We start from the raw sequence: 57,671 nt of genomic DNA, 5'->3' as shown, positions 1-57,671 counted from the left end.
CGTCGATCTTGCCGTGAGCTGCGAGCGCCTTCTTGGCGGCTGCATCGACGGACGATTCCTCGGTGAGTTCGACGACGGCGTCGCTGACCTCGCGCTCGCTGAACTTCGCTGCGAGTTCGGCGCTCGTGCGCGCCAGGCGCTCGCCGTCGACGTCCCAGAGCGATACATCGGCGCCTGATTCGAGCGCGCGCTCCGCCACCGCGAGGCCGATGCCGCGCGCGCCGCCCGTAATGACGACGACGCGGCTCGCCAGATCGATCCGGTTCATTGATTCGTCTCCTTTCGTTGTGCGTTGCTCTTGGATGGTCATGCCGTGAGAGGCACTATAGTCTCGCGCCAATAGCGCAACAATTCGAAAGGGCGATCGTTCGATAGCAAAAGCGTATCAAACGGTTTCGGCGAGCCTGAAGTCATGATTTCTCGATACGCATCAAGAGATCTCGATGACACCGATCGGTTATGCCCGTCTTATCGCCATGGGTGAGCTGCGCGTGACGCCTTTCATCGGTGAATCGGCGTATCGACAACGAGAGTCAGATTCTGTTTTCGAACAGCGTGGCCTTTGACGACACGCCACTCGGTCATCTGGAGTTCGCGCTGCGTCACGAAGGCGTCAATCTCGAGGTCATCGATGCCGCATTCGAACATCCCGTCCCGGCGATCTCGTCGCGCGCCTGCGTTCCACGCCGAACGGCGAACAGATTCGGCGCGCGTGTTTTCTGTGGGAATGGCTGACCGGCCGGGAACTCGATACGGCAGCGCGGATCGTGAGGTCGCGTGTCTGCACGCGATGAGACGTTCACCTACTCGTCGCCCGACGGAATCAGATAAAAACTCTCGATGAAATAGCGCCGAACGCGGCAAATATAAAGACTTCTCGATCTCAATGAACGAATCGCGATCCGCTTACCGCTGGCGCGCCCTGATGATTTTCGAATCGCGAAAGTGCTTATCGGCGAAAAGAGCGAACGCGAACAGCGCGGCGGCACCGAATGGGCAGATGAGTAAGGCAGCGGTCAGCACAACAAGCTCCATTTAAGCGATTGCGCATTTTATCGCGCATAACGCAGCCAATTGTCGATAAGTTCGGCAATTGTCTGCTCAACGAAAGCGAACTCCGCCTTGGACTCAACGCGATCTGAAGCACAACGCTCAGCACAGGCACGTCCGTTGCTAGTAGTTTCCGCCGTCAATCAAGACGCCCAATCCAACACAAAAAAGCATGTTCACACCGAAAGCCTGCACCGCCACCTGTGTACTCGACGGACTGCCCGTCACCCTCACTTACTTCCCCGACACCACCCTGCTGCGCATCACCGACGGCAATGGCCGCTGCGTGCGCGAAACCCGCTGGCCCGCACCGTGGCGCACCTTGCTTGCGACCCTGCGCGAGTTCAGCGGGCGTGACGCCGAGAGCCAGCTTTCGAACTTGCTCGACGTGTTTCCCGCCACGTCGAAGCCGGCACGCCAGCCCGACTCCGCGCTGGCCTGAAGGCAACGCTTCGTAAGTGCGCGGCAGCGAACCGCTGTCGCGCCCGATTTGCCCATAAGATCAAGGCATTGCGCACGACCGGACGAAGCGTTTTTGAGCACGATGAGCCGCGCCATTTACAATAACGAATCGACTGCGCACGGGCCGCCCAGCCCGCTTCCGGCTTCGCTTCTCGCAGTCTCACTCTCACGCCCCCGACTGGCTGTATGGTCACTGAAACGTCTTCTTCGGAATCGCTCGCCGTCGCCGAACGCGTGCGCGAACTCATGGGCCGTCATGGCATCGGCAAGCGCCAGCAGACGGCCGAGTTGTGCCGCATCCTCGACCTGAGTTTTTCGCAGGGACATCGGAAGCTGCGCGGCAACAGTCCGTGGACGCTCGCTCAGATTCGCCGCGTCGCCGATGCCTTCGACGAACCCGCGCTCAAGCTCTTCGATTCGATCAACACGCGCCCCGACGAAACCGAAGGCACCGCGCACGACGCCGTGCTCAAACTCGGTTCGCTGGAAATTCCTTGCATGGCGTGGGTCGGCAGCGCGCTCGACGCGGGCAGCCGTCCGGATTTCATCGCGCAGAAACTCAACAATCGCTGGATCGTCACGAAGCATGAGGGCGTGCTGCTGCAGGAGGCCTGCGACGTCCACAAGATCGAAATCCAGCCGCGCCGCCCGGATACCGACAAGCCCGTCATCGCCGTCGTCGACGACGATCGCGCTTCCGCCGACAATCTGCACGACTATCTCGAAGCCACCGGCTTCGCGGCAATGGCCTTCTACGGCCTCGACGCGTTTCTCGAAGCGCTGCAAATACAGGTATTCGACGCCGTCGTGATCGACTGGCTGTTCGGCGTGCATACGTCGGCGGATGCGATCCGCGCAGTGCGCGAGTCCGACAACCCGGACGCGCCGGTCTTCGTGCTCACGGGCGAGCTGACCACCGGCAAGGCGAGCGAATCGGAGATCAGCCAGGTGATCCGCGATTACAACGTGGCGTGTTTCGAGAAACCCGCGCGCTTAGGCATCCTCGTCGCCGATCTCTCCAAGCGGCTGATGCGCAGCTAACGCCTACGCCACGCGCCGCCGAACGGTGACCGCGCGATGCACCGCGCCCTTCAGCACTTCGTAACGCACCGGCTTCAGCAGATAGTCGAAAAACAGCACCGCCGCGCTCGGATCGACGAGTTCGGGCGCGTATGCGCTCACCGCGATGATCGGCACGCTTGCGCCCGGCGCGCTGCGCGCACGATACTCGTTCGCGAACGAATAGCCGTCCTTGCCCGGCATGTGCAGGTCGGCGAGGATCACGTCGGCGTCGTTGGCGCGCAGCCAGGCGAGCGCGCTGTCGACATCCGGCAAGGCGACCGCGTAATAACCCAGATGCGTGAGCATTTCGATCAGCGAATCGCGGATCGACTCGTGGTCGTCGATGACGAGCACGCGCGATTTGTGCAGCCCGGGCGCATCGGCGACGTGTTCGCGTTCGGGCAAGTGTTCCGCCGACACCGCCGGCAAGCTCACGCGAAACGCGGCGCCCTGTCCCACTTCGCTCGACACTTCGATCTTCCCGCCGAGCAGATCGACGAGCCCGCGCACGACCGCGAGGCCCATTCCGGCGCCGTCGAAACGCCGCGTGCTCGATGAATCGAGTTGCGTGAATTCCTGGAATATGAGCGGCAACTGCTCGCGCGAAATGCCCGGGCCGGTATCGATCACGGAGATGTCGAGACGCTTCCCGGTGCGCGCGAAATGCACGTCGATGGAACCGGCGTCGGTGTATTTGATCGCGTTGGTCACGAGATTCGTCACGATCTGCCGCACGCGATGCGGATCGGACTCGATCGGCCCGCGCTCGCCCGCGTAGTCGCCGCGCAAGGCGAGGCCCTTCGCGCTCGCGGCGGGCGTGTTCGCATCGACGATGGAATCGAGCAGTTCGACCGGATCGAACACGGCCATGCGCAATTCGAGCTTGCCCGCGCCCAGCCGCGCGTAATCGGTCAAATCGCGCATCTGCGCTTCGAGATGGCGCGCGCCGGTTTCCAGCCGCTGCATGATCTTGCGGTCGGCGTCGCCGCGCGCGTTGAGCCCGAGCAATTCGACCGACGACACGATCGCGTGCAGCGGCGTGCGCAACTCGTGACTGATCATGCCGAGGAACGTGTCTTTCGCGACGCCGGCCTCGCGCGCCGCGCGCGTCGCCTGATGTTCCGCCACGAGCGCCGCGCGCTGTTGCCCGATCAGGCGCGTGCGCCGGTAGCCGTTCAGCAGCAGCAGGATCGTCGCCGCTGCCGACAGCATCCCGAGCACGATGCCGCCGTAGATCAGATAGCGGCGCTTCGCCTCGAAATCGCGCACGATCGCCTCGCGCTCGGCGATGTCCATCAGCCGCCGCCCGCCGGCGAGTTCCGCGACGAGCGGTGCGTTCTGGCGCAACACGCCGATCACGCGCAAGGTGTGCTGGTGCTCGGCCTGAAGTCCTTCGACATCGCCCTGGATGGAATCGAACGCCGTCTGCAACTGACGCAGAATCTCGCGCTGCCGGTTGACGAGCGCCTCGTTTCCGTCCGAGAGACCCGTCGATTCGGATACTTGCCTCAAACGCGCGCGCAGCAGCCGAAAGCTCGCGCGCAGCGCCTGCTCGTCCTCGTCGATACCATTGCGATACAGCAGCACGTGATTCTCGAAGCGCTCATACGCGATCTGAAGCTGCGCGGCTTCCCAGTACACGTCGTAAGGCACGACGAGCCGATGCGTCTCGCGCGCGAGCAGGCCCGAGTACAACATGTAGCCGACCGCGCCGATAGGCGGCGCGACCGCGAGCGCGATCAGCGCCGCGTACCACAGCCGGCGCCACCACGGGCGCGCGGCGTTCGCGCGCAGGGAGGACTCGGTGCTGATGACGGACATGCCCTACTGCAATGCTTCGATGGCGTGCGCCGCGCGTTCGGAGGCGACCACGATCAGCTTCATCGTCGCCCGGGTCGCGCCGACGAAGACCTTGCGCGCGGCCTGATCGTCGAGTGTGTCGAAATCGACTTCCGTGAGAATCACGCACGGCGCCGATTGCCCCTTGAAGCGATAGATCGACTCGAGCAGCACGTCGCCTTCGCGATACTCCGGATTGCCGAAAAGATCGTAGGTTCCGGTGAAGGCGCGCAGCCGGTGCGGGCCGAGCTGATCGACGGCGGTAAGCGCCGAACCTTCGCGCCCGCGAAACGACAGCACGGCGATGTCCTGCTTGCGGAATCCGAGCGACAGCGCGTGCGTGATGGCGCGCTTGGTCGCCTCGATGACTTCCTCAGGATGCCCGTCCTCGTAAGTCGATACGCTCACGTCCGAGCCGTCGAACGGACTGCCCGCGTCGAGCCGCACATCCGGCCCGACGATCTTGCGGATGAAGCCGAGCAGATCGCGCGGGCTGCGATAGTTCGTCGTTTCGCGCAGAATGGTCCAGCCCGGCAGCGGCACCGGCTCGCGCAGATAGAGGTTCTGCATCGGATCTTCGAGCCACCACCACGCGCCTTCGGGATTCAGCAGGCGCTCGAGCGCCTCGACCCAGGCCGCCTGAAAGTCCTGCCCTTCGTCGACGATCAGCACGTCGGTCTTCCAGTGCTCGGGCACGGGCACGGCGGCGAAGCGCTCTTCGAGCGTCGCGAAGACGTTGGGCTGGCTGAAATCGGGCGGACTGCCGGCATCGCGCGCGACGGCCGCGCTCAACTGATGATAATTCGCGATCTTCGCCTCTTTCGGCGCGATTGCGCGGATATGGTCGGCGAGCGGCCGGTTGAAGCACACGTAGAGGACGCTCTTGCCCTGCGCGAGCGCGTCGCGCATCACGCGCACGGCGAGCTGCGTCTTGCCCGCGCCAGCGGTCGCGATCACGCGCAGGCGAAACGGTTCGAATTCGAGCCGCCGAGCCCACGTGGCGAGCCCGCCCGACAGACGCGTGACGAGCGTGTTCGCCGCGCCGACGAGCGCGTTGGTGTCAGGCGTGAGCGAGAGTTCGTCGGCCAGAAAATGATGGATGCGCGCCGCCGCTTCGAAGCGCGGCTCGTCCGGCGGCAAAATGTCGAGCACGACGCGCGCGAGCTGCGACTTGCGGCTCGCATCGACGATGCGCGCCGGGGCCACGCCCGCGATCGCCGCGTTCCTGACCGTGTAGTCGGGGCAATACAGCAGTTCCTCGATGCGGTACGTGCCCGCGCCGAACGCCGCCGTGAAGCGCCGATGAAGATTCTCCAGCGTGCGCGCGAGCTGGATCGCGACGTTGCGCTCCTTTTGCAGATAGACCTTCACGAGACCTTGCCCGGTCTCGCGCAGAAAACCGGCCTTCTGCTCGATCATCAGCACGCGCCCTGACGGCGCGACCACGACGAAATCCGCTTCGCCGAAGACCGAAAAGCCTTCGTTGACGCGCGTCCAGTGGACGCCGTGGTACACCGTGTAGTCCTCGGGCAGCTTTTCGAGCAGCGCGAGCGTTTCGAGCTCGCGCGCGGCCGCGCCGGTCGCTTCGAGGTTCTTCCAGTCGTCGGGAACGATTCGGGCCATGCGTCGCCTTTGCGCTGAGTGGTTGCGTGCGACTCATTGTACGCAACGCGCATTGCGCTTCGGCAATAGGCCGAACGGCTAGCTTGCGTAGTCGTACCGCCCGCCTTTTTCCAACGCGCGCCGATAAGCCGGACGCGCGTGAATCCGTTCCAGAAACGCGCGAATATGCGGCATCGACTTCGCACCTGCGCGTGCGCTGCCGGCTTCCAGCGGGAAGCTCATCTGGATGTCGGCGGCGCTGAACGTGTCGCCCGCGAACCACGGCGACTTTGCGAGTTCGCCATCGATATAGCCGAAATGCAGACGCAATTGCGGATCGATGAAGCTGCTTTGCATCGTCTGCGCGATGCGCCGCGCGATCGGTTTCGCGAAGAACGGCATCTTCGCGCTCTCGAGCCGCCGCGCGACGAGCTTGAGCAAGAGCGGCGGCATCGCGGAGCCTTCGGCGTAGTGCATCCAGTAGTTGTAGCGCACGCGTTCGGGCGAAGCGCCGGGCGGCGGCGCAAAACGGCCCTCGCCGTAACGATCGACGAGATATTCGATGATCGCGCCCGACTCGGCGAGCGTGAGCGTGCCGTCGGTGACGACCGGCGATTTGCCGAGCGGATGCACCGCACGCAGCTCGGGCGGCGCGAGCATCGTGTGAGGATCGCGCTGATAGCGCTTCAGTTCGTATTCGACGCCGAGTTCTTCGAGCATCCACAGCACGCGCTGGGAGCGGGAATTGTTGAGGTGGTGGACGATCAGCATGGTCGATTTGTCGTTCTGGCTGGGAAGGCTTGCTCGGCACGAGTGTCGCACGACGCAAGCCTCCCATCATGCTTTAAGAAAGTCTCGCGCCGGGAAATGCCTTCGAGCGCGTACTGCCGATCATGTAAGATTGATTAATTACCGCGTTCCTTTCGATATCCTATCGATATGGCATCCAGCAATCTCACGAAGACCGGCCGCGCTCATTACCTCGATAGCCTCCGTGGTTTCGCCGCGGTTTCAGTCATGCTTTCCCACCTCGTCGTGGCGGGTTACAACCAGTTAGGCTGGATCTGGACGGCAACGATTTATTCGCCAGTTCGCATTCTTATTGCCGGCCATCAGGCAGTCATCCTGTTCTTCGTGCTGAGCGGGTTCGCGTTGACCAGAATGATCGACGGAATGAATCCTTATTCATATCTACGATATTTCGCCGCGCGCGTGGTCCGGCTATATCCGCCGTATGTCGCGTCGCTCATTCTGGCCGTATTGGTCTACTTTGGCCTCGAACGACTTGGCTTTCAATGGACCGATCGGTGGATGTACACCGTTCATCCGCAAATCGACAAAAACATCATTCTCGAGCACGCCTTGCTGGTCGGGCCGCTCAACGTGCGCGATATCAATCCGGTAATCTGGTCGATCGCGATGGAAATGCGCATTTCCATTGCCTTCCCGATTATCTTGTTTCTCGTCCGCCGATTTGGCCTATACGCAGTCGTGGCAATGATGATGTGTTCGCTCGCAATCGGTCCTGCGGTGCCCTGGGCCAACGCTCATTACTCGTCGTATGTCTCCCAGACCTTGCTGACGATGCATTACTCGACGTTTTTTTTCATCGGCTGCTGGCTTTCGTTCAACGTGGACAGGCTTCGTTCGCGCATACCGCAAAAGCACCTCGTCGCCGTCTGGTGCTTCGCACTCGCGCTCTATGCGTATCCGTTCTTCGGCGATTGGGAAATCATTGCCCGAGTATGCGGGGACGTGGCCGTCGGCGTCGGCGCCGCGCTGCTCGTCATTCTGTGCAGCACGGTGGACGACAATGCCTTTCTAAGGATCGGCAGATGGCTGGGCAAATATTCATATAGCCTCTACCTGAATCACATACTCGTCCTTTTCGCCGCGATCATCGTGTTCTATCGGACCGCAGGATCGGTCGTCGTCTGGTGCGTGACGATTCCAGCAGCACTGCTTCTGGCAATGCTGATGCACAAGTTATTCGAATGGCCGGCGGTTTTACTGAGCCGAAAGATCGTTCGCGGCTTTTCACCGCGCCGCGCCGTCACGAATCGACTGGATGCGTGAGGCTCCGCGCGATTTGCCGGTTAGCGCACACTTTGCCAGGCTTCTTCTTTCTCGTCACCGGCCCGAGGTACGCCCTTTGCACAGCGTGAACTCATGCGTGCCCGGGCGTCGAAAGAATACGACCGCTCGATGAAGGCCGCGCAACGATTTCTAGCACACAACGAGAAAGGAGAAGTCGATGACGCTGATTATTTATCTTGTAGGCTGGCTGATTTTTATCGGCGGCGTGTCGTGGGCGCTGGTTGCGATGCATGTGTCGCAGCACATCATCATGATCGTCGCCGTAATCTTGCTGGGCATCGCCGTCATCACGGGGGCGACGCGGGCGCGCAACCGCGACCGGTCATAAAAGGTCCGGGCCGCCGTTCGCCGGCGGTCCAAGCACTTCCGCACACTTCCTATAACTTCACATCACCACACGCGCGCCGGCCGCGTCCTGGATCAGCGTGACGAGTTCGTCGGGATGCACGGGCTTCGTCATGAAATGCTGGAATCCTTCGCCGATGCTGCGTAATCGGTACGCGTCGCCGTCATGGCCGGTGAGCGCGATTGCCACGGAAGGCGGCAGATTGCCGCGTATTTCGTGATCCCGCAAACGTTGGATGAGATAGAAACCGTCCATCTCGGGTAGGTCGAGATCGCAGATCACCGCGTCGGGAAGATGCTCGATCGCCGCTTGCGCGCCGTCTTCGGCGTCGGCTACGGCGATGACTTCCGCACCCTCTTCTTGCAGCAACATTTGCAGTGATGCCCTGCTCTCGGGATCGTCTTCGATCAGTACGATCCGCATATGCCCCAGTCTTGCCACTTCGTTCATGATGTTCTTTTCTGCTGCCAAAAACGGAATTCTCGCGTGGTCTCCAGCTCTCGCCGCCGCGCACGCCGATGCGTGCATTGAGTGACACGAAAACGCGGCGGGAATTCCGAACGCACCGTTATTTATGCCGCGTGTGCGCCGGTGCGGAACGCCTCGCGGTTTTGAGCGGCGCCGATGCGAAAGATTGCCCGGTCGCAGCGAGCCTAAAAAAGCAATATCCGGACCGGTGTCGCTTGTCGCCCGGAAAGCCGCCTCGCGCGGGGCTTTCGCGGTATCGACCTCGAGCGGAAACGCGCCGTACGCGCACGAGCGTGTAATTCCGGCACTGGCCGTGCCCCGATTTCCCATCAGACATTTGCCTCGCGCGCGGAATCGGGGCGCGAGGACGTGCCCGTCTGCAAGAGCGTCCGATATTCGCTCGGCGTCAGACCGACGGTCGCCTTGAACTGCCGCGTGAACGCGCTGTGATCGGTGTAGCCGCACAGCGCGGCGACATCGGTGACTTTCTCGTGAGAGACGAGCAGCGCGGTCGCCGCGTCCAGACGCGTTTTCAGCAGCACCTGGCGCGGCGTGAGATGAAAAACCTTGTGGAAATAACGTTCGAGCTGCGCAATCGACATATTCGCCATCTGCGCGAGCTGCCGCATGTTGAGCGGCTGCACATAATTTTCCTGGATGTGCTGCACGACCGCCGCAAGCCGGCTGTAGGCCGGATGCGTGCCTTCGGCGGCCTGCAGATCGCGCGAAATGCCCGCAAGACCGACGATATTGCCGAGCGTATCGTGCAGCGGCTGCTTGCAGGTCATGCACCAGCCGGGCTCGCGTCCCGGATACAGATGCAGTTCGAGCTGATCGATCAGCTGATGTCCCTGCGCGATGATCGCCTGATCCTGCGCCGTGTAGATGCGTCCGAAGCGGCGCGGGAACACGTCCTCGGCGGTCTTGCCAAGCAGCGCCGACTTGTCGTCCTTGTGGCCGCAACGGCGCGCGAGCGTGCGGTTGACCATCGCGTAGCGCGCGTCGCGATCCTTCACGAAGAACACGATGTCGGGCATCGCGTCGAAGACCGGCGCGAGCAGCGCGAAATGCGCGAGCATGTCGGAGAGCGTCGATGCCGGTGGATGTGCGATCGTCATGCGTGCGGATGTCGGTTGCGCTCGATGGATTCTGGCGACCGATTATAAAAGCGCCCGCGCGCGGACAAAATTGGCGCTGGCCCCACTAGGCATCGCGCGCGCCGATCAGCGTGTCGATGCGCACCGGCGCGAACGGCGCACGTGCCGCCGCGCGCGGCCATCCGAAATAGACCGAAGCCGCCTCGCCGCAGATGCGTCCCTGACACGGCCCCATGCCGCAGCGCGTTTGCAGTTTCGCGTCCCGCCAGTTCGCGTGCGCGGCGATATCGCCTGTCGGCACGTCTTCGCATCGGCACAACACGGTGTCCGGCGACGGCATCGCGCAGGCTTCGGCGCCGAGTTCGAACGTCCACGCGACGCGTCGCGCGAAGCTTTGCCAGCGATCGCGCTCGCGCACGAGCCGCGCATCGATGGCGATGCCGAGCGCCGCTTGCGCCGCGATCATGCCTTCGACGCGCGCCAGCTCCATTCCGCCGATACCCGTGCTTTCGCCCGCCGCGAACACGTCGTCGCGCGAGGTGCGCTGCGCGTCGTCGACATCGATTGCGCCTTCGCGTTCGTCGATGAGACAGCCGAGAGCCAGCGCGAGCGTCGAATTCGGCACGAGCCCGTAACCGCACGCGATGCGATCCGCCGCGAGCGTCTCGTCGCGCCCGCGCGAGCGGATCGTGACCGCCTCCACGCGCGCGCTGCCGTGCGCCTTCACGACGACACTGCCCGTCCGATATCCGCGATAACAAACGGCGCCGAGCCTGATTGCCTGCGCCAGCTTTCCCGGCGTCGACACGAGCGACGCGACGAAGCGCGCGACACGCGCAAACGGCGCCTGCTCGACGACCGCGACGACGCGCGCCCCGTGACGCCGCGCGGTATCGGCGGCGGCGAGCAGCAGCGGCCCGCTGCCCGCGATGACGACGCGCTCGCCGCGCACCGGCATGCCGCCCTTGACGAGCGCCTGGAGACCGCCCGCGCCCGTCACGCCGGGCAAGGTCCAGCCGTGAAAGGGCAGAAGACGCTCGCGCGCGCCGGTCGCGAGAACGAGCTTCGAATACGCGAGCATGAGCGGCGCGCCGTCGCGCTCCAGCAAGAGCTGCTTGTCGCCATGCGCCGCCGCGACTTTCGTGGCGTTCATCGCGATCAGGTTCGCGTGTGGGAGCGTTTCATCGAGCCATCGGCGCAGTGGCGGCGCGCTCGCTTGCGTCGGGCCTTGTCGCCAGATCTGTCCGCCGGGACGCGGATTGTCGTCGATGAGCGCGACGCGCGCGCCCGCTTCCACCGCGATCCGCGCCGCGCTCAGGCCCGCCGGCCCCGCGCCGACGATCGCGATATCGACTCGTTCGACGTTCATCGCGTCGTCTCGATCGAAAGGCCGTCGCGGCAAAGCGTCTGACAGCCGAGCACATGCGCGCGGCCATCGACCGTCACGCGGCATTCGTGGCATACGCCCATACCGCACAGCGCGGCGCGCGGCTCGCCGGTGACCGAGCGCCGCGTGCCCTCGATGCCGCCGCCGATGCCGCACATTGCGATGGCGGCGGCGACTGTCGTGAATGCGGGCACCGAAAGCATCTCGCCGTCGATGATGACGCGCACGCGCTCAGCCATCGGCGTGCTCCCGGGCAAATCGTTGCGGACAGAACGCGTTCGCGTCCGGAATATCGAAAGGCGGCGGTTCGCCGAACATCTGCGCGGCGATGAGCTTCGCCGTGCCGAGCGACGTCGTCACGCCGAGCCCTTCGTGCCCCGCCGCGAGCCACAGACGATCGCCTGCGAAACGCGCCGGCCCGATCAGCGGCAAGCCGTCCGGCGTCGCGGCGCGAAAACCGGTCCACGCGCGGATCGCATTGAGCGCGCCGATGCCCGGCAGATAACGCGTCGCGCGCGCGAGCATCGCGGCGAGCACGTCCATGTCGACGGCCGGATCGCGCGTGCCGAACTGGCGCGACGAGCCGATCAGCACTTGTCCCGTCGGACGCGGCTGCGCGTTGAACGCCACGGACGTCCCGCGCGCGTGATGCGCGCTCTTGATGTAGCCGAGTTCCAGCACCTGATGACGGATCGTGCCGGGATAGCGATCGGTGATGAGCAGATGCCCTTTTTTCGCTTCGAGCGGTACGTGCGCGATGAGATCCGGCACCGCGAGCCCATTGGCGATGACCACATGAGCCGCCGCGCGCCGCTCGCCGTTCGCGAGCGTGACACGCGCGTGCGTGTCGTCGGCGTCGGCGGCGATGACCGCGCAGCCCGTCGACACGCGGATGCGCGGCGAACGTGTCAGCAGCCACTGCGCGGCGGCGGGCGCGTACACGATGGCGTCGTCGCCGATCAAGAGGCCGCCTTGCATCGCGTGGCTCACCGCCGGCTCCGCCTCGCGCAGCGCGGCGCCGTCGAGCATATGCGCGCGCACGCCTGCTAGCGCGAAGGCATCGCGCATCGTGCGGGCGGCGTCGAGTTCCTCGTCGTCCTCGGCGATCCACAACGTCCCGCAACGCGAGAACGCATCGCGCCCGCGCAACTGGGAGCCGAGCGCGAGCCACAATTCGCGCGACGCACGCGCCAACGCGAATTCGGCGGGCGAATCGTTCATTACGACGATATGGCCCATGCCCGCCGCCGTTGCGCCGCCGCCGATGCCGCGCGCCTCCAGCACATCGACCGCGAGGCCGCGCGCCGCAAGCTCCGCCGCGCACGCCGCTCCGACGATCCCGCCGCCGACGACGATCACGTCCGCCGTCATATGCCTTTGATGAACGGATCGCGCTCGTCGAAGACGAGACGGCCTTCGCCCATCACGTGGGCGTAGCCGGTGATGGTCGGGACGAGCATGTCGCCGTCCGTCGCGTAACTGCCTTCGAACACGCTGCCGATGATGCTTTCCTGACGCCAGACTTCGCCCGGCGCGAGCGCGCCGTCCGCCGCGAGACACGCGAGCTTGGCGCTCGTGCCGGTGCCGCACGGTGAGCGATCGTAGGCGCTGCCGGGACACAGCACGAAGTTGCGGCTGTCGATCCCCGCGACCGGCGAATCCGCGAACAACTCGATATGGTCGATGAACGCGCCCGCCGCGCCGGTGATGCCCTGCGCGTGCAAGGCGTCGCGGATCGCGCCGGTGAACGCGGTCAGTTCCGCGATGCGCGCGGGCACCAGTTCCCGCCCGTGTTCCGCGACGAGAAAGAACCAGTTGCCGCCCCATGCGACATCGCCGGTGAACGTGCCGTGGCCGGGCACATCGACCGATATCGCGCGCCGGTGCCGGTACGCCGGCACGTTGCGCACGCTGACGCTGCCGTTGTCGTGCAGCGTCGCGTCGACGGGGCCGACGGGCGTATCGATCCGATGCCGACCCGGCGCGATTTTGCCCGCATGAGCGAGCGACGCGACGAGCCCGATCGTGCCGTGCCCGCACATGCCGAGATAGCCGACGTTGTTGAAGAAGATGACGCCCGCCGCGGCGTCGGCGGAATCAGGCTCGCACAGCAGCGCGCCGACCATCACGTCCGAACCGCGCGGCTCGGTGACGATGGCGCGGCGCCAGTCGTCGAAACGCGTGCGGAACGCGTCGAGCCGCTGCGCGAGTGTGCCGTGGCCCAGATCAGGGCCGCCCGCGATCACGAGGCGCGTCGGTTCGCCGCCCGTATGCGAGTCGATGATTTCGATGGTTTTCATGCCGCCTATCGTAGAAACGCGCGCAATCGGCGTCTTGTAGCGGCGCGATCGTTTTGATGACGATATCGGCATAATCGAAGCGCGTTCCGAGACGCTTTTAGCGCGTCGAAACCGCTATGCCGAAATCGGCACACGGCGCGCGCGAAACGCGCAAGACGCACGACTTTCCGGTGCTTACACTGCCTACCGTTCAATCACTTTCGGAGAGCCGACATGACGCATATCTGGGAAGGCGTGATGCCCGCCGTGACCACGAAGTTCAACGCCGATTTCAGCATAGACCGCGCGTGGACCGCGAAGAACATCGAGGCGCAGATCGACGCGGGCGTGGACGGCATCATCGTGTGCGGATCGCTCGGCGAAGCATCGACGTTGTCGCTCGACGAAAAACTGGACGTGCTCGATATCGCCGTGGACGCCGCACGCGGCCGCGTGCCGGTGCTGCTGACGATCGCGGAAAACAGCACGCTCGACGGCTGCCGCCAGGCCGAACGCGCCGCGCGTCGCGGCGCGGCGGGTTATATGGTGCTGCCGGGATTGCGTTATCTGTCCGACCGGCGCGAAACGCTCAATCATTTCCGCATGGTCGCCGACGCGAGCCCGCTGCCGCTGATGGTCTACAACAATCCGCTCGCGTATGGCATCGATGTCACGCCCAAGATGTTCGGCGAACTCGCGGAAGACAAGAAGTTCGCGGCGATCAAGGAATCGAGCGGCGACGTGCGCCGCATCACCGACCTCATCAACGAAACGGGCGACCGCTACGCGCTCTTTTGCGGCGTCGACAATCTCGCGATGGAAGCCATGCTGATGGGCGCGCACGGCTGGGTCGCGGGACTCGTGTGCGCCTTTCCGCGCGAAACGGTGGCGATCAGCAAGCTGATTCGGGCGGGGCGTGTCGAGGAAGCCCGCGCGATTTATCGATGGTTCGCGCCGCTACTCGCGCTCGACGTCTCGCACAAGCTCGTGCAGAACATCAAGCTCGCGGAGACGATCGTCGGTCTGGGCACGGAGCCGGTGCGTCCGCCGCGTCTGCCGCTCGCGGGCGACGAGCGCAAGGAAGTCGAAGCGTTGATCCGCCGCAGCATCGAAACGCGCCCGGCGTTGCCCGCGCTGTAAAAACACGCGGAGAAATGAGAAATGCCGTCGGTTTTAATCGACGGCATTTTGCTTTGTCAGAACGGCCTCAGGCTGCAATCTGCGCAGGGGCGGGATCGACGAGGCCGTCGTCCGAATCTTCGCCTTCGTCGTAGAGATGCAGCAGGCGATAGCCGCTCTTGTAGACGGGCTGCAGACGGAAGTTGTTGACCGGCTCGATCTCCAGCGCGAGACGCAGGCGCGACACATGGCTATCGATAGTGCGCGTGGTCTCGCGGAACTCGCGGCCCCAGACCATCGCGAAAATATGATCGCGCGACAGCACGCGGCCGATGTTCGAGAAGAAAAGCTGCGCGAGGCGGAACTGCGTGCCGCTCAGCTGCACCGGCTTGCCGCGCACGGTGACGGTTTGCTGCCGGGCGTCGAAACGATACGGACCGACTTCGAGGCACGCGCTGGTGGTCGAGGGATACGCGCGGCGCAGAAGCGCTTCGACGCGCGCGCCGAACTCGCCCGGGCGAATCGGATAAACGACGTAGTCGTCGGCGCCGGCCGTGAGCGCGCAGACCACGTTGTGCTCGGCGCCGTCCGGCGTTGCGAACAAAACCGGCACGCGCTCGCCGAAGCTCGAGCGCACGTATTTCAGAAGATCGAGGCCGCACAGGCCGGTCGAATTCCAGTCGAGAATCAGCAGATCGACCGTCGAGCGGGAAAGCGCCTTCGACAGCACGAGGCCATCGCCGAAAGTGACGCAGGTATGGCCGAGTCGTTTGACGACATCGCTGATGAGATTTCGATAGCTCGGGTCGGTTTGCAAAACGGCGACGCGCATGGTGTCTTACCTGATGAGTCCAAGGGACATGGGGCGGAGGCCTTACTGCAAGCGCCCGCCGGGCGTCTCGTCGCGGGATGAGACGGGGATATTCAAGCTGCGCATTCTGAGCAGCCATGCGACCCTTTCCCATCGGACTCGTCCGAATTGTCAACGCATGTGACGGCGCGCTTTCACGAACGCCGTAACGTCGGATGCACGCAACCATCTCGAAAATAGAACGCGTTTTCGCTTTTGCGCCGGCTTTCGTCCTGTAACATGCCGCGTTTGGCTCAAAAAGTTGCCGCTTCCGCCGTCTTTACCAAGATGCCGCGAAGCAAGCTGCGCCGCGACTGTCCGTCGCAACGCGCAGCGCGGACGACGGGTCGCGGCTTCGAATCCGCACCCGCTGGTTTTCGGCCGGTTCGATCCCGTTCCGCGCCGGACCTTCGCTTCGCGTCCACCCGGCGCGTTTAGTCACTCCCGCAGGGCAAAGCCTCGTCCTACCGCGCGTCACGCGTGGCTTTTCCACTTACGGGTTCATTTTTCCGATGCAGGCAACACCTCTGTCCGACGCCCCGCGCGCGGCCGGCCGTGCGCTCACGCGCGGCGACTACAAGACGCTCACGCTCGCCGCGCTCGGCGGCGCGCTCGAGTTCTACGACTTCATCATCTTCGTGTTCTTCGCGCCGGTCATCGGCCAATTGTTCTTTCCGCCGTCGATTCCTGACTGGCTTCGCCAATTGCAGACTTTTGGCATCTTTGCGGCGGGCTATCTGGCGCGTCCGCTCGGCGGGATCATCATGGCGCACTTCGGCGATCTGCTCGGCCGCAAGCGCATGTTCACGCTTTCCGTGCTGCTGATGTCCGTGCCGACGCTCCTGATGGGCGTCCTGCCGACCTACGCGTCCATCGGCCTGATGGCGCCGGTGCTGCTGCTTCTGTTTCGCGTGATGCAGGGCGCGGCGGTCGGCGGCGAAGTGCCGGGTGCATGGGTGTTCGTCTCCGAGCACGTGCCGGAGCGTCATATCGGCTATGCGTGCGGCACGCTCACGGCGGGGCTCACGGCGGGCATTCTGCTCGGCTCGCTGATAGCAACGGGCATCAACAAGGCATTCGCGCCCACCGAAGTCGCCGATTTCGCGTGGCGCCTGCCCTTCCTGCTCGGCGGCGTGTTCGGCCTGTGCTCGGTGTATCTGCGCCGCTGGCTGCACGAAACGCCCGTCTTCGCCGAGCTGCAGAAGCGCAAGTCGCTTGCGGCGGAGATTCCGCTCAAGGCCGTGCTGCGCGACCACGGCCGCGCCGTCATCGTGTCGATGCTGCTCACGTGGATGCTGTCGGCGGCGATCGTCGTCGTGATCCTGATGACGCCGACATTGCTGCAGAAGCAGTTCCACATCGCCCCGGCGACGGTGCTCGTCGCGAACTGCGCGGCGACGCTGTGCCTCACGATCGGTTGCGTGCTGGCGGGCGCGATCGCGGGCCGCATCGGCGCGGGCAAGACGATTTTTGTCGGCGGCGCGGCACTCGCCGTGTCTTATTGGCTGATGTTCGAGCAAGTCGCGATCGATGCCTCCGCGCTTCTGCCGTGGTACGCGCTGACGGGCTTTTGCGTCGGCGTGATCGGCGCGATTCCGTTCGTGATGGTCAAGTCGTTTCCGCCCGCCGTGCGCTTCTCGGGCATCTCGTTTTCATACAATGTCGCGTATGCAGTGTTCGGCGGACTCACGCCGATCGTCGTCTCGCTGATGATGAAATCGAGCCCGATGGCGCCCGCGATCTACGTCGGCGCGTTGTGCGCGCTCGGCGCGCTGACCACGCTCTTCATCAGGCAAGCGCGTTGAACCTTGTCTGACGCAACGGCGCGCCGTTCACGCGGCGCGCCGTTTTCATTCCGATTTCACGTTTCAGGACACGCCGAAACATCGAACGCGCGACGCGCCTACGATGGACGGCATGAACTCGAACCCTTCCTCTTCCGGCGCGCGTCTGTCCATGCGGCAGACGCTCGTCGTCGCGGCGACCAGCGTCGGCTTCGTCGTCTCGCAGCTCGATGTATCGATCGTCAATGTCGCGCTCGCGAGCATCGGTCACGATCTGCACGCGGGCGTCGCGAGCCTGCAATGGACCATCGACAGTTATGCGCTCGCCTTCGCCGCGCTGATGCTCTCCGCCGGTTCTCTCGGCGATCGCTTCGGCGCGCGGCGCATGTTCCTCGGCGGACTCGCGCTCTTCGCACTGGCCTCGCTCGCGTGCGCCTTTTCGCGCGATGCGGCGCAACTGATCGCGGCGCGCGCGCTGCAAGGCGTCGGCGCGGCCGGGATGCTGCCGAACTCGCTGGCGCTGCTCAACGCGGCATGCGGCCATGACCGGCGTCTGCGCGCCCGTGCGGTCGGCTTGTGGACCGCGGCGGGCGCGGTGTCGATCGCGGCGGGGCCGGTCGTCGGCGGCGTGCTGATCGCGGCGTTCGGATGGCGCAGCATCTTCTGGGTCAATCTGCCGATCTGCATGGCGGGCCTCGCGGCGACGCTCGTGTGGATAGACAACGCGCGCCCGAAAGACGCCGATCGCGCGCGCGGCATCGATCTGCCAGGCCAGGCGCTTGCGATCGTCGCGCTGGCGTCGTTCGTCGGCGCGGTGATCGAACTTCGTCCGCTCGGGCCGATGCATCCGCTCGTCGTCGGCGCGCTCGTCCTTGCGCTGGCCACGGGCGGCGCGTTCATCGCGATCGAGCGCAACAGCCGCGCGCCGATGCTGCCGCTCTCGCTCTTCGCCGAGCGCACGTTCAGCGCGGCGGTGGTCTTCGGCATCGGCGTGAACCTCACCTATTATGGGATGGTGTTCCTTCTGAGCCTTTATGTGCAGCGCGTGCTCGGCCATACGCCCTTGCAGACCGGCCTCGCATTTCTGCCGCTGACGGGCGGCTTCCTGATCTCGAACCTGGCGAGCGGTCCCGTGGTGGCGCGTTTCGGCTCGCGCGGCCCAATGATCTTCGGCGCGCTCCTCGACGCTGCCGGTTTCGCCGCGCTCGTTTTCGTCGATGCTACGACGCCCACCGCCGCGCTGCTCGTCCCGTTCCTGCTGATTCCATCGGGCATGGGCCTCGCGGTGCCGGCGATGACGACGGCATTGCTCGGTACTGTCGGCCAGCAACGCGCGGGCACGGCGTCGGCGGTGCTCAACACGGCGCGGCAGGCGGCGGGCGCGATCGGCGTCGCGGCGTTCGGCGCGCTCACGGCGCACGGCGACGGCGCGGCGAGCCCGCAACATATCGTCGATGCGGTGCGCTGGTCGGCGGCGATATCGGTCGCACTGCTGTTGTGTGCCGCGATGATCGCGCGTCGCGTGAACAACCCGGCTGGCGTGAAGGCCGAAGGACGAACGAGCTGAAGATGGCAGCGGGAACGCGCGTTGCAATACACGAGCGACGCCGCGACTCTTTGTGAGGAGAACACCATGTCGACGATGCCCCGCTCCCCCGAGGAGCCGCTCGAACCGGACCCCGACAAGCTGCTCGATCCGGACGCCCCGCCGAACCCCGAAGATCCGGACATGCCCGACGGCCCGGATTCCGCCACGCCGATGGTGCCCGCCGATCCGAAGAACGGCGAGCCGCGCATGTAACGCGCCGAGGCCCATCGCGCGAACAAATCAATGCCCGCGCGGCCACGTGTGCCGTGCGGGCATTTAACTGCGCTCTCGTAAGGTGCGCCTAGAGACTCGTGGTCTGCACGGTGCCTGTTTCCAGCGCGCGCTCGATGAGCGCTTCATGCTGCGCCTTACGCACGGCATCGGCGACGAGCGTATCGGGTGCTTCGACTTCGGCCTTGATCGCGCCGATGATGCCGTCCGCTTCGACGATCACGAGCGATTCCGCCGAATCCGCCCGGCTGATGATGACGCGCGCCGGTCCGCCGCCTTCCGCGATGCTTGCGCAGAACTGCATCGTTTGCCCGCCGATTTCCTGCTCGAATGTCTGGATCATCGTTGCCTTCCGCGTTGGTTGGACAAAAGCTGACGCAAACTGCGTGCCGCGCCTTGCCGCGCCGCGCCGTGTCGTGCGGCGCCCTGCTTTCTTATTGATCCGCGCTGCCCGGCCAGGTTCAATTCTGTGAGCATGCGCACGGCGACGCAAGCTCAACCTCTCGCTGCGGCGAGATCGCGAAGGATGGCGGCGGTGGCGTCGTCGGCGGGAAAGAAGGCTTCGATCGCGAGTTCTGACAACGTGATATCGACGGGCGTGCCGAACACCGTCGTCGTGCTGAAGAACGACATCACGCCATGCGACGTACGCATGCGCAAGGGGACGACGACCGGATCGGTTTCGCCGCCCGGCTCATGCGACACATGCGCGGGCGCGGGATACGCTTCGAGTTCAGCAAGGAGCGCGGCGAGCACCGCATCGCCCGACACTTCGATCTGCCTTCGCACACGCGCGAGCAAATGCGCACGCCATTCATGCCAGTTGTCGATGGCATCGGCGAGACCTTGCGGATGCATCGACAAGCGCAGCACGTTGACGGGCGGCGCGAGCAGTTCCGCCTTGGCCGGCGCGACGAGCGGCGCGAGCGCCGCGTTGGCGGCGATCATCGTCCAGTGACGGTCAACCGCGAGCGCCGGATACGGCTCATGCCCTTTCAACACGAGATCGACCGCGCGCCGTGCCGCCGCGAGCTGCGGATCGGCAAGCGTGCGCTCGCGATAAAGCGGCGCATAACCGGCCGCGACGAGCAGCGTATTGCGCTCGCGCAGCGGCACGTCGAGCTGCTCGGACAGACGCATCAGCATCTCGCGGCTTGGCAGCGAGCGTCCTGATTCGACGAAGCTGAGATGCCGCGTGGAGACGTCGGCGATGCCCGCGAGATCGAGCTGGCTCAGGCGGCGGCGCTGACGCCACTCGCGCAGCAACTGACCGACGCCCGAGCGGGCGATTGAAGGAACAAGGGTCGAGTTCATGCAGGCGATCTTAGACGAAGCCTGTACACGCATCCATTACCTGCGACGTCAACGCTGCGAACGAACGTAAGATTTACATCGCAAACCTTTGCGCAGAAAAACTTGCGCGCGTCACCCTAAATCTTCGGCACTTTCGAGCCGATAAGCCCCACAACAGCGAACAATGCGTCGCGCGCCGTGCGCGTCTCAATCCCGAGCACGCACAGCACGCTGCGCCCGGACATTTGCGGAGAAACTATGTTTGTCATCATCGGATGGGTGGTGGTCATCGGCTCGGTGATCGGAAGCTTCATCGGCGTCGGCGGCCACCTCGCCGCGCTCGTGCAACCGTTCGAGCTGCTGTGTATTTTCGGCGCGGCGATCGGGGCGTTCGTCGTGTCCAATCCCACGGCGACGCTCAAGAAAACGCTGCAATCCATTCCGAAGGCGTTCAAGGGCGGCGGCTATACGAAAGAGAAATATCTCGCGCTGATCGCGTTGCTGTACGAACTGCTTCAGAAGGCGCGCAAGGAAGGCATGATGGCGCTCGAAGCCGATGTCGATGCGCCCGAGTCCAGCCCGGTCTTTCAGAAGTACGAGCACGTCATGGCCGATCATCATCTGCTCGATTTCATCGTCGACTATCTGCGCATGATGTCCGCGGGCAACGTCAACGCGCTGGAGATGCAGGACCTGATGGACGAGGAACTCGAGACGCATCACACCGAAAGCTCGATCGCCGCGAACGCGATCCAGAAGATGGCCGATGGCCTGCCCGCATTCGGCATCGTCGCCGCAGTGATGGGCGTCGTGCACACGATGGGCTCGGTCGGCGCCGCGCCCGCCGTGCTCGGCGAGATGATCGCGGGCGCGCTCGTCGGCACGTTCCTCGGCATTTTGCTGGCATACGGCTTCATCGGTCCGCTCGCGGACCTGCTCAACGCGAAGGGCGCGGCCGAAGCGAAGCCGTTCCAGTGCGTGAAGTCCGTGCTGCTCGCATCGATGAACGGCTATGCGCCGACGATCGCGGTCGAGTTCGGCCGCAAGGTGCTCTTCACCGCCGATCGTCCGAGCTTCAAGGAACTCGACGACGCGGTGCGTGCAACCAAGATGCCGAAGGCGGCTTCGTAACTTCACGGCATAGACATCATGGCTGAGAAACCGTCACGCGATCCGCTGCAATCGGTGCTTGCGCCGACTGTCGTCGTCAAGCGCAAGAAGAAGGCGCATGGTCACGGTCATCATGGCGGCGCATGGAAGATCGCATACGCCGACTTCGTCACCGCGATGATGGCGTTCTTCCTGCTGATGTGGCTGCTCGGATCGACATCGAAGTACGACAAGGAAGGCATCGAGCAATACTTCAACACGCCGCTTTCCGCGCTGTTCGGCAACGACGGCGGCGCATCGGCGCATACGAGCGTCATCGCGGGCGGCGGCAAGGATTTGTCGAGCACGCGTCCGGGCGAAGGCAACAAGACGCAGCCGCAACCGGTGCCGCCATCGGTCGCGCGCGCAGCCGTCGCGATGGACGACTTGCAGAAGCTCCAGCACCTCAAGCAGAAGCTGATGGCGCTCATCGAACAGATGCCGGCGTTGCGTGCTTACAAGGATCAGATCCGCATCGCGATCACGAGCGAAGGCTTGCGCATCGAGATCGTCGATTCGCTGAAGCGGCCGATGTTCGCGTCCGGCAGTTTCAAGCTCGAAAGCTATGTGACGACGATTCTGACGAACATCGGCGCATCGCTGAACGATGTCGATAACCGCGTATCGATCGCGGGACATACGGATGCTGTGCCTTATTCCGGCAATCAGGCGGGCTATTCGAACTGGGAGCTTTCGGGCGAACGTGCGAATGCCGCGCGTCGTGCGCTGGTCGCGGGCGGCATGAAGGAAAGCAAGGTGCTGCAAGTGCGCGGACTCGCCGACGTGCTGCCGCTCAACAAGGATGTCGTCGATGAACCGACCAATCGGCGCATCAGCATTCTCGTGCTGAACAAGGCGGCGGAACAGGCCTTCTTCCGCGATGGCGGCAGAACGACGGTGGATGAAAACCGCCCGGTCGAGGCGGCGATTCCGGCAGCGGTCGCGGCGAAATCGAATGCGCCGGTGGCAGTCGTGAAGTAAGCGACGTTGCAACGAAACGCGCCATGCAAATCGAATGATGCATGGCGCGTTTTGCATTTCAGCCGATCCACTCTCCTACCGTCTGCACGACGAGCCACGCATTCGCGGCGCTGATCACGGCAAACAGCGCCCACGCGACGAACTTCATATGCAGCCTGTTCGCGAACGTGCCCATCAACGTGCGATCGCTCGTCATCCGGATCAGCGGATACAGCGCGAACGGCAACTGCAGACTCAAGACGACCTGGCTTGCGACGAGCAGCTTGCCGACCGCACCGTTTCCCATCACGTACACGCCGATCAGCGCGGGCACGAGCGCGAGCGCGCGCGTGATGAATCTGCGCTGATAGCACGGAATTTTCAGTTGCAGGAATCCTTCCATGATGACCTGCCCCGCGATGGTTCCCGTGAACGTCGAGCTTTGCCCCGATGCGAACAAAGTCACCGCGAAGAGAATTGCAGCCAGACCCGTTCCGACGATCGGCGCGAGCAGCTTGTAAGCGTCTTCGATCTCGGTGACCTGCGTGTTGTCCCGTTGCATGAAACGCCGATGCCGCGAGAATCAGGATCGCAGCATTGATCAGCAACGCGAGAATGAGCGACACGATCGTATCGAGACGCGAAAGATTGATCGCCGATGCAAGGCTCTTGATGTCGCGATTCACGATGCGCGTCTGCACGATCGACGAATGCAGATACAGGTTATGCGGCATCACGGTCGCACCGAGAATGCCGATCGCGAGATAGAGCGGCTCGCGATCGCTCAACGCGTGAATCGACGGCACGAGCCCCGCTGCGACCGAAGGCCAGTGCGGCTTGACGAGCACGAGTTCGACGATATAACCCACGCCGATCGTCGCGATGAGCCCGAGCATGATCGCTTCGAGATCGCGAAAATTCTTCCCCTTCAATCCGAGCACGATGAGCGTATCGAATGCGGTGAGCACGACGCCCCACATCAGCGAAACGCCGAACAGCAAATGAAATGCGAGCGCGCCGCCGAGCACTTCGGCGAGATCGCAGGCGATGATCGACAGCTCCGCCAGCATCCATTGCACGTTCGCGACGGGTTTCGCGTAACGCTCTCTCGATAGCTGCGCGAGGTCTTTCCCGGTGACGATTCCAAGGCGCATCGAAAGGCATTGCAGCACCATCGCCGCGAGGCTCGACAGCACGACGACGAAGAGCAGGCTATAGCCGTAGCGCGATCCAGCTTCGATGTCCGTCGCCCAGTTGCCGGGGTCCATGTAGCCGATGGAAATGAGCAGGCCCGGTCCCGCGAATTGCAGGAGCTTCTTCCAGAGCGGCGCGCCCGGCGCAACCGCGACCGAGCCTTTGACTTCCGATGGACAAAACGGCGCGGTGGCCGTGGTCGGCAGATTGAACGGCAATTTATCGGTTCCCGATGCGATGTCTAAGATGCCTTTGAAGCGCGCGGCATCCGCGAACGATGTTCTTATGAGTGGCTTACAAAACGCCTCACGCGGGGCGAGTCTATCATCGGCCGCAAGCGATCGCAGGCGGCTACGCGATGCGTCTTTCGGCCCTTTCAGCGCGTGCTCCAATCTGACCATATCGCCATGTGATCGCCAGCATGTCGTCACCGTCCGACAAATAGAATTGGGTGGTGGCTGTGGTAACCGTGCCGACGCTGCTTATCGCGCAACCGCACGCCGCGTTCATCCTTCACTTCCATGAGGAGCACGCCATGAAACTCGTCACACGCATCGCCGCCATCGCACTCGCCGCCGCGCCGCTCGCCGCGCTCGCGCAATCCGAAGGGCTCACGCGCGCACAGGTCAAGCAGGATCTGCAACGCGTCGAACAGGCCGGCTATAACCCGTCCGAACGCGATGCTTTCTATCCCAACGACATCCAGGCAGCGGAAGCGAAAGTGAGCGCACAGAGCGCATATGGCGCATCCACGGACGGCTCGTCGTCTTCGGGACGCACCATGTCGACGACGCCGCTCGGACAGACTCCGCAATAAACGCAGGCACGCTCCTCGAACGAGACACGCGCGGCTTCGCTTCGCGCGCTTTTCGCGCGTTCGTTCGATTCATCGCCTGATGCAGGATAAGCGCGTCGACGCCGGATACCTACAATCGCAGAGCGGCTGTTCGAACACCGCACTCGCGTCGCCGGCCGCGTTCATCCCGTCATCCGCATGAGGAGTCCGCCATGAAGCTTGTTACGCGCATTGCCCTCGTCGCTTTCGCCGCTGTCTCTGCGGCGCCGCTCTCAGCGTTCGCGCAGTCCGACGGCTTAACACGTCAGCAAGTCCGCGAGGATCTCGTGAAGGCCGAGCGCGCCGGTTACCGTCCATCGGAGCACGACGCGCAATATCCCGGCAGTTTCCTCGACATCAAGGAAGGCATCTATACCGGCTCGAGCGTCTATCGCACGCAACCGGGCTATCCGAATCTAGCGCCCAACGCGGATCGATACCTGCGCTAAACGCCTGTTATTCCCGCATCGAACATGAAGCGCGCGCGCCCTACCGCGCGCTTTCGCAAGCTTGCTTTCAACTCGCCTAATCTGACAGAAGCGCCATATTCACGTCATATTGTCGTTGGCACCCGGCCACTACCATAGCGACACCGATGGCGGACCGCTCGCCGTCTCTGCTTCTTTCGCAGCGCCCTTCCTCCGCTTCTTCCGAACGCCTCAATGTGGATAGTCAACGTTGCGCTTAAGCGGCCATACACGTTCATCGTGATGGCCATCATGATCCTGCTGGCGACGCCGTTCGTGCTCGTGACGACGCCCGTCGACGTGCTGCCTGAAATCGATATACCCGTCGTCAGCATCATCTGGAATTACACCGGCCTTTCCGCACAGGACATGGCCAATCGCATCACGTCGGTCAACGAGCGCAGTCTCACGACCACGGTGAACAATATCGAGCATATCGAGTCGCAATCGCTGCAAGGCATCGCGATCATCAAGCTCTTTCTGCAACCGACCGCGAATATCCAGACCGCGATCGCGCAAACGGTGGCCGTCGAACAGGCGCAATTGAAGCAGATGCCGCCGGGTGCGACGCCGCCGCTCGTCATCAGCTATTCGGCATCGAGCATTCCGGTGATTCAGCTCGGGCTTTCGAGTCCGAAGCAATCGGAACAGGATCTGAACGACACCGCGCTCAACTTCCTGCGTCCGCAGCTCGTAACGATTCCGGGTGCGGCGGTGCCGTATCCGTACGGCGGCAAGACGCGCCTTATTTCCGTCGATCTCGACACACGCGCGCTTCTTGCAAAAGGGCTCACGCCGACCGATGTCGTGCAGGCCGTCAACGCGCAGAACCTGATCCTGCCAACGGGTACCGCGAAGATCGGTCCGCGCGAATACACGATCGACATGAACGGCTCGCCCGCGACCGTCGCGGGTCTGAACGACATTCCCGTGCGCACGATCAACGGCGCGACGACCTATCTTCGCGAAGTCGCGCACGTGCGCGACGGCTTTTCGCCGCAGACCAACATCGTGCGTCAGGACGGCCATCGCGGCGTGCTGATATCGGTGTTGAAGAACGGCAACGCGTCGACGCTTTCAATCGTCAACACGCTGCAAGACCTCTTGCCGCAGGCGCGTGCGTCGCTGCCGTCCGATCTCAAGATCAGCGCGCTCTTCGATCAATCGGTGTTCGTGAAGGCCGCCGTGCAAGGTGTCGTGCGCGAAGCGCTGATCGCCGCCGCGCTCACCGCCGCGATGATCCTGCTCTTTCTCGGCAATTGGCGCAGCACCTGCATCATCGCGATCTCGATACCGCTCTCGATTCTTTCGTCGTTGATCGTGCTGCATGCGCTCGGCCAGACCATCAACATCATGACGCTCGGCGGCCTCGCGCTCGCGGTCGGCATTCTCGTCGACGACGCCACGGTGACGATCGAAAACATCGAACGTCATTTGCATCTCGGCACGAATCTGCACGACGCGATTCTCGAAGGCGCAGGCGAGATCGCCGTGCCCGCGCTCGTCTCGACACTATGCATCTGCATCGTGTTCGTGCCGATGTTCTTTCTCACCGGCGTCGCCAAGTTCCTGTTCGTGCCGCTTGCGGAAGCCGTCGTCTTCGCGATGATCGCGTCGTACATTCTTTCGCGCACGCTCGTGCCGACGCTCGCGATGCTGTTGATGGGCCACGCGCACGCGCCTGATGCGAAAGCCAAGCCGAATCTTTTCATGCGCTTGCATCGCCGTTTCGATCGCGGCTTCGAGCGCATGCGCGGCGCGTATATCGTGATTCTGTCGACCCTGCTCGTGAAGCGGCGTGTCTTCGCTTCGCTCTTTCTCGGCTGCTGTCTGCTCTCGGCGGGCCTCGTGTTCGTGCTCGGCGAAGACTTCTTTCCGAGCGTCGACGCGGGCGATATCCGCCTGCACATGCGCGCGCCGACCGGCACGCGTATCGAGGAAACCGCGCGTCTCGCCGATGAAGTCGAGAAGGTCGTGCGCCAGCTCGTGCCGCAAGACGAGCTCGCGACGATACTCGACAACCTCGGGCTGCCTTATAGCGGCATCAATCTCTCGTACAGCAATGCGGGGACGATCGGCACGCTCGACGGCGAGATACAGGTCGCGCTCAATGCCGATCACTCGCCGACGCAGAAGTACATCGACGAATTGCGTGCGCTCTTGCCGCGCCGCTTTCCCGGCGTCGAGTTCTTCTTTCAGCCCGCCGACATCGTCACGCAGATCTTGAACTTCGGCCTGCCCGCCGCCATCGACGTGCAGATTCAAGGACAGAACGGCCAGGCAAACTTCGAAGTCGCGAGCAAGCTGATGAAGCAGATTCGCATGATTCCCGGCAACGTCGATACGCATATCCAGCAGAAGCTCGACGAGCCCGCAATCGATCTGCAGATGGATCGCACGCGTCTGCAGCAACTCAATCTCTCGGCGAGCAACGTCGCGCAGAACGTGCTGGTGTCCCTGTCGGGAAGCTCGCAGACCGCGCCGGGATTCTGGTTCAATCCGCGCAACGGCGTCGAATACAACCTCGCGGTGCAGACGCCGCAGTATCAGGTGTCATCGATCGATGAACTGCTGCGCACGCCCGTGTCCGCATCGATCAACGGACCCACGCAACTGCTCGGCAATCTCGTGCGCCTCTCGCCAAAGAACGAGTTCGCGGTGGTCACGCACTACAACATCCGCCCGGTGATCGATCTCTTCGTGAGCGTCGAAGGGCGCGATCTCGGCAGCGTCGCGCGGCAGGTGAATCATCTCGTCGACGATGCACGCAAGGCGCTTCCGCGCGGCAGTCAGATCGTCGTGCGCGGTCAGGTCGAAACGATGCGTTCGTCGTTCTTCGGCCTAGGCCTCGGAGTCGCGATGGCGATCGTGCTCGTGTATCTGCTGATTGTCGTGAATTTCCAGTCGTGGATCGATCCGCTCATCATCGTGAGCGCGTTGCCCGCCGCGCTCGCGGGCATCGTCTGGATGCTCTTTCTGACCGGCACGCACCTGAGCGTGCCCGCGCTCACCGGCGCGATCATGACGATGGGCGTCGCCACGGCGAACAGCATCCTGATGGTCTCGTTCGCGCGCCAGCGTCTGAACGCCGGCATGCCGCCGCTCACCGCCGCGCTCGAAGCGGGCGCGAGCCGCATACGTCCTGTCTTGATGACCGCCTTCGCGATGATCATCGGCATGGTGCCGATGGCGCTCGGTCTCGGCGAAGGCGCGGAGCAGAACGCGCCGCTTGGCCGCGCGGTCATCGGCGGCCTGCTGTTCGCAACGGTTTCCACGCTCTTTTTCGTGCCGCTCGTGTTTGCGGGCATTCATGCGCGTCTCGCGCGCCGCGCCGCGCCCAAGGACCCCACGCAACATGAAGACGGCGGCGGCCAACACTGATATCGAAACATCCGGACGAACATGACCGAAAAGAACCACGCATCGCTTGCGATCCCCGCTCGCGACCCGAATGAAGGGCCCGCGCTGCCGCCGCGCCATGTCGAATGGAAGCGCGCGAAGATCGCGCTCGTCATCGTGCTCGCGCTGCTCGCGATCGGCGCGGCGCGCACCGTCGTCACCGACGTCATGCATAGCCATTCGATCGCGACGCGCACGCAACAGAACGCGCAGCAATACGTGAATGTCGTCGTGCCGGCGCAGACCGACGGCGGCGGCGACACGACCTTGCCGGGCACGTTGCGCGGCTTCGTCGAATCGCCGATCTACGCGCGCGCGACGGGTTATCTGCTGCACTGGTATGTCGATATCGGCGCGCGCGTCAAGCAAGGCCAGGTGCTCGCCGATCTCGACACGCCCGAGATCGATCAGGAACTCGCGCAAGCCGTCGCGCAACGCGATCAGACCGCATCGAGTCTCGGCCTTGCGAAGAGTTCGCTCGAACGCTGGCAGCAATTGCGTCAACGCGATGCCGTATCGCAACAGGAACTCGACGAGCGTCAAAGCACGTACAACCAGGATGTCGCGAATCTCGCCGCCGCCGATGCCAACGTGAAGCGGCTGCGTCAACTCGAATCGTTCAAGCGCGTCGTCGCGCCGTTCGCGGGCGTAGTCACGCAACGCAACGTCGATGTCGGCGATCTCATCGATGCGGGCAGCGGCACGAGCCGCGCATTGTTCGCGCTCGCGCAGTCCGATCCGTTGCGCGTGTTCGTGCAATTGCCGCAGGCGTATGCGCAGAACGTGACCGTCGGGCAGGACGTGACGGTTTCGCAAGCGGAGCTGCCCGGCCAGCAGTTCCACGGCAAGATCACGCATATCTCCGGTGCGATCGACGTGCCGACGCGTTCATTGCAGGTCGAAGTGACGCTGCCCAATCACGATGGCCGTCTGCGGCCCGGCGCCTATGTGCAGGTCGCGGTGCCGGCGAGCGCGCATGCGCGTCTGCTCGTGCCGGGCAATGCGCTGCTGTTTCGCGCAGAAGGCCCGCGCCTCGCGGTCGTCGACGGCAACGGTCACGTGCGTCTGCACAAGATCGTGATCGCGCAGGATCTGGGGCAATCGCTCGAAATAGAGAGCGGCATCGATGCAAGCGACAAGGTCATCATCAACCCGAGCGATTCGATTGCCGATGGCGATCATGTGACGATCGCGCCGCAGCAGAAGCAATCGCAGCAACCGCAGCCCGCATCGGGTGCCAAGGCCGCGTCATGAGAACGGCGCTCGGCATCACGCTCGTATCGCTGCTTGCCGCTTGCACGGTCGGGCCGGACTATCGCCGGCCCGTTGCAGACACGCCGCCGACATGGAAGACGGACTCGTACTGGCGCGTCGGCGAACCATCGCATGCGCCGCTCGCGCTCGAATGGTGGCAAGGCTTCGGCGATGGCGCGCTGAATGGCCTCGAAACGCAGGCGCTCGCGCAGAATCAGACGCTTGCCGCCGCGGCCGCGCATTACGCGCAGGCGCGCGCGACGCTCGCGCAGACGTCGTCGCTCGCGCTGCCGGAAATCGATCTCGGCGCGAACGCGTCGCGCTTTCGCATATCGAAGAATCGTCCCGTCACCAACTACGCGAGCCCGAGCAACTCGACCGTGCAGAACGACGTGAAGCTCGCGCCGACGGTCGATTACGACGTCGATCTCTTCGGCCGCATTCGTCGTGAAGTGGAGGCCGCGCATGCAACGGCGGACGAATCGCGCGACGATCTGGCGAACGCGCGTCTCGTGCTGACCACCGATCTCGCGAGCGACTACTTCTCGATGCGCGAGCTCGATGCCGAGATCGACGTGCTGAACCGCTCCGTCGATCTGCAGAAGAAGGCGCTCGACTATGTTCAGGCGCAACACGATCTCGGCGCGGTATCGGGACTCGACGTGTTGCAGCAACAGGCATTGCTCGATCAGACACGCGTGCAGTCGCAACTTCTGCTGAACCAGCGCGCGCAGTTCGAGCATGCGATTGCCGCGCTCGTCGGCACCCCCGCGCCGCAGTTCTCGATCGCACCGGAATTGACTGATCATCCGCTTCCTTCGATTCCACTCGGGTTGCCGAGCGACGTGCTGCAGCGCAGACCCGATGTCGCCTCGGCCGAACGCGCGATGGCCGCGGCCAATGCGCAGATCGGCGTTGCGAAGGCCGCGTTCTTTCCAAGTCTCACGCTCAACGGCACGATCGGCTGGGAAAGCACCGCGTTCTCCAGTCTGATATCCGCGCCGAGTCTCTTGTGGACCATCGGGACGATGGCGAGCCAGGTCGTCTTCGATGGCGGACGGCGCGCCGCTGCCGTCGACTTCGCCAACGAAGGCTATGTCGCGGCGGTCGCGAACTATCGTCAGACCGTGCTCGGCGCGTTTCAGCAAGTGCAGGACGGCATCGTCGGATTGTCGGTGCTGGATGGCGCGGCGAAACAATCGCATGCCGCCGTCGTCGATGCGCAACGCCTGCTCTCGCTCGCGAACGATCGCTATTCGGGCGGCCTCGTCGCTTATCTCGATGTCATTACCGCGCAGCAGCAATTGCTCACGAGCGAGCGTCAGGACGTGCAGATTCACGGTCAGCAGCACACCGTTTCCGTGGCGCTCGTGAAGGCGTTGGGCGGCGGGTGGCAAGCGGACTACACGGCGAGCGATACGAAAGAAGTCGCCAATGCAACGGGCTCCGGCCAGTAGAAACGTTAGCAAGATGCCCGCGAGGCTCGTATAGTTAGCAGTTGAACAATGCGGTAAACACACACTGAACGCGCACAGGTGCCAGGCATGAAAGTCCTGATAGTCGAAGACGAACACAAGGTGGTGGATTACTTGCGCTCGGGGTTGACCGAGCAAGGCTGGGTCGTCGATGTCGCGATGGACGGCGAGGAAGGCACGCATCTCGCCATCGAATACGACTACGACGTGATCGTGCTCGACGTGATGCTGCCGCGCCGCGACGGCTTCGCGGTATTGAAGGCCCTGCGCATGCAGAAGTCGACGCCGGTCATCATGCTCACCGCGCGCGATCACATCAACGATCGCGTGCGCGGCCTGCGCGAAGGCGCGGACGACTATCTCACCAAGCCCTTCTCGTTTCTCGAACTCGTCGAGCGTCTGCATGCACTCGCGCGCCGCACGCGTGCGCAGGAATCGACGCTGATCTCCGTCGGCGATTTGTACGTCGATCTCATCGGTCGCCGCGCAACGCGCGACGGCGTGCGGCTCGATCTCACGGCGAAGGAGTTTCAACTGCTCTCCGTGCTCGCGCGGCGTCACGGCGACATACTGTCGAAGACCGCGATCACCGAACTCGTCTGGGAAGTCGATTTCGAAAGTCACACCAACGTCGTCGAAACGGCGATCAAGCGGCTGCGCGCGAAACTCGACGGACCGTTCCGAACGAAGCTGCTTCATACCGTGCGCGGCATGGGCTACGTGCTCGAAGTGCGCGAAGCTCGCGACATGCGCGAAACAAGGGAAGACGCGAGACCATCATGAACACGCAGTGGGCATCGGCGCCGGCGCAAGACGCAAGCGACGCACGCGAGCCGCGCACGCAACGCTCCATCGCGCGGCGCCTCGCCGTGATGTTCGCGCTCGTCGCGCTGTTCGTCTTTTCGCTCGTCGGATCGGGGCTTTTTCTCGTGTTGCGCGTGCAACTCGAACAACATCTGCGCGACTCGCTCGACAATCGCGCGGAGATTGCGCGCCTCATCGTCACGCATGTTTCGACGCCGGACAAATGGAAGATCGCGAAAGAAAAGCTCGCCGACATCACGCCGCGCGACGGCTCCACGCTCTTCGCGGTATCGAGCAACGATCCGCGCTTCGAATACGGCACGCCGCCCGCGGGCCGCGTGATCCGGCAGGTGATGGGCGGCTACGTGCGCTTCCGTCCGCAAGACCGCGCATACGACATGCTGATGACCACGCTCACGATTCCGCCGAACGTGGACCGGCCGCCCTTGCAGCTCTTCGTCGCGATCGACTGCTCGCCGAACGTTCATACGATGCGCGCGTTCGGTCTCGCGCTCGCCGCGTTCCTCGCGCTGTCGACCATCGCCGTGCTGCTGCTGAGCTATTCGGTCGCGCGGCTCGGTCTCGCACCGCTCACGCGTCTCACGCGCGATGCATCGAAACTGAGTCCGAACAATCGCTCGCAACGTCTGAACACGCGCGCGCTGCCGATGGAACTCGAAGATCTCGCGAAGTCGTTCAACGGCGCGCTCGAACGTCTCGATCATGCCTATGGCCGGCTGGAATCGTTCAATGCCGACGTCGCGCACGAACTGCGCACGCCGGTCACGATCCTCATCGGTCAGACGGAAGTCGCGTTGACGCGCGATCGCTCCATCGACGAACTGCGTCATACGCTGCAATCGAATCTCGAAGAGTTCGAGCGCGTGCGCGCGATCATCAACGACATGCTGTTTCTTGCTCGCGCCGATCAGGGCGAGCGCGCGACGGGACTCGTCGAAGTGTCGCTCGCGGCGGAAGTCGGCCGCACGCTGGAGTTTCTGGAGATTCCGCTGGAAGAAGCACAGGTCCGCGCGGTTGCGAGCGGCGATGCGCGCGCGTTCGTCAACACTTCGCTGTTCGGGCGCGCGCTGTCCAATCTCGTGATGAATGCGATCCAGCATTGCGCGCCGGGCGCGACGATCGCCGTCGCAATCACGCGCGAGCACGGACGCATCCGCATTTCGGTGGCCAATCCCGGCGAGCCGATTCAGCCGCACGTGATGACGCATCTCTTCGACCGATTTTATCGCGCGGAAAGCTCACGCACGAATAGCCGCGAGAATCATGGCCTCGGGCTCGCCATCGTGAAGGCAGTGGCGGAGATGCATCGCGGCACGGTGTCGGCGACGAGCGGCCATGGCATCAACACGTTTTCGTTCTCGGTCGCGCGTTTCGGCAACGAGCCGCGCAGCACGGAAGACGTGGCCTTGCCCGTGCCGCCGGTCGTCGAAACGAAGTCCGCGGCGACGTGAATCGCTCACGACGCCCGGATCACTGGCAGAAGTATTCGTCCGATGCCGCCACCGGCGCGTCGGCGGTCGCAGGCTTGAAGTGACTGTACTTGCGATACGTCTTGCCGTTCACCGTGACGGACTCGGCCGCTTCGGTCTCGCCGCTGCCCGACGCGATCGCGCTGCTATGCGCTTCGACCTTGCCGTTACCCCACGCGCTCGCGCGTGCATACGATCCGCTCGTCGACGTATCGGTCTTGCTTTCCTTCGAGATCGTGTCGGTCATGGGATTGCCGTAGCTCGCCGTATCGACCGATGATTTGGGCGGCACGTAACCCCACTTCGATGTGAGCGTGCTCATGTCGATCGTCTGCGGCTTCCAGCCGATCACCTTCGCGCCGATGGCCAGCGGCGATAGTTCCACCGCGACGATCTGCGTGCCGCGCCGCGCGACGAGCAGACACGTGCCGCCCGATGTCTGCAACGGCACATAGCCGCTCGACGGCAGGAGCGCAAGCGCCTGCGCATCGGGCATCGACTGCACGCCGGCCGGGTTCGCGGCCCAGATCACGCCGGCGCTCGCATCGGCGTGCGCGCTCATCGGCGTCATCGAGACCATCGCACTCGCCGCGAGCGCGATGGCCGCCAGTTTCTTATGACTCTTCATCGCATGCCTCAGCGGGAAAACGAGGGTTGACTCTCCGGGACCAGTCTTTCAAAGCCAACCCTTCAAAAGTAGAGACCGTCCGCTTGCCCGGACGTGTCTCCGCTGCTTCATGACGCCATGCTGCCATGGCGTCGCTGTTTCCTCACTTCACCTGCGAAACTTCGATCTTCTCGCCGATGGGCATGCTCGCCACTTCGACGCCATTCGTGCCGTCGGCATGCTCGTATGCGCGAGCGGCGACCGGCGTCGGTTGCGCGACCTGCTTCGCGGGCGCCGGGCGAGCCTTGGCGTCGTCCTGCGTCTTCATACTGACGTCCGGATTGTTCGCGGCGGTCACGGGCAAGCCGAGGCGCGCACGCACCAGCGGATCGCGATACTTCTCGTCATCGGAGAGTACGGCATCTTCACCCGACTTCGCGAGCGGCGTGGTCGTGCCCGGGCACAGATGGCCGGTCGCCTCGACGGCGCGGCGGTTCGCTTCGCTCTGGCAGAGCAGCGCGAGCGCGACATCGGTGAGGCCCATTGCGCGGAACTCGCGTGCATCGAGACGGCGTACGCACGCCTGATCGACGAGCGTCGTGCCGCCGGTCGCGCCGAAGCCCGTGATCGACAGACCGAAGCTGGCCGAGCCCATGCAGGTGTCGGAGAGCGTGGTCGTCAGTGCGGGTGCGGCGATCGACGGCGTCGTGCGCACCGAGTACGAACTCTGGTTGTAATCGACCGTCGTGCGCGTATCGAAGGCGCTCGTGCCGGGTCCGTTCGTGGCGGCCTTGCCGGTCGCATCAGTGCCGCTGCCGTCGTTGCCCGAGTTCGTGAGCGCCGGCATCGACAGCGAGATGTTCACGTTCGACGAACCGCCTTGCGCGCTCGAACGGCCGCCGCTCGCCGTCGCGACGCCGAGGCCGCCGACTGACGATGAATTGGAACTGGTGTTGGCCGTCGAGTTAGCCGACGTGCCGATGTTGTTCAGGCTCGAGCCGCCGCCCTGGCCGATACCCGTGGACGTCGAACCCGAAACCGAGCCCGACGAGGAATTGGCGGTCGTATCCGCGTGGGCGAGTTGTGCGGCGCAAAACAGAACCGCGCATGCCAATTGCAAAGTGGTCTTGTTCATTTTGGTGCTCCGGAGGAAAGGGGAACGTCACGGCGATGACGGTCCCGGACGATCTGGATTTGTTTTTATAGGTTCGGCAAAGGCGGTGTCGCGAAGCACGCAGCTTGTGATGACCCCGCCCTGCCCTGGCTCACGGGCCGGCTTAACGCCAGCCGCCGCCCAGCTTGCTCCATGCGTTGGCCGCTGCATCCGCGCCCGAGGTGCCGCCCGCTTGCGCGTTGCCGTGACCGAAACCGCCGACGTTCGACGTGTTGGTGTGGCTCGTCGTCGCGTTCGTGCCGTTGCCCGTTACGCCGAACTTGTTGCCGGCGATCGATTGCGCGTTGCCGTTGGCCGTGCCGGAGTTCGTGGCCGTGAAGCGGCCGAAGCCCGATACCGAAGCGGACGTCGTGCCGCCCGAGGTCGACGACGAGCTGGACGTCGTGGTCGTTGCCATCGCGGCGACGGAGACGAACGAGAGCAGTGCGGCAGCGATCAGATTGCGTTTCATGATTTGCATTCCTTATCGAATCGATGAGATTGGTTTTCGTTTTTTTTCGTTCTACGCGTGGTCACACCGGTTGCGGAAAAGCGAACCCCGTTGCGGCGAAGTCCGCCGTCCGCCGCCGTGTGCTTAGCGCCATCCGCCGCCCAGCTTGCTCCAGGCATTCGCAGCAGCGTCGGCGCCCGAAACGCCCGTTGCCGTCGAACCGCCGAAGCCCTTGCCGCCGACCGACGACGTGTTGATGTGGCCGGTCGTCGCGTTGGTCGTGTTGCCCGTCGTGCCGAAACCCTGGCCAGCCGTCGACGAAGCGTGGCCGTTGGCGATACCGGCGTTGGTCGCGGTGAACGAACCGAAGCCGTACACGGCTGCCGAGGTGTTGCCGCCCGAGGTCGAGCTCGAGCTGGAGCTCGTGCCCGTTGCGAAAGCAGCGGCGGAAACGAGCGAGAGGACGGCTGCTGCTGCGATCAGTTTGCGTTGCATGGTGAGGTCTCCAAGTGTAGGCGCACGGTCAAATCCGGCTACATCGACGCCGATATGTAGCGGGCACAACGAGTAATTTTATTTAGCATTCCTACTTCACACCCTTACATGAATCTCACGTCGATAAGACTGCGTGAAAATCAGCGGGTATTCGAAACAGGAAGCAGCTTAGAAACGTTGCGGGCAGCGAACGTCGCGGACTTCGATCACGAGAAGTCTTCGTTCGTGCATCAGGGCGATGTGGCCTTGCATCGGGCGGATCATGGCGCGCCGGCCATCCGCCTGTTCAATTCGTTTTGCGTTCGTGTTCATCACAATCCCCGTATTGCCTTTTCGTTCTGTTTTCAGGCGCCTGTTTTAATTCGCGCCTTGTTTTGATGTGACTGTACGTAAGACGAACCGCGCAAAACGTGGCCGAACCAACACACCGTTTCACGTTGTAAGAGATCGTAAGGTGTTGAGTGGGCGAACGCTCATTCGAGCAGACCAATAGCCCGAAGACGCCTTGTTGCCAAGGGTTTGCATGGAGACGAAACGAAAAACGCGGGCGACAGGCGCCCGCGTCCGTGCGATAGGCAACGCAGCAATTCAGACGGTCGCGAGGCGCGCCATCTCCGTTTCGACGATGAGCTTCTTCAGTTCCGGTACGCACGATCCGCAGTTGCCGCCCGCTTTCACGCATGACGTGATCTCGGCGGCGGTCTTGAGCCCCTTGTCGCGGATGGCGTTGCAGATCGTGTTGCGCCCGACGCCAAAGCACGAGCACACCGTCGGACCGGTGTCCTCGCCCTTGCCGATAGGCTGACCGAGCAGCAGACTCGCGCGGTCGTCGTCATCGAGGCGGTCCTTTTCGAAGAGCGTCGCGAGCCATGCACGCGCGGGCAGATCGGGACGCTCGGAGATGAACACGCAACTCTCGATGCGCTCGTTCACTACGTGCGCCGCGCGATATACACCCGCGCTCTTGTCTTCGTACTCGATCCAGTCCGCGTGCGGATCGTCGATGCGAAAGAGCGCGCGCGCCCAGTCGTGATGATCGCCGTGCGATGCATCGAAGCGATTGCGGCCAGCCATCTCGTAGCGCACGAAGCGCGCGCCATGCACGCGCGTCCAGTGCGTGACCATGTCGAGATCGGGCGCGGCGCGCGAGAGCGAAAAGCCATGCCACATGACGTGGAACTTCTCGACCGCGACCGGCGTGTGCTTGAACTCGGGCTCGCCCGAAACCGCATCGACGACAGGATTCACCACCGCGCCCACACGCGCATCGGAGGCGACCTGATCGTTCCAGTGAATCGGCACGAACACGCTGCCGCGCGGCATGCCGCCGCCGTGTTGCACGCGCGCGATCATCGAACCCCAGCGGCTCGATACGCGCGCGAGTTCGCCCTCGCGCACGCCGCTCGCAAGCGCGTCCTGCGGGTGCATGTCGATGAACGATTCGCCGATGTGGCCCGCGAGTTTCGCCGAGCGGCCCGTGCGCGTCATCGTGTGCCATTGATCGCGCACGCGGCCTGTGTTGAGCACGAGCGGATAGTCTTCGTTAGGCGCGTTGACGGGCGAGCGGGCAACGGTTGCGATGAAACGCGCGCGGCCATCGGCATGGCTGAAACGATGATCGCCGAAGAGTCTCTCCGTTCCCGCATCCGCCGATCCGCGCAACGGCCATTGCGCCGGCTGCAGCGCATCGTATTGCGCGCGACCGAGTCCGACCAATCCACCGATATGAAACGCGCGATGCACGCCCGACGATGCATCGTTGCGATACGCGCTCAGGCGCGCGTGCTCGTCGAAGATTTCATGCGGTCCCGTGAAATCGAAGCCTTCGAAGCCCATGCGACGCGCAACATCGCAGATGATGCGCCAGTCCGCGCGTGCGTTGCCTGGCGCGGCGATGAACGCGCGCTGCCGCGAGATGCGGCGTTCCGAGTTCGTCACGGTGCCGTCCTTCTCGCCCCAGCCGAGCGCGGGCAAGAGGACATCGGCGAACGCGTTCGTGTCCGTCTTCTCGATGATGTCGGATACGACCACGAGTTCGCACTTGTCGAGCGCACGCTTCACGCGATCGGCATCGGGCAGGCTCACGACGGGATTCGTGCCCATCACCCAGACAGCTTTCACGCGGCCGGCTTCGATGGCATCGAAGAGTTCGACGGCCTTCATTCCGGCGCGCTGCGCGATCGCGGGCGCGTTCCAGAATGTCTGCACGATCTCGCCATGCAGCGGATCGCCGAACTCGAGATGCGCGGCGAGCGTGTTCGCGAGACCGCCGACTTCGCGGCCGCCCATCGCGTTGGGCTGACCTGTGAACGAGAACGGCCCCATGCCCGGCCTGCCGATCCGTCCTGTCAGCAGATGACAGTTGATGATCGCGTTGACTTTGTCCGTGCCCGCGCTCGACTGATTCACACCTTGCGAATAGACCGTCACCACCCGCTCCGTGCGCGCGAACAGGCGATAGAACGTCATCAGCTCGTGCTGATCGAGCTTGCAGTCCTTGGCCGTCTGCGCGAGATCGGAGGCGCCCGCTGCGGCGAGCGCTTCGTCGAAACCGCGCGTGTGTGCATCGACGAAAGCGGCATCGGCCGCATCGTGCTCCGCGAGAAAGGCAAGGAGGCCGTTGAAGAGACGCACGTCGCTACCGGGCTTCAGCGGCAGATGCAGATCCGCCATCTCGCACGTCGCGGTATGACGCGGATCGATGACGACGATCTTGATCTCCGGCCGCGTCTCCTTCATCTTCACAATGCGCTGAAAGAGAATCGGGTGACACCACGCGGTGTTCGAGCCGACGAGCACGACGAGATCCGCGAGTTCGAGGTCTTCATAGCTCATCGGCACGAGGTCTTCACCGAACGCGCGCTTATGTCCCGCCACCGACGACGACATGCACAGCCGCGAGTTCGTATCGATGTTCGCGCTGCCGATGTAGCCCTTCATCAGCTTGTTGGCGACGTAGTAATCCTCGGTGAGCAACTGGCCCGACACATAGAACGCGACCGCGTCGGGACCATGCTCGTCGATGATGCGCGCAAAGCCGCTCGCGACCGTGCCGAGCGCGTCGTCCCATGACACATCGGTGAGCGATCCGGTAGCCTTATCGCGCAGCTTCGGATTCAGCAGACGCCCTTCGAGCCCGACCGTATCGCCTAACGCCGAGCCCTTCACGCACAGCCGGCCGAAGTTCGACGGATGCGCTTCATCGCCGGCGATCGCAACTTCAGTCGCGCTCTTTGGCGTCGCCGTCACGCCGCAGCCGACCCCGCAATAAGGGCACGTCGTTTTGACGGAAGCGGTTTGAATCGGGATGATGGGCATGCTCACGTTCGATATCCTCGGCCTTGTCTCAGGCCTCACACAGTGCCTTGCCGAAAAGAAGCTTGCCGCGCAGATGCGAGATATCCGTGCGGTTCTGAATCAGGTCGAAGTACCAGCCGCCGTCCTTCACGTCGCCGTACAGCACGGCGCCGATCACGCGGCCCGCTTGCAGCACGAGACGCTTGTAGACGCCACGGCGCGGATCGCGCAGCACGAGATCCTCGCTGCCTTCGCCGCCGATGAAATCGCCCGCCGAGTACAGGTCGACGCCGGTCACCTTGAGCTTCGTCGCAGTTGCACGCTGCACATAGCGCCGATGCCCCGCACCCGCGAGATGCGCGCCCGCCACGCGGGCCTGATCCCAGATCGGCGCGACGAGACCGAACGTCGCCGAGCGATGCTGCACGCATTCACCCACTGCATAGACACGCGGATCGAATGTCTGCAAGGTATCGTCGACCACGATCGCGCGTTCGCAATGCAAGCCCGCATCTTTCGCCAGCGCGATGTCGGGCCGCACGCCCGCCGTCATCACGACGAGGTCCGCGTCGATCTGCGTGCCGTCCGCGAAACGCACGGCGCGCACGCGAACGTCGCCGAGAACCGCGGTCGTCTGCGCGGCCATCGCGAACCTGAGGCCCTTCGCTTCGAGCGAACGCTTGAGCAACGCCGATGCACTCGCGTCGAGCTGACGATCCATCAGGCTCTCGCTCGCATGCACGACCGTCACCGACATGCCCTGCCGTTGCAGGCCGTTGGCCGCTTCGAGCCCGAGCAGACCACCGCCGATGACCACCGCATGCCGATGCTCGCGCGCCGCATCGAGCATCGATTCGACATCCTGAATATCACGGAATGCGATCACGCCTGGCAAATCGCAACCCGGCACCGGAATGATGAACGGCTTCGAACCTGTCGCGATCAGCAGACGGTCGTAACGCGCTTCGACGCCCTTCGCCGAGCGCACAATGCGCCGCGTCCGATCGATCTTGACCACGGCATCGCCCGCGTGCAACGTGATGCCGTTCGCGTCGTACCATTCGCGCGTGTTGAGAATGATGTCGTCGACCTTCTTTTCGCCCGCGAGCACCGGCGACAGAAGGATGCGGTTGTAATTGCCATAAGGTTCCGCGCCGAACACGGTAATGTCGTACAGATCGGGCGCAATCTTCAGCAACTCTTCGACCGTGCGCATGCCGGCCATGCCGTTGCCGACGACCACGAGCCGCTGGCGCGCGGCGGTGACGTTCAACGACGCCATGCCCGCGACCGCGTATTCGGTCTTCATGCCGCGACCCACACCTTGCCGCCCGCGACCTTCACGCGATACGCACTTACCGAAAGCTCCGGCGCTTCCAGACATTCGCCGGTGCGCAGATCGAAGTGCTGCTTGTAGATCGGCGATGCCACGACGACGCGCTCGCCCAGACTCCCGACGATGCCGCGCGACAGCACCGCCGCCTGCGAATGCGGATCGTAGTTGTCGATCGCATACACGGCAGTCTCTTCACCGGCGAGATGAAACACCGCGACTTGCGTGCCCTTCACGAGCGCGCAGACGCCCGTATCCGGCACGATGTCGTCCAGTTCACAAACGGCGGTCCAGTCCTGTTCGATGCGGTCGTTCATGATGTTTTTCCTCACGCGTTAAACGGTTTCAGCGAGCTTCGACTTGCGTTCTTCCAGCGTGGCCGGGCGAATCTGGCCGCGCTCCTCGACGAAGGTCACGTTCGCATCGCCCGCTTCGCTGTTGACGAAGTGACGGAAGCGCTTGCGCGTCTGCGGATCGGTGACGGCCTTCTTCCATTCGTCTTCGTACGTATCGACGACGAGCTGCATCTCCGCTTCGAGCTCGGCGGCGATATCGAGCTTGTCATGGATGACGACATCGATCAGGTAGTCGAGACCGCCTTCGAGGTTGTCGCGCCATACGCTCGTGCGCTGCAGGCGATCCGCCGTGCGGACATAGAACATCAGGAAGCGGTCGATATAGCGCACGAGCGTGTCGTGATCGAGATCGGATGCGATGAGTTCGGCATGACGCGGCTTCATGCCGCCGTTGCCGCATACGTAGAGGTTCCAGCCCTTTTCCGTTGCGATCACGCCGATGTCCTTGCCTTGCGCTTCTGCGCATTCGCGCGTGCAGCCCGACACGCCGAACTTGATCTTGTGCGGCGTGCGCAAGCCTTTGTAGCGGTTCTCGAGTTCGATCGCGAGACCGACCGAATCGCCGACGCCATAACGGCACCACGTCGAGCCGACGCACGACTTCACCGTGCGCAGCGCCTTGCCGTACGCATGACCCGATTCGAAGCCCGCCGCGATCAGCTCTTCCCAGATGAACGGCAACTGCTCGACGCGCGCACCGAACATGTCGACACGCTGACCGCCCGTGATCTTCGTATAAAGGCCGTACTTCTTCGCGACCTGGCCGACGGCGATGAGACCATCTGGCGTCACTTCGCCGCCCGGCATGCGCGGCACGACGCTGTACGTGCCGTCGCGCTGGATGTTCGCGAGGTAGTAATCGTTCGAATCCTGCAGGCTCGCGTGCTCCTTTTTCAGCACGAACTCGTTCCAGCACGATGCAAGAATGCTCGCGACAACGGGCTTGCAGATATCGCAGCCGCGCCCTTTGCCGTGCTTCGCGAGCAGCGCGCCGAACGTGCGATGTCCTTCAACACGCGCGATGTGATACAGCTCCTGACGCGAATACGGGAAGTGCTCGCACAGATGATTGTTCACCGCGAAACCTTGCCGCTTCATCTCCGACTTCATCACTTGCGTGACGAGCGGCACGCAGCCGCCGCACGACGCGCCCGCCTTGCACGAAGACTTGATCGCGCCGATGCTGGTCGCGCCCGCGCATACGGCCTCGCAGATTTGCGCCTTGCTCACGTTGTTGCATGAACAGATCTGCGCGGCATCGGGCAGTGCTTCGACGCCGAGCGCGGGCTTTGCTTTCCCATCGCTCGATGGAAGGATCAGGAATTCGGGCGCCTCGGGCAACTCCATCCGGTTGAGCATCATCTGCAGCAGCGTGCCGTACTCGCTCGCATCGCCGACCATCACCGCGCCGTGCAGGAACTTGCCGCAATCGGACACGACGAGCTTCTTGTACACCTGCTTGCGCTCGTCGCTGTACTGATACGTGCGGCTGCCCGGCGTCTTGCCGTGCGCATCGCCGATGCTCGCCACATCGACGCCCATCAGCTTGAGCTTCGTGCTCATGTCCGCGCCCGCGAAGGCCGCCTCTTCGCCGATGATCTGCTTCGCGACGATGCGCGCCATGTCGTAACCCGGCGCGACGAGGCCGAACAACTGGCCCTTCCACAACGCGCATTCGCCGATGGCGTAGATCGCTTCATCGCTCGTGCGGCAGGCGTCGTCGATCACGATGCCGCCGCGCGCGCCGATCTCGAGGCCCGCCGCACGCGCGATGTCGTCGCGTGGACGGATGCCTGCGGAGAACACGATCATGTCGGTGTCGAGATGCGTTTGATCGGCGAAGCACATGCGATTGGCCGCGCCTTCTCCATCGACGATGGCAAGCGTGTTCTTTCCCGTATGCACCGTGACGCCGAGCGCTTCGATTTTCGCGCGCAGCACGCGCGCGCCGCCGTCATCGACTTGCACCGCCATCAGGCGCGGCGCGAATTCGACGACATGCGTTTCGAGGCCCATGTCGCGCAATGCCTTCGCTGCTTCGAGACCGAGCAGCCCGCCGCCGACGACCGTGCCCGTCTTCGAACGCGCGCCGCATGCCTGCATCGCTTCGAGATCTTCGATCGTGCGATACACGAAGCAGCCGTCGCGATCGCGGCCCTCGATGGGCGGCACGAACGGATACGAACCCGTCGCGAGCACGAGCTTGTCGTAGGCGAGCACATCGCCGGTGGACGCGGTCACGGTGCGCGCCGCGCGATCGATCGCGACCGCACGCGCGTTGAGCTTCAGCGCATAACCCGAGCGTTCGAAGAAACCTTGCTCCACCAGCGAGAGATCGTCCGCACTCTTGCCCGTGAAGAATTCGGTCAGATGCACGCGGTCATATGCGGCGCGCGGTTCTTCGCACAGGACCGTCACGTCGAGCGCTTCGTTGCCGCTTTCGGCGAGACATTCGAGGAACTTGTGGCCGACCATGCCATGGCCGATGACGACGATTTTCATGTCGGACCCTTCTCAGTTTGCGATGACGTTATTGGCCGCGAGCGCGCTTTCGCGCAGTGCCGCTTCGCGCGCCTTGTGTTCGGGAGAAAAGCGCACGGCGAGCGCGCAGAGCGCCGTCGTCGCGACGATCACGCCGAGCATCGAGAGCGTCGCCTGCGCATTGCCGAGGCCTTTCATCAGAAAGCCCGCCGCGACCGCGCCGACATTGCCGCCCGCGCCGATCACGCCGGCCACGCCGCCTAGCGCGCGTCGATCGATGAACGGCACGAGCGCGTAAGTCGCGCCGCACGCCATGTGCGTGAAGAGGCCGAACACGAGCATCGCGACGATCGCGAAGACAACGCCGGGCGCATGTGCGAAGGCGTAGAGGCCGAGCCCTTCGCCCGCGATCAATACGAACAGCAAGGTCGAGCGGATATCGAGTCCTTTCTTCGCGGCGGCCTTATCGGAGAGCCAGCCGCCGAGCGCGCGCGCGAAGAGCGCGAGCAGGCCGAAGCTGCCCGCGGCCATGCCCGCTTGCGCAAGCGAAAGGCCGAAGTGATCGACGTAATAGATCGCCGCCATGTTGTGGATGAACACTTCCACGCCGAAGCACGCGCCATAGGTGACGAACAGCATCCACACGCGATAGTTCGAGCACGCGGTCAGAAAGCTCTGCCAGCCGCCCTTTTTGCCGCCGTCGATGGCGATTCCCGCACGGCGCAGCGCCGCGAAATCGCCTTGCGGGCAGTCTTGCGTATAGCGCCAGTAGAAGAACGCCATGACCGGCATCGCGATGCCCGGCACGATCAGCGCGACGCGCCATGCCGATGCCTCGCCAACGCCCAGCGCGATCGCAGCCGCGACCAGAAGCGGAATGAGCGCCTGCGCCGCGCCTGCGCCGGCGTTGCCCCAGCCGGCGGTCGTCGCGTTCGCGGTGCCGACGACGTTCGGCGCGAACATCACCGAGGTGTGGTACTGCGTGATGACGAAGCTCGCACCGATTGCGCCGATCGCGAGACGGCACCACAGGAAGCTGTCGTAGCCCGTCGAGAGCGCCGCGCCGATGACCGGCACCGCGCCCGCGAGCAGCAGCGCGCTATACACGCGGCGCGGGCCGAAGCGATCGCACATCGGCCCGACGACGAGACGTACGAGAATCGTCACGGCCACCGCCGCGATGTTGATGTTCGCGACCTGATCGGCCGTGAGCGCGTATTCGCGCTTGATGAGCGGCATCAACGGCGCGCAGGCGAACCATGCGAAGAAGCATACGAAGAACGCCATCCAGGTGAGATGGAATGCGCGCATCGGCGCGCTGCGCATGCTAAAGAGATCGATCCGTGTGGCTTTGTCCATCTTCTTTCCGCCAAAAAATAAAGGCGTCCCGCGCATGCGGCCGGGAAGCCGATGCGGGGGACGCCGTTGTCCGATGCCCGCACGTTCTTCACCTGCCGGGCGCTGTATTCAGGACGGATCGCCGTTGATCCGATGGCAAGTCATAAGGCAAGGGCTATGCCATGCGAGCGGCATTGCTCGCAAACGCTTACTCCGCAACGCTCGGCGCGCTGCGTGCACCGCTTGCGCGCACAGCCATCGCGTCATGTTTCGATGCAGACGGGCACAGGGATGGTGCGACGCAGCACTGATGGCGTGCGAGCCTGTGCAAAGCGCATTTCGCACGGGGTCAATTTTGTACTATCCGGTTAGCCGATACGTTCCCTCGAAACAAGCGCACATGCGTCGTCGCGGTGCCGCTTGCGCACAAGGTGAGTGCCAATTGCGCGCTGCAATGCCTGTTTGGCCGATGGCGCGCTTATTGCATCGTCGAAAGCGCTGCGGGCAACGGCGCTCGCGGCACTCACATACACGAAAGAGCAAGGACAAAGGCGTCCCCATCGTGCAGCGACACGAGCGGACGCTATCTGCGTTTGCCGCGCCGATGCCCCATCTACGCAAGCAAACAGATACAGGAAGCAACGATGAGCACCATCCAAGGCAAAGTCACGCTGTTGAGCGCAGGCCCCGGCGATCTGGACCTGTTGACCTTGCGCGCCGCGAAGGCGCTCGCCGCCGCCGACATCCTTCTCGTCGACGATCTCGCCAACGCGGACATCGTTACGCTCGCGCCGCATGCGCGCGTGATTCGCGTCGGCAAGCGCGGCGGTTGCAAGTCGACGCCGCAAGCCTTCATTCAGCGCCTCATGCAGCGTTACGCGAGGAAGGGGCTGCATGTGGTGCGCGTGAAAGGCGGCGACGCATTGCTCTTCGGGCGCGCGGGCGAAGAGATCGCCGCGTTGCGCGAAGCGCATGTTCCCGTCGATATCGTCAACGGGGTGTCGTCGGGATTCGCGGCGGCGGCGGGACTCGGCATCTCGCTCACGCATCGCGATCATTGTCAGGGCGTGACCTTCGTCACCGCGCACATGCAGGATCACGGTGAACCCGACTGGGCCGCGCTCGCCGCGACCGGCACCACGCTCGCGATCTACATGGGCATGAGCCGCATCGCGAGCATCGCGGCCTCGTTGCTCGACGCGTTGCCCGCGAGCACGCCCGCGGCCGTCGTGCAGAACGCGGGATCGTCGCAGGAAAGGCGCCTCGTCACGACGCTCGAGCGTCTCGCCATCGATGCGACCGCCGCCGGTCTCGGCAGCCCCGCCGTGATTCTCGTCGGCGGCGCGATCGGGGAATCGGCTGAGTTCTTGGCGCTTGCCGAAAGCGCCGAAGGCCTGGCTCATGCGGCATGAAGCGAGTTCTCAAACGACGAGCGGCGCGCTAAAGTCACAAGCGTTCCTCGCATGACCGCTTCCGCTGCCCGCATGCTGCGCGTTCTTCTCGTCACCGACACCGACAAGCCCATCGGCGATTTGCGCGAACAGCTCGCGCGCATGGGCTATGACATGCTCGCCGAAGTGGCCGCGCCCTCGGCATTGCACAAGGCCGTCGAGAGCCAGAAGCCCGATGTCGTCATCATCGATACCGAATCGCCTTCGCGCGATACGCTCGAACAGCTCGCGGTGATGAACAAGGCCGCGCCGCGTCCCGTGCTCATGTTCAGCAGCGATGCCGATCAGCAGTTCATTCGCGCGGCGGTCGGCGCGGGCGTCACCGCGTATTCCGTAGAAGGTCTCGCGCCCGCGCGGCTCGCGCCGATCATCGACGTCGCGCTCGCGCGTTTCGCGCATGAAGCGCAGTTGCGCCAGCGGCTCGCGAAGGTCGAGGACGAACTGGCGCAACGCAAGGTCATCGACCGGGCGAAGCGTCTTTTGATGGACAAGCGCGACATGTCCGAAAACGAAGCCTATGCGGCGCTTCGCAAGCGCGCGATGGATCAGGGCGTGAAGGTCGCGGAGATCGCGCGTCAGATTCTTTCGATGGCCGATCTGCTCTAGCCTTACCGACACTTATGAACACGACTTCCTCGCAACCGGAACGCACGCATCTGCGGCTCGGCTTCGTCGCCCTTTCGGATGCCGCGCCGCTCGCCGTCGCCGCATTGCGCGATCTCGGCGCGTGTCATGGCATCACGATCGAACTGTGCCGTCAGCCATCGTGGGCCGCCGTGCGCGACAAGCTGCTGTCCGGCGAGATCGATGCCGCGCACGCGCTCTATGGCCTCGTGTACGGCGTGCAACTGGGCATCGGCGGGCCGCGTGCGGACATGGCCGTGCTGATGGTGCTCAATCGCAACGGTCAGGCGATCACGCTGTCGCGTCCGCTCGCCGATGCGGTCGACGCCGGCGCGAGCGTGAAGGAAGCGTTGCTTGCGCTCGGGCGGCGGCCTGTCATCGCGCAGACCTTTCCGACCGGCACGCACGCGATGTGGCTGTATTACTGGCTCGCGGCGCACGGCGTGCATCCGTTGCGCGATGTCGAGAGCATCGTGATTCCACCGACCCGCATGGCCGATGCGCTCGTCGACGGCGCGCTCGACGGCTTCTGCGCGGGCGAGCCGTGGCACGCGGTCGCGCAGGCGCGCGAGGCGGGCCGGACGGTCGCATATACGAGCGAAATCTGGCCGGATCATCCGGAAAAGGTGCTCGCGTGCCGGCGCGATTTCGCCGCGCTTTATCCGAACACCGCGCGCGCGCTCGTGCGCACGATGCTCGATGCGTGCGCCTGGCTCGATGCGAAAACGCATCGCGAAGAGATCGCGCAGGCGCTGTCGTCGCCGGAACTGCTCGGCGTGCCGACAGCGTTGATCGCGCCGCGTCTCGTCGCATCCGGTGACGGCGATGCGCGCGCGCTGCCCGTGCGTTTCTTCGATGACGGCGCGGTGAACTATCCGCGCGTGTCGGATGGCCATTGGTTCATTACGCAATACCGGCGCTGGGGCATGCTCGACGCCGATATCGACGATGGGGACATCGCGGCGAGCGTGAATCAGACGGCGCTCTATCGCGATGCGGCGTGGGCGGCGGGCATCGCGATACCGGGCGAGCGGCGCGCGGCGACTTTCTGCGATGGCCGCGTGTGGGACGGCGGCGATGCGGCGGGATATCTCGCGGGGTTCGACATGCACGCGTAAAAGCTGCGCGTGAAAGCTGCGCGCGTAAAAGCGCCTACCATGGAATCTCCAGCGCGCACCGGAGACCCGCCATGGAACTGCTCGCCATCGCCATCGACAAGCCCGAGAACACCAACTTCATCCTCGGTCAGTCGCACTTCATCAAGACAGTCGAGGATCTGCACGAGGCGCTCGTCGGCGCGGTGCCCGGCATCCGCTTCGGGCTCGCGTTCTGCGAGGCGTCGGGCAAGCGGCTCGTGCGGACATCGGGCACGGACGAGGATTGCGTCGCGATGGCCGCTCACAACGCGCAGAACATCGGCGCGGGGCATAGCTTCATCATCGTGCTCGGCGATGGCTTCTTTCCCGTCAACGTGCTCAATACCGTGAAGGCCGTGCCGGAAGTCTGCCGCATCTTCTGCGCGACCGCCAATCCGACGCAGGTGCTCGTCGCGCAGACGGATCAGGGACGCGGAATCGTCGGCGTGGTCGACGGGCTGCCGCCGCTCGGCGTCGAAACGGCCGAAGACGTGAAGTGGCGTCACGACCTGCTGCGCAAGATCGGCTACAAGGCGTAAAGCCCGCGCGCCAGCCCGCCGCGCCTTGACTTGGCGGCGCAAACCGCGAGAATGAGGCCCGCCGACGCGCGAGCCGTCCGGTGCGTTTTTCCGGCCGGCGCGCGACTTCATGGACAATATCGGGATACGGTATAAAGGCCGTTGGCGTTTTCTCGTGCCTTCTCTGAAAGCCGCACGGCAGACATTCCCGGCAACACTCCCGCCGATACGGCACCGAACACCGGCCACCCGCGCCGCCCGAGGATAGGGTCGTCCTCGCGCGGCCTACAGGAGCATTACATGACCGACATGAATCCAGGCTTTTTCGGCAGGCTAGGCATTGCCTTCGGCGCCTTCTTCGGCATTCTGGGCAATGCCGCGTTCGCGGGCCGCGTGCAGCGCCTGCGCGAAGCGCCTGAAGCGCCTGACTTCAAGGCCGAAGCGCCGAAGCCCGCCGCCGCGCCCGTGCAGCCGGTCCAGCCCGCGCCGTCCGCGCTGAAGGAAGCGAGCCCGGTCGCCGCGCTGCAACTGCTCGGCCTTCTGCAGCGCGATGCGCGTTTCATCGATTTCGTCGAAGAAGACATCGTCAATTACAGCGACGCCGATATCGGCGCGGCCGCCCGCCTCGTGCACGACGGCTGCCGCACCGTGCTGCGCGAGCATTTCACGATCAAGCCGGTGCGCAGCGAGGCCGAAGGCAGCCGCATCACGCTGCAGGAAGGTTTCGATGCGAGCGCCGTGCGTCTGACGGGCAACGTCGTCGGCAAGGCGCCGTTTTCGGGCAGCATCAGCCATCGCGGCTGGAAGGTCGAGGACACGCGCCTGCCGAAGCTCGCGCCGTCGCATGATGCGAGCATCGTCGCGCCCGCGGAGGTGGAACTGTGAGCGACATTCAATCGAACGACACTCAGGCGCGCTATTCGATCGGCGTCGATCTCGGCACGACGCACTGCGCGCTCTCCTACGTCGACATGAGCGCGAGCGACGGCGAAAAGACCGCGCAACGCGTGCTCCCCATCGCGCAACTGACCGCGCCGGGCGCGGCCGAAGAGCGCGATCTCCTGCCCTCGTTCCTTTATCTGCCGCACGAGAACGAACTCGCACCTGGAGATCTCACGCTGCCGTGGACGCAGGAGCGCAGGTTCATCGTCGGCGATCTCGCGCGAAGCCGTGGCGCGGGCACGCCGATCCGCCTCGTCTCCAGCGCGAAAAGCTGGCTGTGCCATCCGGGCGTCGATCGGCGCGCGGCGATCCTGCCGTCCGATGCGCCCGAGGAAGTCGAGCGCGTATCGCCGATGGAAAGCTCGGTGCGTTATCTGACGCATCTGCGCGAGGCGTGGAATCACGCACATCCCGATGCGCCTTTCGATCAGCAGGACGTCACCGTGACGATTCCCGCGTCCTTCGATCCCGCCGCGCGCGAACTCACCGCCGAAGCGGCGGCCGCGGCCGGCTACACGCGCATGACGCTGCTCGAAGAACCGCAGGCCGCGCTTTATAGCTGGATCCAGAAGTCGTCGGGCGGCTGGCGCAAGCAGGTCAAAGTGGGCGATGTGATTCTCGTCGTCGATGTCGGCGGCGGCACGACCGATCTCTCGCTGATCGCGGTCGTCGAGCGCGAAGGCAATCTGGAGCTGCATCGCGTGGCGGTCGGCGAGCACATCCTGCTCGGCGGCGACAACATGGACCTCGCGCTCGCGCATACCGTCGCGCGCAAGCTCGCACAGGCGGGCACGCAGCCCGATCCGTGGCAGTTGCGCGCCCTCACCTACGCGTGCCGATCGGCGAAGGAAACGCTGCTGTCCGATCCGTCCGTCGATGCCGTGCCGCTCGTCGTGCCGAGCCGCGGCTCGAAGCTGATCGGCGGGTCGCTGCGCACGGAACTCACGCGCGCCGAACTCACGCAAATCTTGCTCGAAGGCTTTTTCCCGCAAGTCGATGCCGCCGCGCGCCCCGTTTCGCGTGCGCGCGCCGGTCTCACACAGCTCGGTCTGCCGTATGCGCAAGACGCCGCCGTCACGCGCCATCTTGCCGCGTTCCTCGGGCGTCAGGTGACCGCGCTCGCGGAAGTGGAAGGCTTGGAGCATCAGGCACCGCAAGGCGCGACGATGCTGCATCCGACCGCCGTGCTCTTCAACGGCGGCGTGTTCAAGTCGACGCTGCTCGTCGAGCGCGTCATGTCGACGCTCAACGCGTGGCTCGCATCCGAGAACGCGCCGCCCGCGCGTCTGCTCGAAGGCGCCGATCTCGATCTCGCGGTGGCGCGCGGCGCGGCCTATTACGGCTACGTGCGGCGCGGCCGCGGCGTGCGCATCCGTGGCGGCACGGCGCGCGCGTACTACGTCGCGGTCGAATCGGCGATGCCGGCCGTGCCCGGACTCGAGCCGCCCGTGCAGGCGCTGTGCGTCGCGCCGTTCGGCATGGAGGAAGGCACGGACGCCGCTTTGCCCGCGCAGGAATTCGGGCTCGTCGTCGGGGAACCGGTGCATTTCCGCTTCTTCGGCTCGTCGGTGCGCAGGCAGGATCAGGTCGGCACGTTGCTCGAATACTGGCAGCCGGACGAATTGCAGGAGCTCGAGGAGATCGAAGCATCGCTGCCGCCCGAAGGGCGCACGCCGGGCGAAGTCGTGCCGGTCAAGCTGCATGCGCGCGTGACCGAAGCGGGCACGCTCGAACTCGAAGCGATTCCGCGCGGCTCGTCCGAGCGCTGGAAGGTCGAGTTCGACGTGCGCGGCGGCCCGAACGCTGGCGCGGATCAGGGCATGGGCCTGTAAGTGTCCGCGCGCAACAGGAAGGCGGCGGGCGCGCGGTACAGCGTCGGCATCGATCTCGGGACGAGCAACACGGTCGTCGCGTATGCGCAGACCGGCTCGGACGATATCCGCGTGTTCGATATCGATCAGCTCGTCGGCGCGGGCGAAGTCGCCGCGTTGCCGCTCCTGCCCTCGCTGCGCTATCACTTCGCGCCGGGCGAACTCCGCTCCGAAGACCTGCAATTGCCGTGGGGCGAGATGGAAGCGCCCGCCGTCATCGGCCGATTTGCGCGGATGCTCGGCGCGCAGGTGCCGGGGCGGCTCGTGACCAGCGCGAAAAGCTGGCTGTCGCACGCGGCGGTCGATCGCCTCGCGCCCATCCTGCCGTGGGGCGCGGGCGACGACGTCGAAAAAATCTCGCCCGTGATCGCGAGCGCGAGCTATCTGGCGCACGTCCACGCCGCGTGGAACGAGCGCTTTCCCGATGCACCACTCGACGCGCAAGACGTCGTGCTCACCGTGCCCGCCTCGTTCGACGAAGGCGCGCGCGCGCTGACGCTCGAAGCCGCGCGCATGGCCGGGCTCGAAAAGCTGCGGCTGCTGGAAGAACCGCAGGCCGCGTTCTATGACTGGCTGTTTCATCATCGCGCGACGCTCGCGGACGATTTGCAGGCGACGCGGCTCGTGATGATCGTCGACGTCGGCGGCGGCACGACCGACCTCACGCTCATCCAGGTCGCGATGAACGGCGGCGAGCCCGAACTGACGCGCATCGGCGTGGGCAACCATCTGATGCTCGGCGGCGACAACATGGACCTCGCGCTCGCGCATCTCGTCGAGAAGCGGCTCGCGGGCGGCGATACGCGGCTTTCGGCGGCGCGTCTGTCGCAACTCGTCGAACGCTGCCGCGCGGCGAAGGAGCAATTGCTCGGCGACAGCTCGCCCGAATCCACGTCGATCACGCTGCTCGGCGCGGGCGCGAAGCTGATCGGCGGTGCACGTTCGGCGGACATAACCCGCGACGAGATCGAGCGGATCATCGTCGAGGGCTTCTTTCCGATGGTCGCGGCGAGCGATCGGCCGGGTCGTTTACGAAACGGCGCGCGCGGCGGCATCGTCGAATTCGGGCTGCCGTATGCGAGCGATGCGGCCATCACGCGGCACATCGCAGCGTTCCTCGGCCAGCACGCGGGCGAAGCGCACAAGGCGCTCGGCCTCGCCGAAACAGGCTCCGAAACGCTCGCCATTCCGGACACCTTGTTGTTGAACGGTGGCGTGTTTCGCGCCGCGCCGCTCGCGCGCCGGATCGCCGATACGCTGTCCGGCTGGCGCGGCGAAGCCGTCAATGTGCTCGCGAACGGCGACCCCGATGTCGCGGTGGCGCGCGGTGCGGTCGCCTATGCGCTCGCGCGCGCGGGCCATGCGCCGAAGATCGGCGGCGGCTCGGCGCGCAGCTTTTTCCTGCTGCTCGAAGACGATGCGAACGCCGCTTCCGATGTGACGCGTGCCGTTTGCGTGCTGCCGCGCGGAACCGAGGAAGGCCAGCCGATTCATCTGGCCGATCGCACGTTCGCGCTCACGCTCGGCGCGCCGGTGCGGTTCCATCTGGCGTCGTCGGTGTCGGAGACGGCGTTCGAGGCGGGCGCGCTCGCGAATCTCGCGTCGGCATCGGGCGATTTCGTCCGCCTGCCGCCGATCGCGACCGTAGTCGATCCGCACGCCGCCGGTAAAGGCCGGGCGCGCGAAACGGCGGTCCAGCTGACGACCTCGCTCACCGAGGTCGGCACGCTGGAGATGCACTGCATCGCCGTCGACGATCCCACGCAGCGCTGGCTGCTCGAATTCCAGTTGCGCCGCGAAACATCCCCGGCCGACGACGCGGCAAGCCAATCGCATCCGGCGCTGCCGAAGGCCATCGAACTGATCGACCGCACGTTCGGCGCGAAGTCGCACGATGTCGGGCCGAAAGAAGTCAAACGCCTGCGTGCGCAACTCGAACAGACGCTCGGCGCGCGCGATACCTGGGACATCGCGCTGTTGCGCGAGCTGTTCGGCGCGCTTTTCGAACGCGCGAAGAAGCGCCGCCGCAGCGCCGATCACGAGCGCACGTGGCTCAATCTCGCGGGCTACTGCATGCGTCCGGGCTTCGGGCATCCACTCGACGAGTGGCGCGTCGAGCAGTTGTGGGCGCTCTTCGATCAGGGCATCCAGTACAGCAACGAAAGCCAGATCTGGTCCGAGTGGTGGACGCTCTGGCGGCGCGCGGCGGGCGGCCTGCCTGAAGCGGCGCAACTGAAGCTGCTCGAGGACATGGCCTTCGTGCTCCAGCCGCCCGGCACGAGCCGCTATCGCCGGGCGGCGGGCGCGGCGCGCGCGGGTTACGAGGACATGGTGCGGCTTGCGGCGTCGCTGGAACGCGTGCCGGTCGAGCGCAAGATCGAAGTCGGCGAATGGCTGCTCACGCGGCTCAGGAAGCCTTCGGAGAGCGTGCAAAGCTGGTGGGCGCTCGGGCGCATCGGCGCGCGCGCGCCCTTCTACGGCAGCGCGCATGGCGTGGTGCCGCCCGATGTCGCCGTCGGCTGGCTCGATGCGATCCTCGCGCTCGACTGGAAGAAGGTCGATCCCGCCGCGTTCGCCGCCGTGCAGATCGCCCGCATGACCGGCGACCGTTCGCGCGATCTTCCCGACGATGCCCGCGCCGCAGTCGTCCAGCGCCTCGAGACGATGGGCGCGGCGCACGCGTGGATCGCGATGGTGCGCGAGACCGTCGCACTCGATCGCGCCGACGAAGGGCGCGTGTTTGGCGAAACGCTGCCGGCGGGGCTGAAGCTCATCCGCTGATCGCGCTGCTTGCCGAACGTGCGTCGACCGAAATGCTTCGCTCTCAGAAGTTTCTTGCGCCGATGCGTTGCGCGCGGGCTGCACATGTCTTGAATACCGGCTGGGCGCATCCTATGGTTATCAATGTGTCGATATGGACACATACTGAAGGAGGTCATCATGCCATCCCCACGCAAGGCACAAGCAAGCCAGCCCGCTGAAACGGAAATGTCGAGCCGCAAGAAAACAGCCGGCAGCAAGGCATCGTCCACGAAGTCTGCGGGCGCGAAGGAAATGCAGGTCACGAAGCGCACCACCAAGGCCAAGCCAAAAAGCTGAGCGGTCGCAAGTGCAAGACACCCTCGTCGTCGTGCGGGGGGCATTCGATGTGGCTGTCCTTCGAATCGGCGGGCGATGAATTCCGAACGCTCGCCGATCGACACTCTCCCCTCCTTCTCTCGCCCGTCTCGCCCCAAGAATCCGCAATAATTTCCGGTCGGAACGGCCGATCGCTAAAAAAAGGCGTATTTGTATGACCGCCTTGGCCTAAAGTAGATAACCCGATTCCGTGAGCGAGCATGAAGATGGCCGTACCGCAACGCGCCGCCGGCGTGCGCAATCCAGGAATTCTTCTCGCGGCCGCGCGTGAGGCCGGCGCGAGTCTGGTGCGCAATCTGTCGATACCGGCGCCGTTCTCCGATCCCGCGCTCGAGGCGCAGTTCCTCGACGATCATAGCCAGCGCTTCTGTGCGTTCCGTCGCGCATCGACGCTGCTCGCGCTCGCCATCTGGACGTGCTTTCTATGGTGGGATTTCAGCTTCGCGCGCGGCAATCAGGCGCTCGATTCGCGCTTGTCCAGCATTCTCGCGCTGCGTTTCGCGGGCATCGCGCTGCTGTTTTTCGTCGGCGTGCTGGTATTGCGGCCGTCGTTCCGCTCGCACGCGACCGCGCAACGCATCATCCTCACGGGCATCTATGGGCTGCTCTGCCTGATTCTCGCGATGGTCGCAATCACGCCCGCGCCGTATAACTACACGCAGCACTTCATCGGGCTGTGTCTCGCGCTGTTCTTCCAGTTCAGCTTCTTCTATCTGCGCTCGCGCGTCGCGCTGACGGCCGGCATCATCACGCTGGCGTCGATCGTCGTGTTGCAGGTCACCATTCATCTGCTCAACCCCGAGGATTTCTTCGCGGGGCTGTTCTATATGTTCAACGTCGTGGTCGTGGGGCACGGCGTCTGCACGCATGCGGAGCGCGTCTCGCGCGAGCGCTATAGCTCGGAGCGCGCGCTCGCGTCGCTGAACGACGAGTTGCGCGCCGCGAACGTCTCGCTCGGGCGCAAGAACCGCGAACTGGAGGTGTCGAAGAAGGATCAGGAAAACAAGACCAACGCGCTGCTCGCATTGCGCGAACAGCAGATGATCGCCGCGCAAACGGCGAGCCGCGAAAAGTCCAACTTCCTCGCCGCCGCGACGCATGACCTGCGCCAGCCGATGCACGCGCTCAACCTTTTCCTGCAGGCCGCCGCCGAAGCGATCCGCAATGGCGAGTTCGATCAGGCCGAGCGGCTCATCAACGAGTGCGGGCGTTCGTCCGTGATTCTTGCGCGGCTTCTGAACGCGGTGCTCGATCTGTCGCGGCTGGAATCGGGGCGCGTGGTGCCGCGCTATCACGTGTTCGACGTGCGGCAGACCGTCGAGGAAGCCATCGAGCAATTGCGTCCGTTCGCGATGAGCCGCGGTGTCGAACTGCGCGTGCGGCTGCCGAAGGACGACGTCGTCTGCGTGAGGAGCGATGCGCACTGGCTTTGCCGCGCGGTTGCCAATCTCGTGTCGAACGGCATCAAGTACGCGGATTCGGGCAAGACGTCGAAGCCGACGGTGATCGTCGGCGTGGTGCGCTCCGCGACGCGTGCGCGCATCGACGTGCTGGATAACGGCATCGGCATACCGGCCGATTACTTCGATGCGATCTTCCAGCCGTTCTTTCAGGTCGACAATCCCGAGCAGGATCGCGACAAGGGGCTTGGCCTCGGGCTGTCGATCGTGAATGCGGTGATGTCGATGCTCGATCAGCATCGCATCGAACTGAAGTCGACCGAAGGACGCGGCTCGCGTTTCTCGCTCGAAATGCCGCTGTGCGGACCTTCGCCCGACACGCCGTCGGCGCGCGCGCCGGCGCGTTCGGAAGCGGCGGAAATGGCGCACCTGAAGGGACGTTACGTGCTGCTCGTGGAGGACGATGGTCTCGTGCGGGCGTCGACCGAAGCGCTGTTGTCGCAATGGGGCGTGCTCTACGATTCCGCCGCGAGCTTCGAGGAGTTCCGGACGATCCTTGGCGATATCGAGCGGTTTCCGGATCTGATCATTACCGATTTTCGGCTGCGCGATGCGAAGACTGCGCGGGAAGTGGCGATGCTCGGGGCGTCGCGGCTCGGGCGGCCTTGTCCGTGTCTTGTTGTGACCGGCGAGCCGGCGGCGAGTATCGTGCCGTTGGCTTGCGAGCAGGATGTGCTTTCGAAGCCGGTTAGCCCGGCGGAGCTTCGGCGGGGGATTTTGGGGTTGATCGCCGGGGAAGGTGATTTGGGTGCGTGAGTTCTTTTTTTGCCGGATTCCGGGGTCGTGACGGTTTGTTGGCTGTGCCCCTGGGCGGGGCGGCAGTTTGGCCGATTTCTTGGCGGCGGTGTTGATCGCTTCGATTCGCCGGATCCCGTATTCGTGTTGGTCTATTTGCGTTGCTCCTGGGCGGGGCGGCAGTTTGGCCGATTTCTTGGCGGCGGTGTTGATCGCTTCGATTCGCCGGATCCCATATTCGTGTTGGTCTATTAGCATTGCCCCTGTGCGGGGCGGCAGTTTGGCCGATTTCTTCGCGGCGGTGTTGATCGCTTCGATTCGCCGGATCCCATATTCGTGTTGGTCTATTAGCGTTGCCCCTGTGCGGGGCGGCACCTACTTTCTTTGCTGCTGCAAAGAAAGTAGGCAAAGAAAGCAGCTTTTTCAGGCCCGCGGTCACACGCAGTTTGGGTAGTTCTCTCGTCCACGGCGGCACTCGCCTAAAGAGTGCCCTCAAACACCTAAGCGGGCTTGGATCGCGCACGGTCTGACTTGCCATTACTTTGAGCGCACTGGTTCAGCACCAAACAGTTTCGGCACAGCGCTGCGCGCTGCCGTCGGGTATGCGAGGGAAACCGATGGGACGCGAGCGCGCTCGCAACCCAACTAACCCATCGGCCGCGAAGCGGGCTGGAGCTATTTGGTGCTGAACCAACGAGCCACGC

General features: G+C 64.3%; 49 protein-coding genes and 1 pseudogene (1 of these 50 running past the window's edge). 27 read left to right on the top strand and 23 right to left on the bottom strand.

All coding sequences use genetic code 11. The features are described from left to right. Positions 1–268: the start of an SDR family oxidoreductase gene (locus AWB77_RS25715; protein WP_061137285.1), read on the bottom strand. Its footprint begins 494 nt before the window's first position; 268 of the gene's 762 nt are visible here — the first part of the coding sequence; the start codon lies at positions 266–268; its stop codon lies off the left edge, out of view. Positions 269–1,222: 954 nt separating this feature from the next. Here AWB77_RS25715 and AWB77_RS34785 point away from each other — a divergent pair. After that, positions 1,223–1,492: a hypothetical protein gene (locus tag AWB77_RS34785; RefSeq protein ID WP_074168970.1), complete on the top strand. Its 270-nt coding sequence runs from the start codon at positions 1,223–1,225 to the stop codon at positions 1,490–1,492. A gap of 206 nt (positions 1,493–1,698) precedes the next feature. Then, positions 1,699–2,553 carry a helix-turn-helix domain-containing protein gene (locus AWB77_RS25700; protein WP_061137282.1) on the top strand — a complete coding sequence of 285 codons (855 nt, stop codon included), beginning with the start codon at positions 1,699–1,701 and terminating at the stop codon, positions 2,551–2,553. Positions 2,554–2,556: 3 nt separating this feature from the next. Here AWB77_RS25700 and AWB77_RS25695 read toward each other — a convergent pair whose 3' ends face one another. The 3 genes from AWB77_RS25695 to AWB77_RS25685 all read right to left on the bottom strand — a co-directional run bounded on the left by AWB77_RS25695 (position 2,557) and on the right by AWB77_RS25685 (position 6,786). Continuing rightward, positions 2,557–4,395: an ATP-binding response regulator gene (locus AWB77_RS25695; protein WP_061137281.1), complete on the bottom strand. Its 1,839-nt coding sequence runs from the start codon at positions 4,393–4,395 to the stop codon at positions 2,557–2,559. Positions 4,396–4,398: 3 nt separating this feature from the next. Continuing rightward, complete coding sequence (locus tag AWB77_RS25690; RefSeq protein ID WP_061137280.1) at positions 4,399–6,036, bottom strand: ATP-binding domain-containing protein; 1,638 nt, start codon at positions 6,034–6,036, stop codon at positions 4,399–4,401. Positions 6,037–6,114: 78 nt separating this feature from the next. Beyond that, entirely contained in the window at positions 6,115–6,786 is a 672-nt protein-coding gene (locus AWB77_RS25685) for a glutathione S-transferase (protein ID WP_061137279.1), read from the bottom strand. A 168-nt stretch (positions 6,787–6,954) separates the two neighbouring features. Between AWB77_RS25685 and AWB77_RS25680 the strand changes: the two genes are divergently transcribed. Continuing rightward, positions 6,955–8,091 (top strand): acyltransferase family protein, encoded by a 1,137-nt coding sequence (locus AWB77_RS25680; protein WP_061137278.1) that lies wholly within the window; start codon positions 6,955–6,957, stop codon positions 8,089–8,091. Between the two features lie 178 nt (positions 8,092–8,269). Continuing rightward, complete coding sequence (locus AWB77_RS36515; RefSeq protein WP_167354183.1) at positions 8,270–8,440, top strand: hypothetical protein; 171 nt, start codon at positions 8,270–8,272, stop codon at positions 8,438–8,440. Between the two features lie 57 nt (positions 8,441–8,497). Here the strand turns inward: AWB77_RS36515 and AWB77_RS25675 are convergent, their stop codons facing one another. The 6 genes from AWB77_RS25675 to AWB77_RS25650 form a co-directional block, all read right to left on the bottom strand. Next, entirely contained in the window at positions 8,498–8,908 is a 411-nt protein-coding gene (locus AWB77_RS25675) for a response regulator (protein ID WP_244158657.1), read from the bottom strand. A 347-nt stretch (positions 8,909–9,255) separates the two neighbouring features. After that, positions 9,256–10,044: an AraC family transcriptional regulator gene (locus AWB77_RS25670; protein ID WP_061137276.1), complete on the bottom strand. Its 789-nt coding sequence runs from the start codon at positions 10,042–10,044 to the stop codon at positions 9,256–9,258. Positions 10,045–10,129: 85 nt separating this feature from the next. Next, the gene (locus AWB77_RS25665; RefSeq protein WP_061137275.1) at positions 10,130–11,392 is read right to left on the bottom strand and encodes an NAD(P)/FAD-dependent oxidoreductase; all 1,263 of its coding nucleotides are present in this window, start codon (positions 11,390–11,392) and stop codon (positions 10,130–10,132) included. Further along, positions 11,389–11,649 (bottom strand): 2Fe-2S iron-sulfur cluster-binding protein, encoded by a 261-nt coding sequence (locus tag AWB77_RS25660; RefSeq protein WP_061137274.1) that lies wholly within the window; start codon positions 11,647–11,649, stop codon positions 11,389–11,391. The genes AWB77_RS25665 and AWB77_RS25660 overlap by 4 nt, the downstream gene beginning before the upstream one ends. Then, the gene (locus tag AWB77_RS25655; protein WP_061137273.1) at positions 11,642–12,781 is read right to left on the bottom strand and encodes an NAD(P)/FAD-dependent oxidoreductase; all 1,140 of its coding nucleotides are present in this window, start codon (positions 12,779–12,781) and stop codon (positions 11,642–11,644) included. Before AWB77_RS25655 ends, AWB77_RS25660 begins: the two co-directional genes overlap by 8 nt. Beyond that, positions 12,778–13,719 (bottom strand): 4-hydroxyproline epimerase, encoded by a 942-nt coding sequence (locus AWB77_RS25650; RefSeq protein WP_061137409.1) that lies wholly within the window; start codon positions 13,717–13,719, stop codon positions 12,778–12,780. The genes AWB77_RS25655 and AWB77_RS25650 overlap by 4 nt, the downstream gene beginning before the upstream one ends. Before the next feature lie 204 nt (positions 13,720–13,923). Between AWB77_RS25650 and AWB77_RS25645 the strand changes: the two genes are divergently transcribed. Then, positions 13,924–14,829, top strand: coding sequence for a dihydrodipicolinate synthase family protein (locus tag AWB77_RS25645; protein ID WP_061137272.1), 906 nt, complete (start codon positions 13,924–13,926; stop codon positions 14,827–14,829). A gap of 67 nt (positions 14,830–14,896) precedes the next feature. Here AWB77_RS25645 and AWB77_RS25640 read toward each other — a convergent pair whose 3' ends face one another. Further along, positions 14,897–15,640 (bottom strand): response regulator transcription factor, encoded by a 744-nt coding sequence (locus tag AWB77_RS25640; RefSeq protein WP_061137271.1) that lies wholly within the window; start codon positions 15,638–15,640, stop codon positions 14,897–14,899. A 530-nt stretch (positions 15,641–16,170) separates the two neighbouring features. Here AWB77_RS25640 and AWB77_RS25635 point away from each other — a divergent pair. From AWB77_RS25635 to AWB77_RS36670, 3 genes are all read left to right on the top strand, one after another. After that, complete coding sequence (locus AWB77_RS25635; protein WP_061137270.1) at positions 16,171–17,463, top strand: MFS transporter; 1,293 nt, start codon at positions 16,171–16,173, stop codon at positions 17,461–17,463. A 103-nt stretch (positions 17,464–17,566) separates the two neighbouring features. Then, on the top strand, positions 17,567–19,009 hold the full coding sequence (locus AWB77_RS25630; protein ID WP_061137269.1) for an MFS transporter: 1,443 nt from the start codon (positions 17,567–17,569) through the stop codon (positions 19,007–19,009). 66 nt (positions 19,010–19,075) lie between these two features. Continuing rightward, positions 19,076–19,243, top strand: coding sequence for a hypothetical protein (locus tag AWB77_RS36670; RefSeq protein WP_157694925.1), 168 nt, complete (start codon positions 19,076–19,078; stop codon positions 19,241–19,243). An 88-nt stretch (positions 19,244–19,331) separates the two neighbouring features. Here AWB77_RS36670 and AWB77_RS25625 read toward each other — a convergent pair whose 3' ends face one another. Together AWB77_RS25625 and AWB77_RS25620 are read right to left on the bottom strand one after the other, a co-directional pair. Beyond that, positions 19,332–19,604: a hypothetical protein gene (locus tag AWB77_RS25625; RefSeq protein ID WP_061137268.1), complete on the bottom strand. Its 273-nt coding sequence runs from the start codon at positions 19,602–19,604 to the stop codon at positions 19,332–19,334. Between the two features lie 152 nt (positions 19,605–19,756). Continuing rightward, the gene (locus AWB77_RS25620) at positions 19,757–20,575 is read right to left on the bottom strand and encodes a helix-turn-helix domain-containing protein (protein WP_061137267.1); all 819 of its coding nucleotides are present in this window, start codon (positions 20,573–20,575) and stop codon (positions 19,757–19,759) included. Positions 20,576–20,812: 237 nt separating this feature from the next. Between AWB77_RS25620 and motA the strand changes: the two genes are divergently transcribed. Further along, positions 20,813–21,685: a flagellar motor stator protein MotA gene (gene motA, locus AWB77_RS25615; RefSeq protein ID WP_061137266.1), complete on the top strand. Its 873-nt coding sequence runs from the start codon at positions 20,813–20,815 to the stop codon at positions 21,683–21,685. An 18-nt stretch (positions 21,686–21,703) separates the two neighbouring features. Next, complete coding sequence (gene motB / locus AWB77_RS25610; protein ID WP_061137265.1) at positions 21,704–22,684, top strand: flagellar motor protein MotB; 981 nt, start codon at positions 21,704–21,706, stop codon at positions 22,682–22,684. A gap of 58 nt (positions 22,685–22,742) precedes the next feature. Here the strand turns inward: motB and AWB77_RS25605 are convergent. Then, positions 22,743–24,075, bottom strand: a pseudogene (locus tag AWB77_RS25605) (Nramp family divalent metal transporter). A gap of 317 nt (positions 24,076–24,392) precedes the next feature. Between AWB77_RS25605 and AWB77_RS25600 the strand changes: the two are divergent. From AWB77_RS25600 to AWB77_RS25570, 7 genes are all read left to right on the top strand, one after another. Beyond that, positions 24,393–24,674, top strand: coding sequence for a DUF4148 domain-containing protein (locus tag AWB77_RS25600; RefSeq protein WP_061137408.1), 282 nt, complete (start codon positions 24,393–24,395; stop codon positions 24,672–24,674). Between the two features lie 191 nt (positions 24,675–24,865). Then, positions 24,866–25,141, top strand: a complete 276-nt coding sequence (locus AWB77_RS25595) for a DUF4148 domain-containing protein (protein WP_063936562.1) — start codon at positions 24,866–24,868, stop codon at positions 25,139–25,141. Between the two features lie 213 nt (positions 25,142–25,354). Beyond that, on the top strand, positions 25,355–28,540 hold the full coding sequence (locus tag AWB77_RS25590; RefSeq protein ID WP_061137264.1) for an efflux RND transporter permease subunit: 3,186 nt from the start codon (positions 25,355–25,357) through the stop codon (positions 28,538–28,540). A 21-nt stretch (positions 28,541–28,561) separates the two neighbouring features. Continuing rightward, entirely contained in the window at positions 28,562–29,812 is a 1,251-nt protein-coding gene (locus AWB77_RS25585) for an efflux RND transporter periplasmic adaptor subunit (RefSeq protein ID WP_061137263.1), read from the top strand. Further along, positions 29,809–31,269, top strand: coding sequence for an efflux transporter outer membrane subunit (locus tag AWB77_RS25580; RefSeq protein WP_061137262.1), 1,461 nt, complete (start codon positions 29,809–29,811; stop codon positions 31,267–31,269). Before AWB77_RS25585 ends, AWB77_RS25580 begins: the two co-directional genes overlap by 4 nt. Before the next feature lie 87 nt (positions 31,270–31,356). Further along, positions 31,357–32,070 carry a heavy metal response regulator transcription factor gene (locus AWB77_RS25575; protein ID WP_061137261.1) on the top strand — a complete coding sequence of 238 codons (714 nt, stop codon included), beginning with the start codon at positions 31,357–31,359 and terminating at the stop codon, positions 32,068–32,070. Beyond that, on the top strand, positions 32,067–33,563 hold the full coding sequence (locus tag AWB77_RS25570; RefSeq protein WP_074168969.1) for a heavy metal sensor histidine kinase: 1,497 nt from the start codon (positions 32,067–32,069) through the stop codon (positions 33,561–33,563). The genes AWB77_RS25575 and AWB77_RS25570 overlap by 4 nt, the downstream gene beginning before the upstream one ends. Before the next feature lie 19 nt (positions 33,564–33,582). Here AWB77_RS25570 and AWB77_RS25565 read toward each other — a convergent pair whose 3' ends face one another. From AWB77_RS25565 to AWB77_RS25550, 4 genes are all read right to left on the bottom strand, one after another. Then, the gene (locus tag AWB77_RS25565; protein WP_061137260.1) at positions 33,583–34,209 is read right to left on the bottom strand and encodes a hypothetical protein; all 627 of its coding nucleotides are present in this window, start codon (positions 34,207–34,209) and stop codon (positions 33,583–33,585) included. Between the two features lie 142 nt (positions 34,210–34,351). Then, the gene (locus AWB77_RS25560; protein ID WP_061137259.1) at positions 34,352–35,323 is read right to left on the bottom strand and encodes a hypothetical protein; all 972 of its coding nucleotides are present in this window, start codon (positions 35,321–35,323) and stop codon (positions 34,352–34,354) included. 142 nt (positions 35,324–35,465) lie between these two features. Continuing rightward, a complete protein-coding gene (locus AWB77_RS25555) occupies positions 35,466–35,813 on the bottom strand; it encodes a hypothetical protein (RefSeq protein WP_061137406.1) in 348 nt (115 codons plus the stop codon). Positions 35,814–35,936: 123 nt separating this feature from the next. Then, entirely contained in the window at positions 35,937–36,287 is a 351-nt protein-coding gene (locus AWB77_RS25550; protein ID WP_061137258.1) for a hypothetical protein, read from the bottom strand. 108 nt (positions 36,288–36,395) lie between these two features. On the opposite strand from AWB77_RS25550, the gene AWB77_RS36140 reads away from it, so the two are divergent. Then, entirely contained in the window at positions 36,396–36,665 is a 270-nt protein-coding gene (locus AWB77_RS36140) for a hypothetical protein (RefSeq protein ID WP_157694924.1), read from the top strand. A 210-nt stretch (positions 36,666–36,875) separates the two neighbouring features. On the opposite strand, the gene AWB77_RS25545 is transcribed toward AWB77_RS36140, so the two are convergent. Genes AWB77_RS25545 through AWB77_RS25525 form a run of 5 tightly spaced genes read right to left on the bottom strand, consistent with a single transcriptional unit; the run spans position 36,876 to position 45,113 of the window. Then, positions 36,876–39,605 carry a nitrate reductase gene (locus AWB77_RS25545; RefSeq protein ID WP_096031191.1) on the bottom strand — a complete coding sequence of 910 codons (2,730 nt, stop codon included), beginning with the start codon at positions 39,603–39,605 and terminating at the stop codon, positions 36,876–36,878. A 28-nt stretch (positions 39,606–39,633) separates the two neighbouring features. Then, the gene (locus AWB77_RS25540) at positions 39,634–40,893 is read right to left on the bottom strand and encodes an NAD(P)/FAD-dependent oxidoreductase (RefSeq protein ID WP_074168973.1); all 1,260 of its coding nucleotides are present in this window, start codon (positions 40,891–40,893) and stop codon (positions 39,634–39,636) included. Beyond that, positions 40,890–41,234 (bottom strand): nitrite reductase small subunit NirD, encoded by a 345-nt coding sequence (gene nirD / locus AWB77_RS25535; protein ID WP_061137255.1) that lies wholly within the window; start codon positions 41,232–41,234, stop codon positions 40,890–40,892. The genes AWB77_RS25540 and nirD overlap by 4 nt, the downstream gene beginning before the upstream one ends. Before the next feature lie 18 nt (positions 41,235–41,252). Next, positions 41,253–43,775 (bottom strand): nitrite reductase large subunit NirB, encoded by a 2,523-nt coding sequence (nirB, locus tag AWB77_RS25530; RefSeq protein WP_061137254.1) that lies wholly within the window; start codon positions 43,773–43,775, stop codon positions 41,253–41,255. Between the two features lie 12 nt (positions 43,776–43,787). Beyond that, positions 43,788–45,113, bottom strand: coding sequence for an MFS transporter (locus AWB77_RS25525; RefSeq protein WP_061137253.1), 1,326 nt, complete (start codon positions 45,111–45,113; stop codon positions 43,788–43,790). A gap of 623 nt (positions 45,114–45,736) precedes the next feature. On the opposite strand from AWB77_RS25525, the gene cobA reads away from it, so the two are divergent. The 9 genes from cobA to AWB77_RS25485 all read left to right on the top strand — a co-directional run bounded on the left by cobA (position 45,737) and on the right by AWB77_RS25485 (position 56,988). Then, positions 45,737–46,504 carry a uroporphyrinogen-III C-methyltransferase gene (gene cobA / locus AWB77_RS25520; RefSeq protein ID WP_061137252.1) on the top strand — a complete coding sequence of 256 codons (768 nt, stop codon included), beginning with the start codon at positions 45,737–45,739 and terminating at the stop codon, positions 46,502–46,504. A 72-nt stretch (positions 46,505–46,576) separates the two neighbouring features. Further along, a complete protein-coding gene (locus tag AWB77_RS25515) occupies positions 46,577–47,149 on the top strand; it encodes an ANTAR domain-containing response regulator (RefSeq protein WP_061137251.1) in 573 nt (190 codons plus the stop codon). Between the two features lie 14 nt (positions 47,150–47,163). Beyond that, a complete protein-coding gene (locus tag AWB77_RS25510; RefSeq protein ID WP_061137250.1) occupies positions 47,164–48,285 on the top strand; it encodes a CmpA/NrtA family ABC transporter substrate-binding protein in 1,122 nt (373 codons plus the stop codon). A 71-nt stretch (positions 48,286–48,356) separates the two neighbouring features. Further along, entirely contained in the window at positions 48,357–48,842 is a 486-nt protein-coding gene (locus AWB77_RS25505) for an adenosine-specific kinase (RefSeq protein WP_061137249.1), read from the top strand. A gap of 279 nt (positions 48,843–49,121) precedes the next feature. After that, positions 49,122–49,706 (top strand): DUF2760 domain-containing protein, encoded by a 585-nt coding sequence (locus AWB77_RS25500; protein WP_061137248.1) that lies wholly within the window; start codon positions 49,122–49,124, stop codon positions 49,704–49,706. Next, positions 49,703–51,595: an Hsp70 family protein gene (locus tag AWB77_RS25495; RefSeq protein WP_208601568.1), complete on the top strand. Its 1,893-nt coding sequence runs from the start codon at positions 49,703–49,705 to the stop codon at positions 51,593–51,595. The genes AWB77_RS25500 and AWB77_RS25495 overlap by 4 nt, the downstream gene beginning before the upstream one ends. After that, a complete protein-coding gene (locus AWB77_RS25490) occupies positions 51,596–54,415 on the top strand; it encodes an Hsp70 family protein (protein ID WP_061137247.1) in 2,820 nt (939 codons plus the stop codon). Between the two features lie 159 nt (positions 54,416–54,574). Continuing rightward, on the top strand, positions 54,575–54,733 hold the full coding sequence (locus tag AWB77_RS36135) for a hypothetical protein (RefSeq protein ID WP_157694923.1): 159 nt from the start codon (positions 54,575–54,577) through the stop codon (positions 54,731–54,733). 239 nt (positions 54,734–54,972) lie between these two features. Continuing rightward, on the top strand, positions 54,973–56,988 hold the full coding sequence (locus tag AWB77_RS25485) for a hybrid sensor histidine kinase/response regulator (protein WP_244158647.1): 2,016 nt from the start codon (positions 54,973–54,975) through the stop codon (positions 56,986–56,988). Positions 56,989–57,671: the final 683 nt, after the last annotated feature.

The sequence above is a fragment of the Caballeronia fortuita genome (genome assembly GCF_001544835.2).
GTDB classification, from domain to species: Bacteria; Pseudomonadota; Gammaproteobacteria; order Burkholderiales; family Burkholderiaceae; genus Caballeronia; species Caballeronia fortuita.
The sequence above is the reverse complement of the archived record's forward strand: the minus strand, read 5'-3'. Positions and strand labels throughout refer to the sequence as shown.

What these genes read in the sequence shown, in the direction of transcription:
- AWB77_RS25625 (WP_061137268.1), bottom strand. Translation starts at nt 19,604, where the DNA reads ATGATCCAGACATTCGAGCAGGAAATCGGCGGGCAAACGATGCAGTTC.
- AWB77_RS25585 (WP_061137263.1), top strand. Translation starts at nt 28,562, where the DNA reads ATGACCGAAAAGAACCACGCATCGCTTGCGATCCCCGCTCGCGACCCG.
- AWB77_RS25545 (WP_096031191.1), bottom strand. Translation starts at nt 39,605, where the DNA reads ATGCCCATCATCCCGATTCAAACCGCTTCCGTCAAAACGACGTGCCCT.
- AWB77_RS25550 (WP_061137258.1), bottom strand. Translation starts at nt 36,287, where the DNA reads ATGCAACGCAAACTGATCGCAGCAGCAGCCGTCCTCTCGCTCGTTTCC.
- AWB77_RS25575 (WP_061137261.1), top strand. Translation starts at nt 31,357, where the DNA reads ATGAAAGTCCTGATAGTCGAAGACGAACACAAGGTGGTGGATTACTTG.
- AWB77_RS34785 (WP_074168970.1), top strand. Translation starts at nt 1,223, where the DNA reads ATGTTCACACCGAAAGCCTGCACCGCCACCTGTGTACTCGACGGACTG.
- AWB77_RS25580 (WP_061137262.1), top strand. Translation starts at nt 29,809, where the DNA reads ATGAGAACGGCGCTCGGCATCACGCTCGTATCGCTGCTTGCCGCTTGC.
- AWB77_RS25635 (WP_061137270.1), top strand. Translation starts at nt 16,171, where the DNA reads ATGCAGGCAACACCTCTGTCCGACGCCCCGCGCGCGGCCGGCCGTGCG.
- AWB77_RS25620 (WP_061137267.1), bottom strand. Translation starts at nt 20,575, where the DNA reads ATGAACTCGACCCTTGTTCCTTCAATCGCCCGCTCGGGCGTCGGTCAG.
- cobA (WP_061137252.1), top strand. Translation starts at nt 45,737, where the DNA reads ATGAGCACCATCCAAGGCAAAGTCACGCTGTTGAGCGCAGGCCCCGGC.
- AWB77_RS25600 (WP_061137408.1), top strand. Translation starts at nt 24,393, where the DNA reads ATGAAACTCGTCACACGCATCGCCGCCATCGCACTCGCCGCCGCGCCG.
- AWB77_RS25660 (WP_061137274.1), bottom strand. Translation starts at nt 11,649, where the DNA reads ATGGCTGAGCGCGTGCGCGTCATCATCGACGGCGAGATGCTTTCGGTG.
- AWB77_RS25485 (WP_244158647.1), top strand. Translation starts at nt 54,973, where the DNA reads ATGAAGATGGCCGTACCGCAACGCGCCGCCGGCGTGCGCAATCCAGGA.
- nirD (WP_061137255.1), bottom strand. Translation starts at nt 41,234, where the DNA reads ATGAACGACCGCATCGAACAGGACTGGACCGCCGTTTGTGAACTGGAC.
- AWB77_RS25645 (WP_061137272.1), top strand. Translation starts at nt 13,924, where the DNA reads ATGACGCATATCTGGGAAGGCGTGATGCCCGCCGTGACCACGAAGTTC.
- AWB77_RS25570 (WP_074168969.1), top strand. Translation starts at nt 32,067, where the DNA reads ATGAACACGCAGTGGGCATCGGCGCCGGCGCAAGACGCAAGCGACGCA.
- AWB77_RS36140 (WP_157694924.1), top strand. Translation starts at nt 36,396, where the DNA reads ATGAATCTCACGTCGATAAGACTGCGTGAAAATCAGCGGGTATTCGAA.
- AWB77_RS25510 (WP_061137250.1), top strand. Translation starts at nt 47,164, where the DNA reads ATGAACACGACTTCCTCGCAACCGGAACGCACGCATCTGCGGCTCGGC.
- AWB77_RS25665 (WP_061137275.1), bottom strand. Translation starts at nt 11,392, where the DNA reads ATGAACGTCGAACGAGTCGATATCGCGATCGTCGGCGCGGGGCCGGCG.
- AWB77_RS25680 (WP_061137278.1), top strand. Translation starts at nt 6,955, where the DNA reads ATGGCATCCAGCAATCTCACGAAGACCGGCCGCGCTCATTACCTCGAT.
- AWB77_RS25515 (WP_061137251.1), top strand. Translation starts at nt 46,577, where the DNA reads ATGCTGCGCGTTCTTCTCGTCACCGACACCGACAAGCCCATCGGCGAT.
- AWB77_RS25555 (WP_061137406.1), bottom strand. Translation starts at nt 35,813, where the DNA reads ATGAAACGCAATCTGATCGCTGCCGCACTGCTCTCGTTCGTCTCCGTC.
- AWB77_RS25685 (WP_061137279.1), bottom strand. Translation starts at nt 6,786, where the DNA reads ATGCTGATCGTCCACCACCTCAACAATTCCCGCTCCCAGCGCGTGCTG.
- AWB77_RS25670 (WP_061137276.1), bottom strand. Translation starts at nt 10,044, where the DNA reads ATGACGATCGCACATCCACCGGCATCGACGCTCTCCGACATGCTCGCG.
- AWB77_RS25565 (WP_061137260.1), bottom strand. Translation starts at nt 34,209, where the DNA reads ATGAAGAGTCATAAGAAACTGGCGGCCATCGCGCTCGCGGCGAGTGCG.
- AWB77_RS25540 (WP_074168973.1), bottom strand. Translation starts at nt 40,893, where the DNA reads ATGAAGACCGAATACGCGGTCGCGGGCATGGCGTCGTTGAACGTCACC.
- AWB77_RS25590 (WP_061137264.1), top strand. Translation starts at nt 25,355, where the DNA reads ATGTGGATAGTCAACGTTGCGCTTAAGCGGCCATACACGTTCATCGTG.
- AWB77_RS25560 (WP_061137259.1), bottom strand. Translation starts at nt 35,323, where the DNA reads ATGAACAAGACCACTTTGCAATTGGCATGCGCGGTTCTGTTTTGCGCC.
- AWB77_RS25695 (WP_061137281.1), bottom strand. Translation starts at nt 4,395, where the DNA reads ATGTCCGTCATCAGCACCGAGTCCTCCCTGCGCGCGAACGCCGCGCGC.
- AWB77_RS25505 (WP_061137249.1), top strand. Translation starts at nt 48,357, where the DNA reads ATGGAACTGCTCGCCATCGCCATCGACAAGCCCGAGAACACCAACTTC.
- AWB77_RS25640 (WP_061137271.1), bottom strand. Translation starts at nt 15,640, where the DNA reads ATGCGCGTCGCCGTTTTGCAAACCGACCCGAGCTATCGAAATCTCATC.
- AWB77_RS25690 (WP_061137280.1), bottom strand. Translation starts at nt 6,036, where the DNA reads ATGGCCCGAATCGTTCCCGACGACTGGAAGAACCTCGAAGCGACCGGC.
- motB (WP_061137265.1), top strand. Translation starts at nt 21,704, where the DNA reads ATGGCTGAGAAACCGTCACGCGATCCGCTGCAATCGGTGCTTGCGCCG.
- motA (WP_061137266.1), top strand. Translation starts at nt 20,813, where the DNA reads ATGTTTGTCATCATCGGATGGGTGGTGGTCATCGGCTCGGTGATCGGA.
- AWB77_RS36135 (WP_157694923.1), top strand. Translation starts at nt 54,575, where the DNA reads ATGCCATCCCCACGCAAGGCACAAGCAAGCCAGCCCGCTGAAACGGAA.
- AWB77_RS36515 (WP_167354183.1), top strand. Translation starts at nt 8,270, where the DNA reads ATGACGCTGATTATTTATCTTGTAGGCTGGCTGATTTTTATCGGCGGC.
- AWB77_RS25655 (WP_061137273.1), bottom strand. Translation starts at nt 12,781, where the DNA reads ATGACGGCGGACGTGATCGTCGTCGGCGGCGGGATCGTCGGAGCGGCG.
- AWB77_RS25500 (WP_061137248.1), top strand. Translation starts at nt 49,122, where the DNA reads ATGACCGACATGAATCCAGGCTTTTTCGGCAGGCTAGGCATTGCCTTC.
- nirB (WP_061137254.1), bottom strand. Translation starts at nt 43,775, where the DNA reads ATGAAAATCGTCGTCATCGGCCATGGCATGGTCGGCCACAAGTTCCTC.
- AWB77_RS25675 (WP_244158657.1), bottom strand. Translation starts at nt 8,908, where the DNA reads ATGAACGAAGTGGCAAGACTGGGGCATATGCGGATCGTACTGATCGAA.
- AWB77_RS25595 (WP_063936562.1), top strand. Translation starts at nt 24,866, where the DNA reads ATGAAGCTTGTTACGCGCATTGCCCTCGTCGCTTTCGCCGCTGTCTCT.
- AWB77_RS25630 (WP_061137269.1), top strand. Translation starts at nt 17,567, where the DNA reads ATGGACGGCATGAACTCGAACCCTTCCTCTTCCGGCGCGCGTCTGTCC.
- AWB77_RS25700 (WP_061137282.1), top strand. Translation starts at nt 1,699, where the DNA reads ATGGTCACTGAAACGTCTTCTTCGGAATCGCTCGCCGTCGCCGAACGC.
- AWB77_RS36670 (WP_157694925.1), top strand. Translation starts at nt 19,076, where the DNA reads ATGTCGACGATGCCCCGCTCCCCCGAGGAGCCGCTCGAACCGGACCCC.
- AWB77_RS25525 (WP_061137253.1), bottom strand. Translation starts at nt 45,113, where the DNA reads ATGGACAAAGCCACACGGATCGATCTCTTTAGCATGCGCAGCGCGCCG.